This is a genomic window from Nonomuraea glycinis (assembly GCF_014646515.1).
Taxonomy (GTDB): Bacteria; Actinomycetota; Actinomycetes; order Streptosporangiales; family Streptosporangiaceae; genus Nonomuraea; species Nonomuraea glycinis.
This window is the reverse complement of sequence record NZ_BMNK01000010.1, coordinates 253,479-310,928: the sequence shown is the minus strand read 5'-3', so window position 1 is coordinate 310,928 and position 57,450 is coordinate 253,479. Positions and strand designations below refer to the sequence as shown.

Below are 57,450 nucleotides of genomic sequence, written 5' to 3'. Positions count from 1 at the left end.
CCACGTCGCCGGAGCCCGCGGTGAGGTTGAGCGGGCCGGTCAGGGACCTGAGCGTGATGTCGCCCGATCCGGCGTCGGCGTCCACCTGCAGCCCCTTGGGGATCTCGATCTTGTAGTTGACGCTGCAGTTGCCCCAGCTCTGCTCGCAGTCGTACCTGATGAACAGGGTGTCGCCGTCGACCGAGTGCTGGGCGTCGGGCTTGCTCTCACGCCACTGGAGCGTCTCGACCACGCGGATGGCGCTGCCGCCGGTCTCGGTGATCACGGTGTCGCCGGACCCGCTCTTGACGTGGAGCCTGGTCACCTTGTCCGTCACCTCGTAGCTGACGGTGTCCTGGTTGGCCGGGCCGCCGAGGCCCGCGAGGCCGCACCCCGACAGCAGTGCGGCGGAGGCGAGGAGTCCACCCGCGATCGCGATCGTCTTCATGCCTTGAATGATCGCCCGTGTTCGGTCCCGCACACATCGGGGATGCCCCGGAACACCACCCGGGGTAACCCCCGCCTTTGACCCGTGGAACCCCTATGGCGTAGCTTTCCTTCCATAATACAAAACTTGGTTTCCACAGAGTGGAAAAGGAGACCCATGGAGATCACCGGCCCGATGCTCGACCGGTTCGACGAGATCCTGACGCCGCAGGCGCTGGACTTCGTGGCGGCTCTGCAGCGAGAGTTCGGCGCCAGGCGTCTGGAGCTGCTCGACGCCCGCCAGGCGAAGCAGGCGGAGCTGTCGGCGGGCGGCACGCTGGACTTCCTGCCGGAGACCAAGGCGGTCAGGGAGGGCGAGTGGCGGGTCGCGCCGCCGGCTCCCGGCTTGGAGGACCGCCGCGTGGAGATCACCGGCCCGGTGGACCGCAAGATGACCATCAACGCGCTCAACTCCGGCGCCAAGGTGTGGCTGGCCGACTTCGAGGACGCCAACTCCCCCCTGTGGGCCAACTGCGTCAGCGGCCACCTCAACCTGCGGGACGCTCTCGACCGGACGATCGACTTCGAGAGCGGCGGCAAGACCTACGCGCTCAAGCCGGACGCCGAGCTGGCCACGGTCGTGGTCCGGCCGCGCGGCTGGCACCTGGACGAGAAGCACGCCCTGGTCGACGGGCGGCCGGTGGCGGCCTCCCTGTTCGACTTCGCCCTCTACTTCTTCCACTGCGCCCAGCGGCAGCTCGACAAGGGGCGGGGACCTTACTTCTACCTGCCGAAGCTGGAGTCGCACCTGGAGGCGCGGCTGTGGAACGAGGTGTTCGTCCGCGCGCAGGAGCTGCTGGGGATCCCGCAGGGCACGATCAGGGCGACCGTGCTCATCGAGACCTACCCGGCGGCGTTCGAGATGGAGGAGATCCTCTACGAGCTGCGCGACCACTCGGCGGGGCTGAACGCGGGGCGCTGGGACTATCTGTTCAGCGTGATCAAGAAGTTCCGCACCCGGGGCCGCGAGTTCCTGCTGCCGGAGCGCAACGCGGTGACGATGACGGCGCCGTTCATGCGCGCCTACACCGAGCTGCTCGTGCGTACGTGTCACAAGCGCGGCGCGCACGCGATCGGCGGGATGGCGGCGTTCATCCCGTCGCGCCGCGACCCCGAGGTGAACGCGACGGCGCTGGAGAAGGTGCGCGGGGACAAGACGCGCGAGTCCGGTGACGGCTTCGACGGGTCCTGGGTGGCCCACCCCGACCTGGTCCCGGTCTGCCGGGAGGTGTTCGACGGCGTGCTCGGCTCCGCGCCCAACCAGCTCGACCGGCTGCGCGAGGACGTCAGCGTCTCGGCCGACGACCTGCTGTCCGTCTCGGAGACGCCGGGCGACATCACCGAGACCGGGCTGCGCAACAACGTGGACGTGGCGCTGCGCTATCTGGCCGCCTGGATGGGCGGGCTCGGCGCGGTGGCGATCCACAACCTCATGGAGGACGCGGCCACGGCGGAGATCTCCCGGTCGCAGATCTGGCAGTGGATCCACAACGACATCACCCTCGCCGACACCGGCACGCCGGTGACCAAGGAGCTGGTCGAGCGGATCATCGCGGAGGAGCTGGCGAAGATCGCGGCCCAGCCGGGTTACGACGAGGAGCTGTACGGCCAGGCGACGGCGCTGTTCACGGAGGTGGCGCTGGACGACGACTTCGCCGACTTCCTGACGCTTCCCGCCTACGCCCGCATGCCGTAAGTGTCGCCATATATTTACAGATATAGGGCGAGCATGCGGGAGGCGTCATGCTGGACACGCTGATCGAGGCGCTGCGTGGCGTGCTGCCCGTCGAGTGGGTGATCACCGACCCGGTGCGGCTGCGTACCTACGAATGTGACGGACTCACCTACCATCGGGCCACGCCCGGCGTGGTCGTGCTGCCGGAGACGGCGGAGCAGGTCGCGCGGGTGGTCGGGCTCTGCAATGAGTTCGCGGTGCCGTTCGTGGCCCGGGGGTCCGGCACCGGCCTGTCCGGTGGCGCGCTGCCGCGCGAGGACGGCGTGCTGATCGTCACCTCCAGGATGCGCCGCATCCTGGAGGTGGACCTGCCCAACCGCAGGGCGGTGGTGGAGCCGGGCGTCACCAACCTGGCGATCACCGAGGCGGTGCGCGACCAGGGCTACTACTACGCGCCCGACCCCTCCAGCCAGCAGATCTGCTCCATCGGCGGCAACGTGGCGGAGAACTCCGGCGGCGCCCACTGCCTGAAGTACGGCTTCACCGTCAACCACATCGAGGCCTGCGAGATCGTCACCCCCGACGGCGACCTGGTGACGCTCGACCGGATGGACCCCGGCTACGACCTGCTGGGCGCGTTCGTCGGCTCCGAGGGCACGCTGGGCATCGCCACCAAGATCACTGTACGGCTGAGCCGCGCGCCCCAGGCGGTCACCACGGTGCTGGCCGCCTTCGAGAGCATCGAGCAGGGCGGCAAGGCCGTCTCGGCGATCATCGGCGCGGGCATCGTGCCCGCCGCGATCGAGATGATGGACGCCCTGGCCATCGAGGCGGCCGAGGCGGCGGTGGCCTGCGCCTACCCGGCCGGCGCCGGCGCGGTGCTGATCGTGGAGCTGGACGGGCCCGCCGTCGAGGTCGAGCGGCAGTTCGAGCGGCTGCGGGAGATCTGCTCCGACGCGTTCGAGCTGCGGGTGGCGGCGGATCCGGCGGAACGGGCGGCGATCTGGAAGGGCCGCAAGTCGGCGTTCGCCGCCGTCGGGCGGATCAGCCCCGCCTACATCGTGCAGGACGGCGTGGTGCCGCGCACCTCGCTGCCCCGGGTGCTGGCCGAGATCGACCGGCTGTCGGCCGCGTACGACATCAGGGTGGCCAACGTCTTCCACGCCGGTGACGGCAACCTGCACCCCCTGGTGCTGTTCGACGACGCCGAGCCCGGGGCCGGCGAGCGGGCCGAGGCGGTCTCGGGCGCGATCCTGGACCTGTGCATCGAGCACGGCGGCTCGATCACCGGAGAGCACGGGGTGGGTGTGGACAAGGCGAAGTACATGCCGAAGATGTTCTCCGAGGCGGATCTCGACACCATGCAGCTCGTCCGGTGTGCCTTCGACCCCCGGGGCCTGTCCAACCCGGGCAAGGTCTTCCCCACGCCGCGACTCTGCGGCGAGGTGCCGGGCGTGCGCAAGGGCGTGCATCCTCTGGTGGAGTCCGGCCGGGCGGAGCAGTTCTGATGCCGTCGCAGGAGCTGGCCGGGACCGGCGTGACGCTCAGGGACGCCGGCCCCGGCGACGCCGTGTGCGGGGTGACCCCCACGTGGGTGGCCCTGCCGGAGACGACCGGGGAGGTGTCGGCGGTGCTGCGGGCCTGCGCCGAGCACGATCTGGCGGTCGTGCCCACCGGCGGCGGCACCAAGCTGCACTGGGGTCCCGCGCCGGAGCGGTGCGACGTGCTGCTCGACCTGTGCTGCATGAACGAGATCGTCGAGCACGCGGCGGGTGACCTGGTCGTGCGCGCGCAGGCCGGGGTGACGATGGAAGCGCTGTCGGCGGCGCTCGCGGAGCGGGGGCAGGAGCTGGCGCTGGACCCGCCGTTCGCCGAGGGCAGCACGGTCGGCGGCACGCTCGCCGCCGCCGTGGCCGGCCCGCGCGCCTTCCGGTACGGCACCGCCCGCGACCTGCTCATCGGCATCACGGTCGTGCTGCCCGACGGGACGATCGCCAAGTCCGGCGGCAAGGTGGTCAAGAACGTCGCGGGCTACGACCTGGGCAAGCTGTTCACCGGCTCCTTCGGCACGCTCGGGGTGATCGCCGAGGCCACGTTCCGGCTGCATCCGCTGCCCGTGGAGCGCCGCTGGATCGTCGCCGTGGTGGATCCGCCGCGGGTCTCCCCGGCCGAGCCGTGCCAGGCCGGGGAGCTGGCCGCGATGCTGGCCGCCGCGCAGCAGGAGCCCAGCGCCGTGGAGCTCGACTGGCCGCACGGGCAGGGGCCCATCTGGATGACCGTGCTGGTCGAGGGGACCGCCGCGCACGAGCGGGCGCGGGTGCTGCGCGCCCGGATGGGCGGCGTGGTCAAGGACGTCAGGGACGAGCCACCACCGAACTGGGGGCTGATCCTCAACGACGACGTCCTGGCCGAGGTGCGCTTCGAGCCGGCCGAGCTGACCCGGGTGCTGGACGCGGTGCACTACAGCGGGTTCTCGCTGCGCGGCTCCGCCGTGGCGGGCCGGGTCTGGCTGGAGCTGTGGGGCGACCACGGCGCGGACAAGACCATCGACGCGGTGGCCGCGCTGCGCGCCCGGCTGGACGACATCGGCGCCCGCCTGACCGTGCTGGCCACGCCGTACGAAGGCGTGGAACGGTGGGGGGCCGTCGGGTCGCTGCCGCTGATGCGGCGGGTGAAGGAACGGTTCGATCCCGGGCGCAGGATGTCCCCCGGCCGGTTCGTGGGAGGGATCTGACGTGGACCCGGAGCTGATCAACGACTGCGTGCACTGCGGGTTCTGCCTGCCCACGTGCCCGACGTACGTGCTGTGGGGCGAGGAGATGGACTCCCCGCGCGGCCGCATCCACCTGATGGACCAGCACGTCAAGGGCACGCCGGTGACGCCGGAGATGGCGGGCCACTTCGACGCCTGCCTCGGCTGCATGGCGTGCGTGACCGCCTGTCCGTCCGGGGTGCGCTACGACCGGCTGATCGAGCAGACCCGGGCGGTGGTGGAGCGGGAGCACGAACGCGACCCCCGCGAGCGGGCGGTGCGCGGCCTGGTGTTCAGCCTGTTCCCCTACCCGCGCAGGCTGCGGCTGCTGCGGCCGGGGATGCGGCTGGCCGAGCGGCTGGCGCCGTTCCTGGAGCGGGTCCATCCGAGCCTGGGCGCGATGGCCGGGCTGGCGCCGCCGGCGCCACGGCGGCAGCGGATGCCACGGGTGGTGCGGGCCAGGGGCGCGCGCCGGGCCGTGGTCGGCATGCTCACCGGGTGCGTGCAGGGCGAGTTCTTCCCGCAGGTCAACGCGGCCACGGCACGGGTGCTCGCGCTGGAGGGCTGCGACGTGGTGATCCCTCCGGGGCAGGGCTGCTGCGGGGCGCTGAGCGTCCATTCCGGGCGCGCGGACCAGGCCAGGCGGCTGGCCCGCCGCACGGTCAGGACCTTCCGCAGGGCGGGCGTCGACACGGTCGTGGTGAACGCGGCCGGCTGCGGCTCGTCGATGAAGGAGTACGGCGAGCTGCTCGGCGAGGAGCCCGGCTTCCGGGTCCTGGACCTGTCGGAGTTCCTGGCCGAGCTGGGACCGGTGGCCGAGCGGCACCCGCTGCCGCTCACCGTCGCCTACCACGACGCCTGCCACCTGGCCCACGCGCAGGGCGTCCGGGCCCAGCCGCGCGAGCTGCTGCGCGGCATCCCGGGGCTGGAGCTGCGCGAGGTGCCCGACGCGGCGATCTGCTGCGGCTCGGCCGGCACCTACAACATCTTCCAGCCGGAGGCGGCCCGCGAGCTGGGCGACAGGAAGGCCAGGTCGGTCGGCTCGACCGGCGCCGAGCTGCTGGTGTCGGCCAATCCGGGCTGCACGATGCAGATCGTCGCGGCGATGCGGCGCGGCGGCGCCGACATCAGGGTGGCGCACACCGCCGAAGTGCTGGACGCCTCGCTGCGCGGGGTGAGTTTGTGAGCGTGCAGTCGGTCGAGCGGGCGCTCGACGTGCTCGAAGCGCTGGCCGAGCACGGTGGCGAGGCGGGGCTGTCGGAGATCGCTGCCAGGACCGGGCTGCCGTACGGGACGATCCACCGGCTGCTGCGGACCCTGCTGGCGCGCGGCTACGTGCGTCAGGAGTCCGACCGGCGCTACGCGCTGGGCGGCGGCCTGGTACGGCTCGGCGGCGTCGCGGAGAGCATGGTGGCTGTCTGGGCGCAGCCCTACCTGACCCGGATGGTGGAGCTGTCGGGTGAGACGGCGAACATGGCGGTGCTCGAAGGCGACTTCGTCGTCTACGTGGCGCAGGTGCCCTCACCGCGCAGGCTGCGCATGTTCGCCGAGGTCGGCCGGCGGGTGCTGCCGCACAGCACGGCCGTGGGCAAGGTGCTGCTGGCCGGCCGGGCGGCCGGCGAGGCGCTGCCGGTGTTCGAGCGGACCGGGATGCCCCGGCGCACGCCCAACACGATCACCGACGGCCCGGCCATGATGGCCGAGCTGGAGCTCGTGCGGGCCCGCGGTTACGCCATGGACCTGGGCGAGGAGGAGCTCGGCGTGCACTGCATGGCCGTACCTGTCCGGGACGGGGACCGGGTGGTGGCGGCCATGTCGGTGTCCGGCCCGGCCGAGCGGATCGACGCGCTGGATCGCGAGGAACTGGCCGAGAGCATGCGCGGCATCGCGCACGCGTTCGGCGCGGAACTCAGGCCGGTGATCGGCGAAGGCTGAGAAAACGGCGCTCGCCAGCTATGGTGTTGCGCTATGAGCAACAGCTCAGTGCAATCAGTCGACAGGGCCATCGCGATTCTGGAGATCCTCGCCCGGGAGGGCGCGACCCGGGTGACGGATCTGGCCAACGCGCTGGACGTGCACAAGTCCACGGCGTTCCGGCTGCTGACCGCTCTGGAGCAGGGCGGGCTCGTCGAGCAGAGCGGCGACCGGGGGCGCTACCGGCTCGGATTCGGTGTGGTGCGGCTGGCGGGCGCCGCCACGGCCCAGCTCGACCTGGCCAAGGAGAGCAGGCGCGTCTGCCGGCGGCTGGCCGAGCAGGTGGGCGAGACCGTCAACGTCGCGGTGCCCCAGGACGGTTACGCGGTCAACATCAGCCAGGCGCGTGGCCCGTCGGCGATCAGCGGGCACAACTGGGTCGGCCAGCGCACCCCCTCGCACGCCACCTCCAGCGGCAAGGTGCTGCTGGCCCACGACGCGTTGCTGCTGCCCGACGAGCTGGAACGATTCACCCCCATGACGATCACCGACGTCCGGCTGCTGGGGCTGGCGGAGATCAGGCGGCGCGGCTGGGCCTTCACCGTGGAGGAGCTGGAGCTGGGCCTGAACGCGGTGGCCGCGCCCATCATGGGCAGCGACGGCTCGGTGGTGGCGGCGGTCAGCGCCTCCGGCCCCTCCTACCGGCTCACCCCGCAGCGGCTGCCCGAGGTGGGCGAGATCATGGCCCAGGGCGCGCGGGAGATAAGCCAGCGCATCGGCTATTACCGTTGAGGGCATGTGCCGAAGCATCAAGACCCTGCGCCCGCCCTACACCGAAGACGTGACCGAGGACGATGTACGAGCCGCGGCCCTGCAGTATGTCCGGAAGATCTCCGGCTTCCGGGCGCCCGCCGCGCACAACGCCGAGGCGTTCGACCGGGCCGTGGAGACCATCACCAAGGCGTCCGAGGAGTTGCTGGCCGCCTTGCAGGTGCGCGGCGCCCACTGACACCCCCGCTTGCGGCGGATCAGGCGGTTCGGCGGCGCCCCCGTTGCGGGGCGGGCGGTTCGCGGCGCCCGGTTCCGGGTCAGGAGGTCGGGAGCCTGATGGGGCGGTCACCGGAGCAGCCGAGCTTGAGCTCCACGTCCTCACCCTCGCCCGCCTCGAACTCCAACTCGGCCTCACGGCCGGGGCCCGGCTCGACGCCGTCCACGGAGTAGCCCTGGGCGGGGCTCCACGAGCGCAGCGTCACCAGGCCGCCGGAGCAGGAGGCGATCACCGTGCCGCCCGGCGTGCGGATGAGCTCGCCCCCGGGCGGGCCCGGCGTCGCCGTGGCCGTCTGCGGCGGGGTCGGCGTACGGGGCACGGCGGGTGTCCCGGACGGCGAGGCAGCGTGCGTCCGGGTGGCGAGCGCGGCGCGGGCCTCGTCCTGGCTCATCACCTGGCCGGACGTGCCGGTCAGCGCGCCGCTGACCAGGCCGAGCGCCGCCACGGCGGCACCGGTCGCGGCGATCGCGGTGGCCACCCAGGCCACAACGAATCGCTTCATCCCATCACCTCCGCGCCCAAGCCATCATCATTCCGTCACCTCGGTGGCCGCCCAGGACGGAACGGGTCGGTTCACCTCGTCACCTGGGCCAGGACAGGTCGCTTCACCTTGCCACCTTCCCCCACATACGGCTAAGGCCAGGTTAAGGCGACGATAACGAGGCGCAGAGCATGCCCCGGCAAGGTCTACGGTTTGCTCATATGGCTGACATCCTGCTCATCGAGGACGACGTGACGATCCGCACGGCGCTGAGCCGAGGGCTGCGGGAGCTGGGCCACGCCGTGTCCTCCTCCCCCACGGCGCTCGACGGGCTGCGGCTGGCCGTACAGGATCGTCCTGATCTGATCGTGCTCGACCTGGGGCTGCCGGACCTCGACGGCGGCGAGCTGCTGCGGATGCTGCGCGCGGTGAGCAAGGTGCCGGTGATCGTGGCGACCGCCCGCGACGGCGACGCCGAGATGGTGCCGGTGCTGGACGCGGGCGCCGACGACTATGTGGTCAAGCCGTACAGCGCCGCCCAGTTGGACGCGCGGATCAGGGCGGTGCTGCGGCGGGCGGGCGAGAGCGCGCCGGAGCCGCTCCAGGTGGGCGCGCTGCGTGTGGACCCGCGCGCGCGACTGGCCGAGCTCGACGGGATGGAGCTGGAGCTGACGCCGCGCGAGTTCGACGTGCTGCACTATCTCGCCGCCCGCTCGGGCGAGGTCATCACCAAGCGCGAGCTGCTGACCGAGGTGTGGCAGCTCCCGTACGGCGGAGCTGACAAGACCGTGGACGTGCACCTGTCGTGGCTGCGCAGGAAGCTGGGCGAGACCGCCTCGGAGCCCCGCTATCTGCACACCGTCAGGGGCGTCGGGGTGAAGCTGGTCGGGCCCTCGTGAGGCGCTGGCTGGCGCTGCTGGTGGCCGCCACCACCTCGCTCGTGCTGATCGCGCTGCTGGTGCCGATGGCGCTGCTGATCCGCGCCGTGGCGGAGAACGGCGCGATGAACCGCGCCACCACCGCCGCCGAGTCGGTCGCGCTGACGGTCGGCACCGCCGATCTGCCGCTCGCCGTGGAGCGGGTGGCGCGTCCCGTGACGGTGTTCCTGCCTGACGGGCGGACGCTGGGCGTCCCGGCCGCGCGCTCCGAGGCGGTACGGCTGGCCGCGACGGGCCGCAGCGTCACCGCCGAGGTGGGCGACGGCAGGGAGGTGCTGGCCGCCGTGCAGTCGCCGCAGGGCACGGTGGTGATCAGGGTGTTCGTCGGCGAGGACGAGCTGCTGCGCGGCGTGCCCGCGGCCTGGGCGGCGCTGCTGGTGCTCGGGCTGGCGCTGGTGGTGCTCGGCATCGTGCTGGCCGACCGGCTGGCGCTGGCGGTCACCAGGCCGGTCGACGGCCTGGCCCGGGTCTCGCACCGGCTGGCGGGCGGCGATCTGGAGGCGCGCGCCGAGCCCGGCGGGCCGCCGGAGGTGCGCTCGGTGGCGCTGGCGCTCAATCATCTGGCCGGGCGGATCGGCGACCTGCTGGCGGCCGAGCGGGAGTCGGTGGCGGACCTGTCGCACCGCCTCCGTACCCCGTTGACGGGTCTGCGGCTGGACGTCGAGTCCCTGCGCGACCCCGAGGAGGCGGCGCGGGTCGGCGCCCGGGTGGACGCGCTGGAGCGGGCGGTCAGCGCCGTCATCACCGACGCCCGGCAGCGCTCGGCCGAGCGCGGCAGCTGCGACGCGACGGCCGTGGTGGGGGAACGGGTGCGCTTCTGGTCGGTGCTCGCCGACGACCAGGGGCGCGCGGTCACGGTCACCCTGCCGGAGGAGGAGCTGAGCGTCGCGGTCGGCGCCGAGGCGCTCAGCGCCTGCGTGGACGCGCTGCTCGGCAACGTCTTCGCGCACACCGCTGAGGGGGTGTCGTTCTCCGTACGGCTCGCGCCGCATCCCTCGGGGGCCGTGCTGGTGGTCAGCGACAAGGGAGACGGCTTCGACCCCGCCCTGCTGGAGCGGGGGAACAGCGCCGGCGGCTCGACCGGGCTCGGCCTGGACATCGCCCGCCGCACCGCCGAGTCCTCCGGAGGCCACCTGACGGTGTCGTCGTCGGGCGGCGCCATCGTGGAAGTGGTGTTAACTCGGCCTTAGCGCGCGGTTACCGCCGATCGCGGTTTCGTAGGGGCATGCACATCACCACGAAAATCATCGTTGCCAGCGCCGGTGTCATGGCCCTCGTGGCCGGCGGATCCGCTGCCCTCGCCGCCGCCGACCAGCCCGCCCCCAAGGTCGCCCTCGAGCAGGCCGTCCAGATCGCCCAGAAGGAGGTGCCCGGCGCGTGGGTGCGCGAGGTCGGCTTCGACAAGCGCGGCACCCGGCCGGACGTGTGGGAGGTCGAGCTGATCAAGGGCGACATCGAGCACGAGCTGGACATCGACGCCGCCACGGGCAAGCTGCTGAAGAAGGAGAGCGAGCGCGTGGACAGCGACGACGACACGGCGGCCGGACAGAACTCCCAGAGCACCCAGAACTCCGACGACTCGGATGACTCGGACGACTCCCGGGACGACGACTGATCAGCAGGAGGACAGGACGCCCGACATGGCCTCCTTCTCCGCTGAGGTGGCCCACAGGTCGTACTTGACCTTCACGTCGATCTGCCGCGCGATGTACTCACACCTGTAGGCCTTGCGCGGTGGGAGCCAGGTGGCGGCGTCGGAGTCGCTCTTCTGGCCGTTGAGCGGTCCGTCGACGGCCATCAGGTTCAGCGGGTCGTTGGCGAACTCCTTGCGCTTGGTCTTCGTCCACTGCTGGGCGCCTTTCTGCCAGGCGTCCGACAGTGGGATCACGTGGTCGATCTGGACCTTGCTGCTGGTGGTCTGCCCACGCTCGAACTTGATCGTCTTGCCGGTGAAGGGATCGGCGAGGACGCCGGTGAGCACGATGCAGTCCTTCGAGCCGGGCTTGAAGGTCTCGTCGGTGAGGTCCCGTTTGAGGATGTCGTTGCGGGTGTCACAGCCGTTGTGATCCACATCCGCCCAAGCGGGACCGAACTCGTCCCGGTCATAGCCGGTCTTCGGCGCCCGGCCCTTCACCGGGAGGTCGCCGAGCTTCTTGCGCGCCTCCTTGACGTCGGCGGAGGCCGCCTTGCCGGACCCCGCGTCCTGGTCGGGAAGCAGGGTCGCTTCCAGGTCACCACAGCCTGTGAGCACCACCGCTGTGACCAAACCGGCTAAAACTGCACGTACGCGCACGTAAGCTCCCAGACTCGTGATTGCAAAGTCTAGGTATATCAATCTCCGTTCTGTTGACCATTTACCGCCCAAGAGCGTCAAGTAGCCATTTGGCTAGGTAACGGGTGTAAGAGGAGCGGACGTAGATCCGGAACGCGTCGCCGTCGCGCTCCAGGATCACCGGCGTCTTCGCCAGGAGCGTCTGGGCATGACCGGTGAACACCGAGGGGTGCAGGTCGAGGGGACACCCGGTGATCAGCACCTCCAGAGCACCCGGCCCCGCCAACTCCAGCACCGTCCGCTGCCCCGACACCTCCACCCACCCCTCCCGGCTTGCGTCGCCGGTCACCAGCCACCAGTCGGGGCCGAGTCGCAGCCCGGCACCGGGGTCGTCGCCTCGGACCTCCCACATGGGCATCGAGGGCAGCTCGCGGAGCCGTACGGCATCGGAACTCGCCGCCGCGAAGCGAGCGGCGACGTGAGCGGCCGGGCTCTCGGCGCGGCAGACCCCTGGAACGACCCCCGGCACGCCGGCGTCGCCGTCCGGGGAGGCGGGGTCGCCGTCGCGGCGGGTGTTCTCCGGGTCGTAGAAGACCGGGTCGACGACTGTCACGGCGGTGGCGGAGGATCCGGACACGGCGGTGAGCCGGTCGCCCGGGGCGACGTCCCGTGCCAGGGCGAGCCCGAACGTACGGCCCAGTGTGGCGCTGGCGTAGCCGCTGGTCACGTGGCCGAGCATGCGCGTAGCGCCTGGGGAGGGGATGAGCTGGGCACCCTCCATGAGGGGGGCCGTGGGGTCGTCGGGGAGGAGGCCGATCAGGGTCTTGCGGCCGGCGCGGGCGGTGTCGGGGCGGGCGTGTGAGCGCTTGCCGACGTAGTCGGGCTTGCGGTTGGCGACGATCCACGACATGCCGAGGTCCTGCGGGGTGACGGTGCCGTCGGTTTCCTGGCCGACGATGGGGAAGCCCTTCTCGGCGCGCAGCACGTGCATGCTCTCCGTCCCGTACGGCACCGCGCCCAGGGCCAGCACGCTCTCCCAGAGGGACCTGCCGCACGGCCAGGGCACGTTCACCTCGTAGGCCAGCTCACCGGAGAAGCTGATCCGGAACACCCGTCCCGGCACGCCGAGCACCTCGGTCTCCGCGCATCTCATGAAGGCGAGCTCCAGTGCCCCCGGCGCGACGGCGGCGAGTACGGCACGGGCTCGGGGGCCGACGATCGCCACCGTGGCCCAGTGGTCGGTGACGGACGTGAAGTGGACGTCGAGCTCCGGCCATTCGGTCTGCCGCCACTCCTCCAGCCAGTCGAGCACCGCCGCCGCGTTGCCGGTGGTGGTGGTCATGAGGTAGTGGTGCTCGCCGAGCCTGGCGGTGGTGCCGTCGTCGAAGACCATCCCGTCGGCGGTGCACATCAGGCCGTAGCGGCAGGCGCCGACGGCGAGCGTGGAGTACATGTTGGTGTAGATCCGGTCGAGAAAAGCGCCCGCGTCACGACCTTGAATGTCGATCTTCCCCAGGGTGGAGGCGTCCATCGCGGCCACCCCGGTGCGGGCCGCGCGGCACTCCCGGGACACGGCCTCGTCCATCGTCTCGCCGTCCAGCGGGAAGTACCACGGCCGCTTCCACTGGCCGACGTCCTCGAACACCGCCCCCCTGTCGACATGCGCGCCGTGCAGCGCCGTCGTCCTGACCGGGTCGGACAGCTCCCCACGGTCACGGCCCGCCAGCGTGCCGAAGGCCACCGGCAGGTACGGCGGGCGAAATGTGGTCGTACCCGTCTGTCCTGGGGCGGTTCCGAGCAGCTGGGACATCACCCCCGCCATCAGCGCACCCGAGGTCTTGCCCTGGTCGGCGCCGGTGCCGGCGGTGGTGAAGCGCTTGACGTGCTCGACCGAGCGCATCCCGGTGCCCACGGCCCTGGCCAGGTCGGCGACCGTGACATCCCGCTGCAGGTCGACGAACGTCGTGGGGTCCGGCGCGAGTTCACCCCAGTGCACGGCGGGCGGACGCAGAGCGGGCTCATCGCTCGACAGCGCTTGAGGAGCCTCATGCCCCGCCTGGCCGGGTCCGCTGCGGGCTGTGGGGGAAGGCGCGTCGTGCGCTTCGTCGCGGGTCGCGTGATGGGCTGCGTCGCGGGTCGCGTGATGGGCTGCGTCGCGGGTCGCGTGATGGGCAGCGTCGCAGCGGGCGGCGGTGGTGCCTGCTTTATGGCCGTCCTCGATGGCCTCGCGGGTGCCGTACAGGCCTCTGCACGCGCCTGCCGAGCGTTCGGCCTGGGCCGACGGGCCGGGGATGAACGCCTGGAGGGTGTCGTCGAAGACGACCCTGCCCTGGGACTGGCTGAAGAGGTGAACGGCGGGGTTCCAGCCGCCGGCCACCGCGAGCAGGTCGGCCGCCACGTGCCGGTCGCCGATCCGGACGCCGGTGAGCAGGCCCTCGGCGTCGGCGGTGGTGCCGGTGACGGTACGGCCGGACAGGGCTCCGGCCAGGCCCTGGGGGCGCGGGTCGACGATGGCGGCGATCTCCACGCCGGCCGCCTCAAGGTCGCGGGCGGCCTCGTACCCGGAGTCGGCGCAGGCGTAGACGACGGCCCGGCTGCCCGGCCGTACCGCGTACCTGTTGACGTAGGCGCGGGCGGCGGAGGCGAGCATGACGCCGGGACGGTCGTTGCCCGGGAAGGGCAGCGACCGCTCGTGGGCGCCGGTGGCGAGCACGACGCGGCGGGCGCGCAGGTGCCACAGGCGCTCACCCGAGGAGCGGCGCTCGACGGCGACCAGGTAGTTGTGGTCGTAGTAGCCGATCGCGGTGGTCCTGACCAGGACGCGGACCTCCGGGAGCGCGGCCAGGCGGCTCTCGGTCGCGGTGACCCAGTCCAGGGCGGGCGCGCCGTCCAGCAGGACGCGGCTGCTCAGCAGGTCGCCGCCGAGTCTCGGCTGGTCGTCCAGCAGGATCACCCGCCCGCCCGTCTCCCCCGCGGCCAGCGCGGCCGCCAGCCCGGCCGGTCCGCCGCCGACCACCAGCACGTCGCAGTGCAGGTAGCCCTTGTCGGCGCGGCGTTCGTCCACGGCGTCCGGGTCCACCCGGCCCTTGCCGCGCAGGCTCCACGCCTGGAGCCCGGCGCGCAGTTCCACGGTGGTGGCGGCGAGCATCGGATCGGCGTCGACGCGGACCAGCGCGTTCGGCTCCTCGGGCCCGGCGGAGAAGATGCCGCGCGGGCGGCCCAGGTCCACGCTGTGCCCCACCACCCGCACGCCGCCGGCCAGCAGGGCCGAGGCGAGCGTGTCACCCGGATGCCCGTGCAGCGGGCGGCCGTCGAAGTGGAACGGGAGCGTGACCGAGCGGTCGATCAGACCGCCCGAAGGCAGACGGGTCATCGCATCTCCTACAGCGGGGCGGCTTGGGGAGGTCAGGGGGATTGCCGGAATTCGTGGGTGACCGTGTGGCGGTCCACGGTGAACCACGTCCGGCAGCCGTGCACGTGGAACCAGCGCTCCCGGAACCAGCCCTTGGGGTTGTCGCGCAGGAACACGTACGCGGCCCACTCGGTGTCCGTCAGCTCCCCCGGCGTGTCGGGGTAGGCGATGCCGGCCTGTCCGCCGTACCGGAACTCGATCTCGTCGCGCGGGCCGCAGTGCGGGCAGTCGATGAGCAGCATCAGTGCGCCACCGCCGCCGCGCCGTGCTCGTCGATGAGCGCCCCCGTGGTGAACCTGTCCAGGGCGAACGGTTCCGCGAGGGGATGCGGCTCGCCGTGCGCGATCGTGTGGGCGTACACCCAGCCCGCGCCCGGCGTGGCCTTGAACCCGCCGGTGCCCCAGCCCGCGTTGACGTACAGGCCGTCCACCGGGGTCGTGCCGATGATCGGCGAGGCGTCGGGGGACACGTCCACGATGCCCGCCCAGGTGCGCAGCACCCGTACCCGGCTGAACAGCGGGAACAGCTCCAGCGCCGCCGCCATCTGCGCCTCGATGACGTGGAAGGCGCCGCGCTGGCCGTAGGAGTTGTAGGAGTCGATGCCCGCGCCCATCACCAGCTCCCCCTTGTGCGCCTGGCTGACGTAGACGTGCACGGCGTTCGACATGACCACGCAGTCGAGCACCGGCTCCAGCAGCTCCGACACCAGCGCCTGCAGCGGGTGTGACTGCAGCGGCAGCCGGATCCCGGCCTGGTCGGCCAGCACGGAGGTGTGCCCGGCGGAGGCGAGCGCGACCTTGCCCGCCGCGATCCTGCCGCGCGAGGTCTCCACGGCCAGCACCCGGCCGCCGCTGATCTCGAAGCCGGTCACCTCGCAACCCTGGATCAGGTCGATGCCGTAGGCGTCGGCCTTGCGGGCCAGCGCCCAGGCCACGTGGTCGTGCTTGGCGATGCCGCCGCGCCGCTGCAGGGTGGCGCCCATGACCGGGTAGCGGGCTCGCTCGGAGACGTTGATGATCGGGCAGAACTTCTTGACCTCGTCGGGGTCGAGCCATTCGGCGTCGACGCCGCTCCGCCGGTTGGCGTTGACCCGTCGCCTGGCCTCGCGCACGTCGGCGAGGCTGTGCGCGAGGTTGAGCACGCCGCGCTGGCTGAACTGCAGGTCGTAGTCGAGCTCCTCGCTGAGCCCCTCCCACAGTTTCAGCGAGTGCTCGTAGATCGCGGCGCTCTCGTCCCACAGGTAGTTGGAGCGGATGACGGTGGTGTTGCGGGCCATGTTCCCGCCGGCCAGCCAGCCTTTCTCCAGGACGGCCACGTTGGTGATGCCGTGGTTGCGCGCCAGGTAGTAGGCGGTGGCCAGGCCGTGCCCGCCGGCGCCGACGATGACCACGTCGTAGGCGGGCTTGGGGTCGGGGTTGCGCCAGAGGAAGTCGGGGTGGGTCACCGGCGGATCTTCTCCATCTGGGGGTCGTACAGCGGCTCGGCGGCGACCTCGGCGGGAACCCGCCGCCCGAAATAGGAAATATCCAGCTGTGTCCCGGGGGTGGCCAGGTCGATCGGCAGCCAGGCGTACGCGATGGGACGCCGGATGGTGTGCCCGTAGGCGGCGCTGGTGACGTAGCCGACGGTGCGGCCCTGGTGCCGTACCGGCTCCTTGCCCATGACCACCTCGGCGCTGAGCAGCGGCGTCAGCTTGCGGGTGACGTCCGCCGACAGGGCGTCGCGGCCGACGAAGTCCTTGTCCTTCCTGACCGCGAAGCCCAGCCCGGCCTCGTACGGGTTGTGCTCGGGCGTCATGTCGACGCCCCAGAGCCGATATCCCTTCTCCACCCGGAGGCTGGTGAACGCGGCCCGGCCGCCCGCGATCGGCAGCCCGGTCCCCCAGAGCGTGTCCCACAGCTTCAGGCCCAGGTCGGCGGTGGTGTAGAGCTCCCAGCCCAGCTCACCGACGTACGAGACACGCATCGCCGTCACCGGCACCTGGCCGATATATCCGCTCTTACAGGTGAAGTAGGGGAAGCCTTCGTGCGACAGGTCCAGGTCGGTCAGCGGCTGGACCAGCTCCCTGGCCCGCGGCCCCCACACGCCCACGCAGCAGGTGCCCGGCGTGATGTCGCGCACGTAGACGCCGCCCGGCGCGTGCCGGGTGATCCAGTCGAGGTCCAGGTTGCCGTTGGCGCCGATCTGGAACCGGTCCTCCGCCAGCCGCGCCACCGTGAGGTCCGACCGGATGCCGCCCTTGGCGTCGAGCAGCAGCGAGTAGGTGACCGAGCCGGGCTTCTTGTCCACGTTGTTGGTGGTCAGCCGCTGCAGGAACGCCGCCGCCCGCGCCCCGCCGACCTCGATCCGCTTGAGCGGGGTCATGTCGTAGAGCGCCACGCTCTCCCGGGTGGCGTACGACTCCGCGGCGGCGATCGGCGACCAGTAGCGGGCGGCCCACTCCTGACGCCGGGCCGTGCCCAGCATCGGCTCGGACTCCTCGCCGTGCTCCCGTACGAGATCCTCCAGCAGCGGCGCGTTCGCCTCGAACCAGTGCGGCCGCTCCCACCCGGAAGCCTCCAGGAAGTGACCGCCCAGCTCCAGCTGGCGCACGTAGAAGGGGCTGGTACGCATCGGCCGCGGCGACTCCATCGGCTGCAGCGGATGGATGACGTCGTAGACCTCGACGAAGTTCTGCTTGCCGCGCTCGGTGACGAAGGCGGGGGCGAGCTGGACCGGCTCGAACCGGTTGAGCTCGCACTCGTGCAGGTCGACGCCGCTGTGCCCGTCGACCAGCAGCTCGGCCACCGCCTTGGCGACGCCGGCCGAGTGGGTGACCCAGACCGCCTCGGCCACCCAGAACCCGTCGAGCTCCGGCGCCTCCCCGATCAGCGGGAACCCGTCGGAGGTGAAGGAGAAGATCCCGTTGATGCCGTCCTCGTACCTGGACGTCCGCAGCGCGGGCAGCAGCTCGCCGGCGTCCCACCAGGCAGGGTCGAAGTCCTCCTCGGTGAACTTCTGCACCGACGGCATCGTGGTGCCCTTGGGGCCGATCTCGTGCTGGGCGACCGGCATCGGCCGGTGCGCGTAGGAGCCCACGCCGACGCGGTCGCCGTGGTGGCGGAAGTAGAGGTCGCGGTCCTGGTGGCGCAGGATGGGGCCACTTCCCGGCCCGGACCGTGTCACGGCCAGCGGCCCTGACTTGGCGTACTGGTGGGCCAGTGGCTGCAGCGGGACGGTCAGCCCCGCCATCGCGCCGATCGCCGGTCCCCAGAATCCGGCGGCGCACACGACCACGTCCGCCTCGATGACGCGGTGGCCGGCGGCGGTCTCCACGGCCACGCCGGTGACCCTGCCGCCCTTGTGCAGGACGTCCACCACCGTGTGCCCGGCCAGGAACCTGGCGCCCCGCTCGCCGGCCCGCCCGGCCTGCTTCTCGCAGCAGCTCACGGCCGCCGCGAGCCCGTCGGTGGGCACGTGGAACCCGCCGAGCACCTGGCTTCGGTCGAGCAGCGGCCACAGCTCGGCGCACCGCGCGGCGTCCACCAGCTCGCCCTCGACGCCCCAGGACTCGGCCCAGCCGTGCTTGCGGTGCAGGTCCTGCCAGCGCTCCTCGGTGGTGGCGACCTCCAGGCCGCCCACCTGCTCGAAGCAGCCGAGCTCGGTGTACTTGCGCGCGGTGTAGGAGGCGAACTCGGTCATGGTCTTCGACGGGTTCGTCTGGAACACCAGGCCGGGGGCGTGCGAGCTAGATCCGCCGGTCGCGAAGAGCGGCCCTCGGTCGACGACGGTGACGTCCGTCCATCCCCGGACGGTGAGCTCGTCCGCCAGGGCACAGCCGACGATGCCGGCTCCGATGATCACTAAACGAGGCCGGCTTGTCATGGGGCCCTCCGGTTGTTCCTTATTACGCAACACGCACCGGACTACGCAACGAACATAAGGCTCCGCGAACCTCCGAACAAGGTCTGTCTTTCACCGGCTCCCGGGAGCCGCGACGGCGTGCTCCAGGCAACCGGATGGACATGCACCGGCGATCAGTTATGTTTCCCGCCCGCCGCACGTGGGGGGCATGAGCGTCAGATGCCGCATGGCGTAGGAGCGCCAGGGACGCCATCGGTCCGGATGGGCCGCCAACCGGTGCACGGCACGGCGCACCGGCAGACCGGGCATGAGGACGTCGGGGTCGCCGAGGACCCTCATCCGAATGCAGGAGATCGCCCACCGGCTCATCCCCGGGATGGCGAGCAGCTGTTCGCGCACGCGGTAAGGATCGCATCCGGCGTCCAGCCTGAGCGTCTCCCCGGCCAGCGCGCGGGCCAGCTCCCGCTGGACACGGCCGGCGGACGCGACCTCCGCCAGGACCGACATGTCAGGAAACAGGTGCGTGATCTCGCCGAACGGGGTGGCGAGCGGCCTGCCATACGTTCTGACCAGGTCGGCGAGGCGACCGCGCGCCGTCGCGGCTCGCGTCCGGCGGCTGAGCACGGCCCGGATCGCCAGCTCGCCGGGGTCGGCGCAGCCCGGCAGCCGCAGCCCGGGGCGGGCCGCGACCACCGGCCCCAGCCCCGGATCCGCGCCGAGGAAGGCGTCGATGGCTTGCTGATCCGCGTCCAGGTCGAGCAGCCGCCTGCAGCGCTGCACCGCGGCGGCGAGGTCCCTGAGATCCTCCAGCCGCATCTCGCAGACCAGGTGACCGGCCCCGGGCCGCAACGTGACCACCCCCGCACCGTGCGGCAGCGACAACGACCTGCTGTAGACGCCATCGTCATGGTGCTCGATGCCCGGGACGGCCCGCGCGCCCAGGTAGGCCAGCATCGCGGGAACGTCCATGGGCGGCCGGTAGGCGAGCCGCACCGTGGTGACCCCCGGCAGGTGGGTGCCCTTGCCGGCGCCGCGCAACCCGCTCGGCGTCGTCGCGTACACCTGCCTGATGGTGTCGTTGAACTGCCTGATGCTGGCGAACCCGGCGGCGAAGGCCACCTCGCTGACCGGCAGCGGGCCGGCCTCCAGCAGCATCCGGGCGGTCTGCGCCCGCTGCGTCCTGGCCAGGGCCTGCGGTCCGGCGCCGACCTCGGCGACGAGCCGGCGATGCACCTGGCGCTGGCTGTAGCCGAGCCGGGCGGCCAGTCCGGCCACTCCTTCACGGTCGACGACTCCGTCGGCGATCAGCCGCATGGCCCGGCCGATCAGATCCGTGCGCGTGTTCCACTCCGGCGACCCGGGAGCCGCGTCGGGACGGCACCTCCTGCACGCCCGGAAGCCGTTGACCTGCGCCGCCGCCGCCGTCGGGAACAACCGGACGTTCTGCGGCTTCGGCATGACGGCCGGGCAGCTGGGGCGGCAGTAGATGCCGGTCGTGGTGACGGCGACGTAGAACCACCCGTCGAAACGCGGGTCCCGGCTCTCCATGGCCGCGAACGCGACCTCGTCCTCGATCACCCCATAGAGCGTGCCATGGAGCCACGAACAGGACCGGCGGGGATCGGACGCCGACGGTCGACGGCCGATGCCCGCCAGCGCCGGGCCCCGGGTCGCCACCAGGCTGTCCCGCATGATGGTGAACGATGTCGCCGGTGGCCGCCTGGCCATCTACCGGCGGGCGCTGTCGCGGCGTGACTTCCGCGTACTCTGGCTGGGCTCGTCTCTCTCGCTCGTCGGCGACGGGATGACGTTCGTCGCCCTGACGTGGCTGGTGTTGTCCCAGCCGGGCGGTGTCCGGCAACTCGGGCTGCTGACCGTCTGCTACACCCTGCCCGTGTTCGTGGGAGGACTGCTGACCGGTCCCGTCCTGGACCGGTTCGACAAGCGGCATGTGCTGGCCGTCGACAGCGTGGTCCGGGGCGCCGCGATGGCGTCTATCCCGATCGTGTCGCTGCTGGGCGAAGTGCCGACGGCGTTGCCGTTCATCGTCGCCGCGGTGTACGGGTTGTTCAAGATGGTGCCGCTGGCCGGGTTTCCCGCGGCGATTCCCGATCTCGTCCCCGAGGAGGACCGGGACGCCGCGAACGCGCTGGAAAGCCTGAGCTTCAGCCTCTCCGGAATGATCGGTCCCGCGCTCGGCGGGCTGCTGATCGCAGGCTTCGGCAGCGAGGCCGTGCTGGCCTTCGACGCGGTCTCCTATGCGTTGTTCGCCGTCGCCGCCCTCGCCATCCGCCGCCCCCTCACGCCGCAAGCACCTCGGACACCTCAGGCGCCGCAGGCACCTCAGACGCAGACACCTCAGACACCTCAGGGGCCTCAAGCGCCTCAGAAGCCGGGATCGCCGCCGGACGTCGCAGGACCGCGCGGCACCGTCCTGGGGTTGCTGCGCGACCGGGTCCTGGTCGCGACCACGCTCGCGTTCATGGCTTTCAACATCGCCATGGGCATGCTGCTCGTCACCGCGCCCTGGCTGGCCAAGACCCAGCTCCAGGGCGGCCCGCAGGCCCTGGGCCTCCTGCTCGCCGCCCTGTCGGCGGGCGAACTCGCCGGCGCGGCGGTCGCCGGCACCCGGGCTCCCCGGGCCCGCCCGATCAGGGCCATCGCCCTGGTCCAGCTCATCGCCGCGGCCGGCTTCCTGGCGCTGCTGACCGCCCCGCTCACGATCACCGTCACCGCGGGCTTCCTCGTCATCGGGATGTTCAGCGCGCCCATGACCATCTGGGCGCAATCGCTGCGGATGGCACGCATCCCGGCGCCGCTGCGCGGCAGGGGCTTCGCCATCCTCAGGACGCTCATGCAGGCGACGCCCCCGATCGGCGCCGCCCTCGTCACACCACTCCTGGCCGGCGGCCTGCTCGCCCCAGCCGCCCTGCTCATGACCATCGTCGCGGCCGTACCCGCCGCAGCCCTACTGACCACGACAAACCAAGGGTCTGTACGCAGGCGCGCCACACAGACGCTCACCCATGACGAACCGACGGCTTGTACGCGGGCACGCGTCACACGGACGCGTTCGCCCGGCACCGATCGGCGGCGGCTCGGTCAGGAACGCCCGTAGGAGTCTTCGAGGCGCTCGATGTCATCCTCGTCGAAGTGGCCGAAGGCGACCTCGAGGATGCGGGTGGCGGGGCCGGAGGAGCTGAGGCGGTGGGTCTGGCCGGCGCGGATCAGCACCCGGTCACCCACGGCCGGCTCCAGGCGCTCACCGTTGACCTCGAAGACGCAACCGGGGTCGAGGGCCACCCAGAGCTCGTCACGGTGCTCGTGACGCTGCAGGCTGAGCGTCTGCCCTGCCGCCACGCTGATGATCTTGACCGTGGACACCTCGTTGAGGGTGTAGCGCTCGAAGGCGCCCCACGGGCGCTCGTCACGGATCACGGCGGCCAACTTGTCGATGTCCTGCACTCTGCCTCCAAGTCCCGAAATATCGCGCCAAAAGGTATCAGGCGGCGTGGCCGCCGCCCACCGGGAGTGCCGTGCCCGGCGTCGAAGGCCAGGCACGGCGGGAGGCTTCTAGAGCCCGTACTCCTTCACGATCCGCTCGTGCCGCTCGACCTCCACGTCGACCTCGCGCGCCAGGTCGAGCCAGGCCAGCGGGTGCGACCAGCGCTCGGTGGCGTCGTCGAGCAGCGCGTCGACCTCGACGGCGGAGACGTCGGGCGGCACCGCGACCCAGCCGAACACACCGGAGATCTGCTCGCCGCTCGTCGGGTGGGTCACCTGGTAGTCGTCATCGCTGTAGACCCACATCGGCCAGCCCCGCTCGGCCATGACCTCGGTGAACTCGGTCCAGTCCGCATCGCTCGGCGCGGCGCCGTCGAAGAAGTAGCTGGTGTAGCCGCCGGGCCGCAGGATGCTCACCGCGGCGAAGGGCGGCACGAAGTTCTGCTGCTCTTCGGGCTCCTCGGGCAGCGGCTCCAGCAGCTGCGGGTCGAACACGACCAGGTCGCCCGCGTTGTAGTCCATGCCGCGCGGCTGCGGCAGCGCCAGCCTGGCGGTGGCCGGGCCGGTGCGGATGGACAGCACCTGCCGTTGACCGCCGTCGGGCGCGGGGAGGATGAGCCTGATGAGCCCCATCTCCTCCTCGATCGGCCCTTCGGTGGACTTGATCGGCATGCCGAGCTTGGCGGCGCCCTTGCGGACGGTCACCCAGTCCTCGGCGGCGGTGGCCATGACGATCATGCGCCAGACGTCTTCGTCGGTGAGCTCGTCGAGCACCTCCAGCAGCGCCGCGGCGCCTCTGGCGTTCTCGTCGACCTGCTGGGCGGCGCCCGCGACGAGGCGGCGGGCTTCCACCCCGGCTCCGGCGGCCACCGCGTGCTGGGCCTCGTCGAGCGCCTCCGGCCAGCGCTCGCGGGCGCTGTGCAGGCGGGCCAGCGCCAGGTGCTTGGCGGCGTGCGGCAGCGTCGCGGCCATCTGCTCCAGCCGCTCGTCCTGACGCGCCTCGATGAGCAGCGTGGTGAGGTAGGCGATGTCGTCGGCGTCGGCGCCGGCGATGTCGCCGGTGTCGACGAGCATCTTCCAGTAGATGTCCGCGCCGGTCGACGGGTAGCCGAGGAAGCCGATCGTGGTGGTGTGGCGGCGGGTGGCCTCGATGTCCTTGCCCGACAGCGGGGCCAGCCAGCCGACCCAGCGCTCGGGGTCGGCGTTGTAGCCGTCGGCGGCGTCGAAGTAGGCGACCCGCTCGGCGACGGGGCCGGGCGCCGGGGGCTCGGTGGCCGCGTCGGCGGCGGCGCGCAGCTCGGCGATCCGCTCCGCGACGCCCGTGGCGTCCCGCAGCTCACCGGCGGCGGACTCGGCCAGATCGGCCAGCAGCCTGGCCTGCCACACGCCCTGCCGGGCGATGGCCAGCTCGCCCGCGATCAGCGAGAGCTCGACACGGGAGCGGTAGCCGCCCATCATGCCGAAGTAGTCGACCCACTGGCGCAGCACGCGGCCGAGCTGCCAGGTGTTGGTGATCTGCGAGGAGTCGGCGAGCTTGTTGACGGCGTGCGCCCACTCGACGAACACCCTCGGGTGCTCGCCGACCACGTCGAGGTCGGGCAGCGCGTCGACGGCCTCGGCGACGCGGCCGAGCGTGGCCAGGATGAGCGCGCGGCGGACGCCGTCGCGGTGCTCCTTGGCCACCGGGTCGTCGGCCTGGAAGCCGCCGGCGGCCTGCAGCGCGGTCAGCGCGTCCTCGGCGCGACCGGCGGCGAGCAGCGCGCGGGCGCTCTCGGCACCCAGCTCCCAGCTGGCCTCGCGGCCGACGGCGCGCAGGCGCTCGACGGCGGTCTCGGCGTAGGTGACGGCCTCGCCCGCGCGGCCGGCGTCGACCAGGGCCGCGACATACTGCGTCGCCAGCCCGGTGTAGGCGGGGTCGGTCGGCTCCAGCCCTTCGATGGCGGCGCCGACGGTCTCCAGCCGCTCCCCGGCGTAACCGGGGCCGTCGGTGTTGGCCCAGACGAGCGCGAGCGCCTCCACCGCGGCCGGCGCGGCCGGGCAGGAGCGCACCTCTTCGCGCTGAGCGAACGCGAGCAGCTGCTCGGCGTCCCCGACGGCGACCGCGCCCTGCGCGCGGTCGCCGATGCGGCCGAGCAGGTGCCAGTAGCGAGCGTAGAACTCCAGCCACGGCTGCTCCAGGGCGTCCGCCTGCTGCGAGATGGCCGGAGCCATCACGTCGAGCTGCGGGAAACGCCCTTCGTAGGCCTGTGCGGGGAGGTCTCCCAGCGCCATGGCGAGGCCAACGTTGCCCGCTTCAGAAAGCTGCTGCTGGGTTTCGCCGACCCAGGCCCAGATGTCCACGTCCATGGAACGTCAGTCTGCCAGGTCAATGAGCGTGCCCAAAACGCAGAAGCTCGATGAGCTCGTCCGATTCGTCATTGTTGAGGGGAGAAAATACCGATGCCATCAGATCATCGGTGACCTCCTCGGCCGCCGCCCGGCGTGCGATCACGTCAGGGTCCGGCTTCGCATAGGGCTCCGGCCACTCGAAGAACCTGGCGGCGATCTCGCCTGACGCCGCCTTGATCGGCGTAGCGTCATGGTCGGCCGCGAGCGTCGCCTGAAGGGGGTGCAGGCCGGCGGCGATCACCGCGTTGGCGTGCAGGCCGCCGCGCAGCTCGCGGACGACGTGCATGAGCTGCGTGGCACGCGCGGGCGGGTCGTCGGGCAGGGGTACGGCCCGCCACCCGGCGAACAGCGGAGCGCCGGCCGGCGACGCCTGCCGTACGACCGGTTCGAGCAGTTCAGCGATCCTGGCGGAGCCGGCGTAGTCGCCGAGCCTGCGCCGTCCCCACGCCGCGCAGGCCCCGGCGTAGAGCTCGACCGCCCGCTCGACGGGCATCTTGCGACCGCCGTTCCAGTTCTTCTCGACGTGCTCGTGCGGGAAGAAGACCGCCACCGAGGTGACGACGTCGGCCCCGCACTCGCCGAGCACGCCGCAGCGGCCGCGGAAGTAGAGCTCGCGCGGGCCGAGGCCATGCTCCTCGCAGAGCGCCTTGGCCTCGCGGGAGATCATGAAACCGCCGCCGTACTGCCCTATCGGGGTCTTGACCCGGACGGCCGTGGTCCGTGGGTCCGCCATGTCCACCTCTCTCGGTTCAGGAAGCGGACCCAGCATCCCCTAGGAGAACATCATTCTGCAAGCATCAGATCGCCGGCCGCGATGATGACCGCGGGGCCGCGCAGATAGCTGGTGTCGTGGTCGAGGATCACGGTGAGCGAGCCGCCGGGCACCTCCACCGTCCAGGTGCCCGTGGTGTCGCCCGACAGTGCCGCCGCGGCGACGGCCGTGGCGACCGCGCCGGTGCCGCAGGAGCGGGTCTCGCCCGAGCCCCGCTCGAAGACGCGCATCACCGCCCGGCTGGTGCCGACCGCGTTGAACAGCTCGATGTTGACGCCCGAGGGGAAGACGCCCGGGTCGAAGCTCGGCTGGTGGGCGAGGTCGAGTTGGGTGACCGGGTCGCCGATCGCGCAGGCCAGGTGCGGGTTGCCGACGTCGATGTGCAGGCCCTGGTATTCCTGGCCGCCGACGCTCGTGACACTCTCGCCCCGCACCACCGCGGGGCCCATGTCGACGGTGATCTCGCCGGTGTCCTCGATCTTCACCTTCCTGGTGCCGCCCCGGGTGGCCACGGCGAACTCGCCGGAGGCCACCAGGCCCGCCTCGACCAGATAGCGGGCGAAGACCCGCGAGCCGTTGCCGCACATCTCGGCCATGCCGCCGTCGGAGTTGCGGTAGTCCATGAACCACTCGGCGTCGCCCGCCTGGTCCGCCACCTCCGGCACCTGCTTGGTGCGCACCACGCGGAGCAGCCCGTCCGCGCCGAGCCCGGCTCTCCTGTCGCAGATCTTCGCGATCAGCGACGTCGGCAGGTCCAGCTCGCCGTCGGGATCAGGAAGGATGACGAAGTCGTTCTCGGTGCCGTGCCCCTTGAGAAAGCGCATGTCACGATTTTATGCCGACCCACCCCCCGCTATCCGCGCCAGGGACCGCTCAAGCAGATCCGGGGCGTCGTACGGGAGCCAGCACACGCGCGGGTCGCGCCGGAACCACGACTCCTGGCGCCGGGCGAACCGCCTGGTCAGCCTGACCGTCTCGGCGAAAGCCCGCTCCTCGGTCCACTCCCCGTTCAGAAAACGAATCACCTGGGCGTAACCCAGCGCGCGGCTCGCGGTGCGGCCCTCCGCCAGGCCCTGCCCGAGCAGGGCGCGCACCTCCGCCACCAGCCCGGCCGCCCACATGCGCTCGACCCTGACCTCGATCCGCCGGTCGAGCTCGGGCCTCGGCACCTCCAGCCCGATCTGCACGCTCGGGTAGAGCGCCTCATAGGACGGCATCGTCGCCGAGAACGGCCGGCCGGAGTGCTCGATGACCTCCAGCGCCCGCACGATGCGACGCCCGTTGCTCGGCAGAATGGCCGCCGCCGCCGGCGGGTCCAGCTCGCGCAGCCTCGCGTACAGGGGCGCGGCCCCGCGCTCGTCGAGCTCCTTCTCCAGCCTGGCCCTGATCTCCGGGTCGGTGCCGGGAAACTCCAGGTCGTCGATCGCCGCCCGTACGTAGAGTCCGCTGCCGCCGACCAGCACCGGCACGTCGACGGCGTCGATGACGGACCTGGCCAGCCGTTGGTACTCCGCCACGCTGGCCGTCACCGTCATGTCCCAGACGTCCAGCAGGTGGTGCGGGACGCCGCGCCGCTCGGCGGGCGTGAGCTTGGCGGTGCCGATGTCCATGCCGCGGTAGAGCTGCATGGAGTCGGCGTTGACGCATTCGCCCCCCAACCGGAGGGCGATGTCCACGGCGAGGTCCGACTTCCCTGCCGCGGTGGGTCCTACGACGGCGATCACTGACTGGCGCACATGGACCAGTGTGTCAACGGTCCGCGTGTGCCCGAGCCGGTCAGAGATCGAGCAGCGTCGGCTGCAGGTAACCCTCGTGGGTCAGCAGCCAGCGCTTGGTCTCCACGCCCACCCCGCCGCTGAACCCGCCGAGCCCGTTGCCCGCCACCACCCGATGGCAGGGCACCACGATGGGCAGCGGGTTGCCGCCCATGATCGAGCCGATGCCCCGCGCCGGCACGCCGGTGCCGCTGCGGGCCGCCAGCTCCCCGTAGGTGACGACCTTGCCGTACGGAATCTCGTACAGGGCCTGCAGGACCTTGCGGCGCGAGCCGGCGGTGAGCCGCCAGTCGATCGGCGTCGCGAAACTCCGGGACTCACCCGCGAAATAGGCGTTCAGCTGCGCGACCACGGACGCCGTCCGGCCCGGATCGGCGGCCTCGGGGAAGCCGAGGCGCTCGCGCAGGGTCGCCGGGGAGCCCCAGCCGGAGGCGACCAGGCCGTCCTCGGTGACGGCCAGCACGAACGGGCCGACCGGGGTCGGCACCTCGGCGAACGCGACCGTGGTCATCAGATCCTCACCTGGTTTTTCGTGGAAAATCCCATCGTACGGCGCAGCCCGACCGCCCCGGCGTGCATCCGTGTCAGGAAACGGCGGTATCCGTCCCGAACGTCTAGCATCTGGCTCGTGTCCCGTGAACTCGTCGTGCTCGGCACCGCCAGCGCCGTGCCCACCCGGCACCGCAACCACAACGGCTACCTTCTCCGCTGGGACGGCCAGGGCTACCTGTTCGACCCCGGCGAAGGCACCCAGCGGCAGATGCTGCACGCCGGAGTGAGCGCCAACGACGTGCACTGGATCTGCGTGACCCACTTCCACGGCGACCACTGCCTCGGCGTCCCCGGCCTGGTCCAGCGCATCGCCCGCGACCGGGTCCGACACCCGGTCCGAGCCGTCTACCCCGCCTCAGGCGAGACCTACTGGCGCAGGCTCCGGCACGCCGCCCCCTTCGCCGACACCGACGTCATCGAGGAACACCCCGTCACCGGCCCCCTCGCCGCCGTCGACTCGCTCACCGCCCGCCGCCTGTCCCACCCCGTCGAGTCGTACGGCTACCGCATCCAGGAGCCCGCCGGCACCCGCATGCTCCCCGAGAGGCTCACGGCCCACGGCATCCGCGGCCCCGAGGTCGGCGAGCTCCAGCGCACCGGCTCCGTACGCGGCGTCACTCTCGCCCAGTGCAGCGTCCCCCGGCCCGGCCAGTCCGCCGCCTTCATCATGGACACCCGCCTGTGCGACACCGCCTTCGAGCTCGCCTCCGGCGTCGACCTGCTGATCATCGAGGCCACGTTCCTGTCCTCGGAGGGCCCGCTGGCCAAGGAGTACGGCCACCTGACGGCGTTCGAGGCGGGCCTCGTCGCCGCCGACGCCGGTGCCCGCCACCTCGTCCTGACCCACTTCTCCGAAAGGTACGGCTTCGCCCACGAACCGGCCTTCCTGGAAGAGGTCCGGCGCACCTACGACGGCGACGTCACCCTGGCCAGGGACCTCATGACCGTGCCCGTCCCCCGCCGCCGCTGACCACGAGATAGAGCAGGGCGGCCATGCTGGTGCCGCAGACGAGGTCGCGCCGGTCGATGAGCCGGTGGAGGTCCGCGAGCGGCACCCACTCGACCCGTTCGGCCTCCCAGGTGTCGGCAGGCGGGCCGAGGTGGGTGGCGCGGTCGGCGTGGAAGATGTGGTGCGCCGAGTCCGACAGGCCGTTGGTCGGCTGGGTGTACAGCAGCGGACGCAACGGCCCCGGCCGCCAGCCGGTCTCCTCCTCGGTCTCCCGAGCCGCGGCGGCCACCGGCTCCTCCCCCTCTTCGATCTTGCCAATGGGGATCTCCCAGCCCCACGAGTCGGTGATGAAGCGGTGCCGCCAGAGCAGCAGCACCCGGCCGCGGTCATCGGTGACCACCGCCCCGGCTCCCGGCGCGGTCCGGATCAGGCGATGGTCCAGCCGCGTACCGTCGGGCAACTCCACATCGGCCACCCGGACATCCAGCCAGCGGTCGGTATAGAGGGCTTGCTCAGAGTGGACCTGCCAGCGCATACGACGTGCTCCCAGCGTGGACACCTGCTCTCCGCCCCCACGCTACAACGGCCGCCGCTCCCAGGTTGGACGCCTGAAAGCTTCGGCCGCACGCTACAACGGCCGCCGCTCCCAGAGGCCGGCGAAGTAGCCCACCCCGTAGGGTGCCGCCTCGGCGAGCACGCGGCCGGTGAACCGTGTGCCGCTCGCCGCGCCCGCCAGCACCTGGAGCGCCGCCCGCCCGCCGACCCAGAGCCGGTCGGCCACCGCCGGGTCGAGGTCCGCGAGCGCCTCGCCGTCCGCGCCGGCGAGCGCGCGCACGAGCAGATCGTGGTACGGCTGAGCCGCCGGGTCGTGGTGTCCCGGGGCGCGCGGGGTCAGGCAGGCCGACCCGTCGGCCATCACCAGCAGTGCCACCCTGCCGTCACCGGCCAGCTTCGCGCCGAGCGCCAGGCAGTCCTCGGGGCCGGCGGCCGAGTCCACCGCCTGGAAGGCCACCGGGTCGGTGTCGTACGAGCCGCTCTCCAGCAGCCAGCGCCCGACCGTCAGCGACAGGGGCAGCACCGGCTCGCCCCGGCCGACCCTGACGTCCACGCCCCACGGGTGCAGCGAGCCCGCCGCCTGAGCGCCGTACCCTCGGGTGCGGTCCGCGCCGCCCACGACGACCAGCAGGTCGGGGCGGGTGTCGCGGAGCGCGGCGACCGCGGCGTGACAGGCGGAGCGAAGCTCGTACAGCTCGCCCTGGGCGGCGCCGGCCAGTGCGGGGACGAGCAACGGGGTGTGCGGGCAGACGGCCGCGGCGACAAGCACAGCCGACAGCGTAGTGGCGCCCCTTCCAGCAGCGACCGTCCCGTCACCGGCTGATCTAACACCGCTGAGATCGGTCAGCGGATCTGGTAGGGGTCGCGTCCCTCGGCGACGGCCTGGATCATCCTGACCGCGTACGCGTGCGCCGCCTCGTGCAGGCCGTGTCCGTAGCTCACTCGGGCGACCCCGAGCTCGGCCAGGCGTTCCAGGGTCGGCGCGCCGGGGCGGAAGAGGATGTTGACCGGTCCTCCCACCTCGGCGACCAGGGCCTCGATGCCCGCCTCGGCCGCGAGCCCGATCGGGTACACGCAGTCGGCTCCGGCCTCCAGGTAGCGCCGCGCCCGGTGTACGGCCTCGCCGGGCTCGCCTCTGATGTAGGCGTCGACCCTGGCGTTGATCACCAGCGCCTGCCCGGCCGCGGCCCGTACCTCGGCCAGGAAGTCGGCCTGACGCCCGGCCTCGATGAGCTCGCCCGAGCGGGGGTCGGAGTCCTCCAGGTTGCATCCCACCACTCCCGTGGCGAGCAGCCGCTCGACCAGCTCGGCGGGTTCGAGGCCGTAGCCGCGTTCCATGTCGGCGGTCACCGGCACGTCGACGACCCTGACGACGCGCGCGACGGCGGCCAGCATCTCGGCCGCCGGGGTGGCCTCGTGGTCCTCGTAGCCGAGCACCTGCGCGACGGCCGCGCTCCCGGTGGCGACCGCCGGAAACCCCGCCTCCTGTACGGCCACCGCAGAGGCGGCGTCCCAGGCGTTGGGCAGGATCAAGGGCTTGCCGGGCACGTGCAGCGCACGCAGCACGGCGGCTGGGTCAGTCGTCATACCGCTGATTTTAGGAACAGGGTGGCCTGACACCACAGGTCCAGTAGCGGCGAATAACACCAGACCACTTCAGGTCACGCGGTCCGCGGAGCCGGAGAGCGACGGTCGCGTTGATCACGCGGTACCGGGTGCCGGAGGGTGGCGGACCCGGTGGATCGCGCGGCCTGAGGGGACTTGCCGGCCGCTGTGAGTCACCGTGGCTTGAGGGTGCCTGAAGCGTGACTCACACGGCCTGAGGGTGGCGCGGCCCGCGGCCCGGAGGGACCACGTTGCGCCTGAGGGTGCGCGGCTCACGGGCCAGAGGGCTCGCGTTCCGCCTGCGGGTGGCGCGGCCCGGAGGGACCGCGTTCCGTGCTGCCGGGGGGTGGGTCAGCAGCCGCTCTTGGCGCACTGGCCGGTGACGGAGCCGGCCGGACCGTCCGCCGGGGTGTCGGCGGTGTCCTCCGGTGCCGGCTTCGACGGCTTCGTCGTGGGCTTCTTGGCCGGCTTTTCGGCGGAGTCCGCCTCGTTCTTGTCACGCGCGCCGGTGCCGGCCGGGCCCGTGCCGGTCGACGCCCTGTCGCCGGTGTCGGCTGTGTCAGCGGTGCCGGTATCGGCCGTGTCAGCGGTGCCGGTGTCGGCCGTGTCGCCGGTGTTGCCGGTGGTGTCGCCGACCCCGTCGTCGGCGAGGTCCTCGGACGGCGTGTCGTCGTCCTTCGGGGCCTTCTCGTCCGGGGCCTGCTCCTCGGCGGGAGGCGCCTGGTCGCCGGGAGGCGCTTGCTGGCTCATCTGGACGGGGGTGTCGCCGCCGCTGGTCATCACGTAACCGACGCCCCCCACGGCCAGCAGGGCCACGAGGACGGACGCCGCGATGGCGATGATCTTTTTCTGGCTTCTGCCGGACCTTTGATGGTCGCCCGGTCCGTCGAGGATGTCCTGACGATCCGGCTCGGTCGGATCTTGCATGGCCTTCAGCTCCTGCGGTCGTATCGGGAAAGCTCTCCGGCTTCCGCGGGCGATGGACCACACTAGCCGCAACAGCGTATTGCTTGCGCACCAATCACGAAGGAATCACGACTTGTCCCCCCTTCGAGCTATTCGCCCAGGTAGCCGCAACCGGCTCGCACCTGCGGCGGGCGTCGCGACGGTGCTCGCCATCGCGGGTCTCGGAATTCTCCTGGCGTTCACCGGCCCTCGAAACCCGCTACGGAAAAGCGCTCCCGAATTCGATCAGGAAAACGCGCTTTTCGATGGATCAAGAACGCCGTCGCATTCTCCTTGGCCAGCGCCGGTTTCGAGCCCATCCCCCACGCCCACGCCAACGAGCCCCGCCGACGGCTTCCTTGACCTGATCACCCCGAGCACTCCCGGCCCGAACGTCCCGAGCACTCCCGACCCGAACGTCCCGAAGGCCCCTGAAAGCACACCCGCCCTGAGCAGACCTGCCCCCAGCAGGACCACCACCCCCGGCTGGGTCCGCGTACTCCCGGCCCCCACCCGTAAGGCCGCCTCCCCGCGGCCCAGCAGGTCTCCAACGGCGCGGGCGGCCACTCCGGCCGCGCGAACCTCCCCGGCGGTCACCCCGGCCCCCGAACCCCCCGCCCCTGAGAACCGCGCCACCGAACCCCGCGCCACCGAGCCCCGCGCCCCAGAACCCCGCGCCACCGTCCGGGTAGGGCCGAACCCGTGCGCCACGTTCCAGGACCTGCGGCAGGACTACTGCTACCGGCTCCTCGAGGGGCTCAGCCGATAGCCGTACACGATCCGTACGAGATGCGCGGTCAGTGTGCCGAGCAGCCGTCCACGGCCGGTAGCGGCGCGGGGCGGCCGATGGTGGGCATGCCCAGCAGGACGCCGGGCGCCGCGGCGGGCGCGCCCTGCCGGGACTCCCACGCGTCCCCGGCCCGGGTGCGGCGCACCCGCACCGGCCCGTCCGCCACCAGGTGGTGCGGGGCCGCGTACGTCACCGCGACCGTCACCATGTCGCCGGGCCGCGGGATCTCGTCGCCCACGGCGAAGTGCACCAGCCGGTTGTCGGCGGCGCGGCCCGACAGACGGCGGGTGGCGTCGTCCTTGCGACCCTCACCCTCCGCGACCAGCACCTCCAGGGTCCGGCCGACCTGCTTCTTGTTCTCCTCCCAGGAGATCTCCTCCTGGAGGGCGACCAGGCGCTCGTAACGCTCCTGGACGACCTTCTTGGGCACCTGGTCCGCCATGGTCGCGGCCGGGGTGCCCTGGCGGATGGAGTATTGGAAGGTGAAGGCGTTGGCGAAGCGGCTGCGCCGTACGACCTCCAGGGTCTCCTGGAAGTCCTCCTCGGTCTCGCCGGGGAAGCCGACGATGATGTCGGTGGAGATGGCCGCGTCGGGCATCGCCGCGCGGACGCGCTCGATGATGCCGAGGTAGCGCTCGGCGCGGTAGGAGCGCCGCATCGCCTTGAGCACCCGGTCCGAGCCCGACTGCAGCGGCATGTGCAACTGGTGCATGACGTTGGGCGTCTCGGCCATGGCGGCGATGACGTCGTCGGTGAAGGCGGCGGGGTGCGGGGAGGTGAAGCGGACCCGCTCCAGGCCCTCGACCGAGCCGCAGGCGCGCAGCAGCTTGCCGAACGCCAGCCGGTCGCCGAACTCGACGCCGTAGGTGTTGACGTTCTGGCCGAGCAGGGTGACTTCGAGGACGCCCTGGCCGACGAGGGTCTCGACCTCGGCCAGGACCTCGCCGGGACGCCGGTCCTTCTCCTTGCCGCGCAGCGACGGCACGATGCAGAAGGTGCAGGTGTTGTTGCAGCCGACGGAGATCGCCACCCAGGCGGCGTAGGCCGACTCGCGCTTGGTGGGCAGCGTCGAGGGGAAGACCTCGAGCGACTCCTTCAGCTCGACCTGCGCCTCGCCCTCGATGCGGGCGCGCTCCAGCAGCACGGGCAGCGAGCCGATGTTGTGGGTGCCGAAGACCACGTCCACCCACGGCGCCTTGCGGACGATCTCGCCCTGGTCCTTCTGGGCCAGGCAGCCGCCCACGGCGATCTGCATGCGCGGATTGCTCATCTTGGCGGGCCGCAGGTGGCCGAGGTTGCCGTAGAGGCGGTTGTCTGCGTTCTCCCGGACGGCGCAGGTGTTGAACACGACCACGTCGGCGTCCGCGCCGTCGGCCGCGGGCAGGTAACCGGCGTCCTCCAGCAGGCCCGACAGCCGCTCGGAGTCGTGGACGTTCATCTGGCACCCGTATGTGCGCACTTCGTATGTGCGGGCGCTCTCCTGGGTCAAAGTCATGGCACGTTCAAGGGTAGTCGGTTTACGGCTCGTGGCTGCCGTGGGACGCTAAAAGTCCAGCTTGACGGCACGATGTGATCGGATCGGTACCACTCAGTTAGTGACCAGCGTCCTTCCTACCTCTACCGTTTGGGTCCATGACGGAGAACGGTGACGTAACTCCACTCGTGCAGATGGAGAACGTCAACAAGCACTTCGGGGCATTGCACGTCCTGAAGGACATCAACTTGACCGTCTCACGTGGCGAGGTCCTGGTCGTCATCGGTCCTTCCGGCGGCGGAAAGTCCACGCTCTGCCGGACGATCAACCGGCTGGAGACGATCGACGGCGGAAAAATCGTCTTCGACGGGCAGGTGCTGCCCGAGGAGGGCAAGGGGCTGGCCAGGCTTCGGTCCGAGGTCGGCATGGTGTTCCAGTCGTTCAACCTGTTCGCGCACAAGACGATCCGGGAGAACGTCACGCTCGGTCCCACCAAGGTGCGACGTCAGGCCAGGGCCGCGGCGGACACTCGGGCGATGGAGTTGCTCGAGCGGGTCGGCATCGCGGCGCAGGCGGACAAGTATCCCGCCCAGCTCTCCGGCGGTCAGCAGCAGCGGGTGGCGATCGCCCGGGCGCTGGCCATGGACCCGAAGATGATCCTTTTCGACGAGCCGACCTCGGCACTGGACCCTGAGATGGTGCAGGAGGTGCTCGATGTCATGATCGGGCTGGCTCGTGATGGGATGACCATGATGGTCGTCACGCATGAGATGGGCTTCGCCCGTAGAGCCGCCAACCGGGTGGTGTTCATGGCCGACGGGCAGATCGTCGAAGAGAACACGCCCGACGAGTTCTTCACCAACGCGCAGACCGAGCGGGCGCGTGACTTCCTTTCGAAGATTCTCACGCACTGACATAAAGAGGCAGGTATACATGCACATGCGTCGAGTGGGAGCGGTGTTCTCCGTGGCGGCCCTCGCCGCCGGGTTGAGCGCCTGTGGTGGCGGCGGCGAGACCTACGCCACCGTCGCTGACAAGATCACTGGTGGCGGCACCGTCGTCGTCGGCACCAAGTGGGACCAGCCGAGTTTGGGCCTCAAGAAGGGCGCGAACCCGGAGGGCTTCGACGTCGACGTGGCCACGGCCGTGCTGAAGGAGATCAACGGCGGCAAGGACGTGCCGGTGGAGTGGAAGGAGTCGGCCTCGTCCAACCGTGAGCCGTTCCTGGAGAACGGCACGGTGGACATCGTCTTCGCCACCTACTCCATCACCGAGGAGCGCAAGCAGAAGGTCACCTTCGGCGGCCCTTACGTGATCGCGCACCAGGACGTGATGGTCCGCAAGGACGACACCTCGATCGCCGCCCCGAAGGACCTCACGGGCAAGAAGATCTGCAAGGCCTCCGGCTCCAACTCCTACAAGCGGATCACCGACCCGCCCCCGGACGGCGAGCTCGACCTCGACGCCACCACCGTCGACGCCGCCAACTACTCCGAGTGCATCCAGAAGCTGGGCGGCAGCAACCTCGACGCGGTCACCACCGACGACCTGATCCTGGCGGGCTTCGCCAAGCAGGCCGGCGGCAACTTCAAGGTGCTGGGCCAGGGCTTCACGGACGAGAAGTACGGCATCGGCCTGAAGAAGGGCGACACCAAGACGTGTGAGGCCGTCAACACCGCGGTGAAGAAGCTGTGGGACAACGGCACCATGAAGACCCTGCTGGACAAGTGGTTCGGCGGCATCGAAGGACTGAAGGTGTCCGAGGCAGCGCCGCCCGCGGAGGGCTGCAGCTAGTCAACATCAGAGGCGGCGGCCGGGATCCGGCCGCCGCCGTCCTATGCGGTGGAGCACGATGGACGAACTGATCAAGTACGCGCCCGACCTCGCGGAAGGCTTTCTGGAGAACGTCAAACTCTCCCTCGTGGCCGCGGTCGCCTCCCTCATTCTCGGCACCATCCTGGTCGCGATGAGGGTCTCCCCCACTCCGGTGCTGCGTGCGGCGGGCACCTTCTACGTCAACGTGGTGCGCAACACCCCACTGACGCTGGTGCTGGCCTTCTCCGCACTCGGCCTCAGTGACCAGCTCGGCCTGGTCTTCTCCGAGACGCCCAGGACCAACTCCTTCTGGATCGTCGCGATGGGCCTGTCGCTCTACACGGCGTCCTTCGTGTGCGAGGGGTTGCGCTCGGGCATCAACACCGTTCCCCTCGGGCAGGCGGAGGCGGCCAGGGCCATCGGGCTGACGTTCATCCAGTCCCTGACCCTGATCATCCTGCCGCAGGCGTTCCGAGCCGTCATCGCGCCGCTCGGCAGCGTGATGATCGCCATGATCAAGAACACCACGGTGGCGACCGCCGGCGGGTACCTCGCCGACGCCGCGGCCGTCATGAAGATCACCTTCGACACCACCGGCGCGTCGATCCCGATCTTCATCGGGCTCATCCTGGCCTTCATGGCCCTGACCATGCCCATCGGCTACTTCACCGGCTGGTTGGCCCGACGCCTGGCGGTGGCCCGATGACCTCCGTTCTGTTCGACACACCCGGACCGCGCGGGCGGGTGCGCAACCACCTGCTCACGCTGATCAGTGCGGTGGCGGTGGCGGCCGCCCTGTTCTGGGTCTACCGCGGCTTCGACGCCAAGGGGCAGTGGGAAGGCAAGATCTGGCAGCCGTTCCTGGAGGCTGACACCTGGGAGTTCTACATCATCCCGGGCCTGATCGGCACACTGCAGGCCGCCGCGCTGGCCGCGGTGCTCGCGGTGGCGTTTGGCGCGATCTTCGGCCTGGCCCGGCTGTCCGACCACGCCTGGATCCGCGTTCCGGCGGGCCTGGTGGTGGAGGTCTTCAGGGCCATCCCGCTGCTGCTGCTGATCTTCTTCATCTTCTACCTGGCGCCGAACATGTTCGGCGGCGGCGACTACGCCTTCATCGCCGTGGTGCTCGGCCTGACCCTCTACAACGGCTCGGTGCTGGCTGAGGTCGTCAGGGCGGGCGTGCAGGCGGTGCCGAGGGGGCAGTCCGAAGCGGCCTACGCCATCGGTATGCGCAAGGGCCAGGTGATGCGCATGGTGCTGTTGCCGCAGGCCATCACCGTGATGATGCCGGCGATCGTCAGCCAGCTCGTGGTGCTGCTGAAGGACACCGCGCTCGGCTACATCATCGCCTACGTGGACCTGCTCAACACCGGCTTCAAGATCCTGCCGGCGGTCCACTTCGGCTCGCTGATCCCGGCGGCGATCGTCATCGGCATCATCTACGTGGCGCTGAACATGGCGCTGAGCTACGTGGCCAACCTGCTCGAACGGCGCAGTAGGCGCAGCCGCAAGACCTCGGCCAAGCCGGTCGCGCCTCCCGGCGCGGAGGCCATCGGCCTGCGGGCCGGCGGCGGGCTGGACAACACCGACTAAAAGCGGTGTGGATCAACCGGCACACGAGCGGCGGGGATTTCCGGCAGGATTCGGTTATGCCCGCCGCTTCGTGGCTCTCGCCCATCTCAACGACCCAGGTCGCCCGCGCGGGAGTGCGCGCGGGCTGGCCCAGCGCGCTCGACGGGCAGGCGTGGTGGACGGAGGACCGTCCCGAGGAGGGCGGCCGCACCACCATCGTCCATCGCGCCGCCGACGGCACCCGCCGCGAGCTGCTGCCCGCCCCCTGGTGCGCCCGCACCCGCGTGCACGAGTACGGCGGCCGCCCCTACACCGTGACCGCTGACGGCCAGGTCATCTTCGCCAACCTCGCCGACCAGCGCCTCTACCTGCTCGACGGCACCATCACTCCGCTCACCCCCGAGGGCGAGAACGCCCGCTACGCCGACCTCCTCGTCCACGACGGGCACGTCTGGTGCGTACGCGAGCGGCACACCGGCGACGGCAAGATCTCGCGGGCCATCGTCTCCATCCCGCTGAGCGGCGGCCCCGCCCGCGAACACGTCACCGGCCACGACTTCTACGCCTTCCCCACCATCTCCCCCGACGGCCGGCATCTCGCCTACATCTGCTGGGACCACCCGCGCATGCCGTGGAACGGCACCGAGCTCCGCCTCACCCGCCTGTCCGACGGCCTGTCCTGGCCGATCCAGGGCGGCCCGTCGGAGTCGGTCCTGGCACCCCGGTGGAAGGACCACGAGACCCTCTACCTGATCTCCGACCTGTCCGGCTGGTGGAACCTCTACGAGCTCGGCCTCCAGGGCGGCCCGCCGGAGCCGTTGTGCCCGATGGAGGAGGAGTTCGCCTGGCCGCTGTGGTATCTCGGCGGGCTGCCGTACACGATCCTCGGCGACGGCCGGCTCGCGGTCCTGCACGGGCGCGGCGACCTGCGGCTGGGCCTGCTGGACCCGCGCACGCGGGTCCTCACCGACCTCGACACCGGCTACGACGGCTGGGAGCCGGCGCTGGCCGCCGACGGCACCTCCCTGCTCGGCGTGGCGTACGGCGCCGCCACCGACAGGTCCGTCGTCCGGCTCGACACGGGGACCGGGCGGGCCGCGGCGCTCGGCGGCGGCGCGACGCCACCCGACCCCGCCTACCTCCCGTCGCCCCGGGCGGTCGAGCTGCCCGGCGAGGACGGCCCCGTGCACGCCTTCCTCTACCCGCCGACGAACCCGGCCGAGGTCGTCGAAGGACCGGCCCCCTACGTGGTCTTCGTGCACGGTGGTCCGACCGGGCAGGCCGGCACCGCACTCGACCTGGAGAAGGCGTTCCTCACCTCGCGCGGCATCGGCGTGCTCGACGTCAACTACGGCGGCTCCACCGGCTACGGCCGGGCCTACCGGGAGCGGCTGAAAGGGCAGTGGGGACTGGTCGACGTCGCCGACACCGTCGCGGCCGCCCGCTGGCTCGCCGCCGAAGGGCTGGCCGACCCGGACCGCATCGCCATCCGCGGCGGCAGCGCCGGCGGCTGGACCGTGATGGCCGCCTGCTGCCGGTCCGACGTGTTCGCCGGCGGCGTCTCCTACTACGGCGTCAGCGCCCTGGCCCCGCTGAACGCCCATACGCACGACTTCGAATCCCGCTACGCGGAGTGGCTCGTCGGCCCGGACGACCCGCACCTCTACGCGCAGCGGGAGCCGCTCGCCCTGGTCGGCGGCGTGTCCTGCCCGATGCTGCTCCTGCAGGGGCTCGACGACCCCGTCGTGCCGCCCGAGCAGTCGGCCGCCTTCGCCGACGCCCTGTCCGAGCGCGGCATCCCCTGCACCTACCTCGCCTTCGAGGGCGAGTCACACGGCTTTCGCCGCGCCGAGACCCGCTCCGCCGCGCTCGCCGCCGAATACGCCTTCTACCAGCAGCTCTTCATCTGAGGCGGCAGCGGGTGCATGCGTTCGACCGCGAGCCGGTATGGACCCGTCTGAGGCGTCAGCGGGCGAACTCCGTCGCCCGTGACTCCCGCACCACCGTGATCCGGATCTGCCCCGGATAGGTGAGCTCCTCCTCCACCTGCTTGGCCACGTCACGGGCGATCACCTGGGCCTGGATGTCGTCGATCGCGTCCGGCTTGACCATCACCCGGATCTCGCGCCCGGCCTGCATCGCGAAGACCTTCTCCACCCCGTCGTAGGACTGCGCGATCTCCTCCAGCCGCTCCAGCCGCTTGACGTACGCCTCCAGCGACTCGCGCCGGGCGCCGGGGCGGCTGCCGCTGATGGCGTCGGCCGCCTGCGTCAGCACCGCCTCGACCGTGCGTACCTCCACCTCGTTGTGGTGCGCCTCGATGGCGTGCACCACGTCCTCCTGCTCGCCGTAGCGGCGCGCGATCTCCGCCCCGATCAGCGCGTGACTTCCCTCGACCTCGTGCGTGAGCGCCTTGCCGATGTCGTGCAGGAGGGCGCAGCGCTTCATCAGCGGCTGGTCCAGCTTGAGCTCCGCGGCCATGATCCCGGCGATGTGCGCGGACTCGATGAGGTGCTTGAGGACGTTCTGCCCGTAGCTGGTGCGGTATCTGAGCTGGCCGAGCAGCAGCGTCAGCTCCGGATGCATGTCGGTGATGCCCAGCTCGACCAGGGCGTCCTCACCGGCGCGGGCGCACAGGTCCTGCACCTCAGCGCGGCTGCGCTCGTGCGCCTCCTCGATCCGCTGCGGATGAATGCGCCCGTCGAGCACGAGCTTCTCCAAGGTGAGCCGGGCGGTCTCCCTGCGCACCGGGTCGAAGCAGGACAGCAGCACCGCCTCGGGCGTGTCGTCAATGATCAGGTTGACGCCCGTCGTGGACTCGAACGCCCGGATGTTGCGCCCCTCGCGGCCGATGATCCGGCCCTTCATCTCGTCACCCGGCAGATGCAGGACGCTGACCACCGACTCCGCCGTCTGCTCCGCCGCCACTCGCTGCACCGCCAGCGTCACGATCTTGGTGGCGCGCTTCTCGCCCTCCTTGCGGGCGTCCCCCTCGATCTCCCGGATGAGCAGCGCGGCCTCACGCTTGGCCTGGTTCTCGATCTCCTTGACCAGCTCGGCCTTGGCCTGCTCCGAGGTGAACCCGGAGACCCGCTCCAGGATGACCCGCCGGTCATCCTCGACCCGCATCAGCTCAGCGCGCCGATCGGCCAGCTCCACCTCGGTCTCGGCCAGCTTCCGGTCCCGCTCGGTCTGCCGCCTGGCCTCCTCGTCCAGCCGCTGCTCCCGCTCGGCCAGCCGGCCCTCCCTGCGCTCCAGGTCGGCACGCAGCTCCTTGAGCTCGGACTTGAGCAGCCGGCTCTCTTCCTCGACCTCGCTGCGCATCCGCGCCGCCGACTCCGCCGCCGACTCCGACCGGCGCAGCATCTCCTCCGCGTCGGACTCGGCCTTGTCGCGGATCTTCCCAGCCTCCTCGCGGGCCTGCTCAAGCTCCTCGTGAACGGCCTCGACCTGCTCCGCGGTGGGCTTGGCGGCCTTGGGGACACTGCCCGAGGTGCGCCGGACGACGATGTAGAGAGCCGCCATCATTCCGCAGGTCAGGACGAGCACCGCCACCGACAGCACTACGACAAGCGGCCCCATGTACGCCCCGCCCTCCTCGCGTCGTCAACACCCACAAACGCGGCCCTCGCCATGGAGGGTCACGGGCGCGGCGCGGAAAGCCCGATCGGCGTCAGTCCTCGGACCGATATCAAGCCAGGACTGACCGGGCGCCGACTGTCACAGCCGACACCTCGCCCGTCTCTCGCTCGTCCGTCGTTCACCGGTATGGCAATCCGCACTGCGCGGAGTAACTCCTCACTGCCGTCGAGGTTATGCGTCGAACAGGTCACGAGCAAGCAAACGCGTCATCAAGCGTGTCATACGAGTGATCGCGCCTGCCCATCTACTGGATCTTCGTAAGATCGATGATCACATACTCCCCAGTCAGCCCATACGCCACCAGTCGCCCATCCTCGACATCCAACTCAATCGACGCACTCTGCCCCTCGGCATTCGGGCACAGGCCCAGATCCGCCGCCGCCCACCACAGCAGCCCAAACAGCCGCAAGAAACGCGGACACCCCTGGACACGACGCATCCCCGGAGAGCCGCGCCACGCACGCCACTCGACGCCCTCAGGCCCACGTGCGGGTGCAGGTCACTCGACGGCCTCGTGCTGGCATGCGGGTGTAGGTCACTCGACGCCCTCAGGCGACGTGCAGATGCAGGTCACTCGACGCCCTCAGGCGACGTGCGGGTGCAGGTCACTCGACGGCCTCGTGCTGGCGTGCGGGTGTAGGGCACCGGGGGGCGGGGGTTGTGGAGGTCAGGGATAGTCCTCCTCGACCTCGATGCCCTCCTGCTCCAGAGCCTCCCGGACCACGCGGAACGCCAGGCCGGGGGCGTACCCCTTTCTGGCGAGCATGCCCGCCAGGCGACGGGTGCGGGCCTTGGAGTCCAGGGACCGGGTGGAGCGGAGTTTGCGCTCTACGAGCCGCCGGGCCGTTTCGAGCTCCTGGTCAGGGTCGAGGCGCTCGACGGCTTCGTTGACCGTCTCGGAGTCGACGCCCCGGTGGCGGAGCTCGGCGGCGAGGGCACGCTTGGCCAGCCCACGCCCGTGATGCCGGGAGTCGACCCAGGCTTCGGCGAACGCCTCATCGTTGATGAGCCCCAGCTCGGAGAACCGATCGAGCACCTTCTCCGCCGCCTCGTCCGGCACGTCCCGCTTGCGTAGGGCTTCGGACAGCTGGGCACGGGTTTTGGGCGCCATCGTAAGCAGGCGGAGAACGATGCCACGCGCGACCGACTCAGGATTTGCCGGTGGCGCGGCCCTCGCAGGCGTGTCAGCGTCAGGCCCATCAGGCAGCCACCCACTTCCCGCCCCACCCGCAGACCGCCTCCCTTTACCGCCTCTGCCCCCACTCTGACGACCGCGCCCCTTACTACCGGCTGACCGACGCCCTTTACCGGTCTCCCGGTCCTTCGGCCACCCGCCATCGAATGAGCCGTCACCACCCCCGACCTCACCATCGCGCCGGCCACCCGCCGCGACACCACCCTCGCTGGCCGGTGGCTTACTGGCTGGTGAGCCCGTCTCGGGGTCGATCGACCGGGGAGACGACTCGGTGTCGGACGGTGTATCGGACGGCGGGGAGCCGTCCGATGACGCGCGGCGGAGGGCGCGCAGTTCGCTGAGTGAGGGCCAGCCGTTGCCGCCCGTGGGTTGCGATGCGTCAGATGATCGAGAGGAAGGACCTCTTGACTGCGTCCCAAAGGCACCCGTCCCAAAGGCACCCGTCCCAACGGCGCCCGTCCCAACGGCGCCCGCCCCCGGAAAAACCCCCGGCTCTGGCCCGGGGACGCCTGGCCCGGGGACGCCTGGCCACGGGGTGCCTGCCCCGGCTGCCTCGCCTGGCCCCGAGCCTGGGTCAGGGGTGTCCCTTCCTTCCGCCTTAGCCGGGCGTTGTCCCTTACGGCGAGGGCGGCGGGGGGAAGGGGGGACGTCTGGCCAGGCGCCCCAGTCTCGGGAGTGGGGCGCCTGGTCCGGGTCCGTGTCACTCATGTGGCGACCGCTCAGACGTCACCGGGCTTCGGGGTGGACTTCGCGCCTCGGCCGGAAGGGGCCGGGGCGGCGGGAGCGGCGGCGGCCGGGGCCTCGGCCGGGACGTCGAGGCGGGGGCCGACGCCCAGCTTGTCCTTGATCTTCTTTTCGATCTCGTTGGCCATGTCGGGGTGGCTCTTCAGGAAGTTACGGGCGTTTTCCTTGCCCTGGCCGAGCTGGTCGCCCTCGTAGGTGTACCAAGCTCCGGACTTGCGGACGAAGCCGTGCTCGACGCCCATGTCGATGAGGCCGCCCTCGCGGGAGATGCCGACGCCGTAGAGGATGTCGAAGTCCGCGACGCGGAAGGGCGGGGCCATCTTGTTCTTGACGACCTTGACCCTGGTGCGGTTGCCGACCGCCTCGGTGCCGTCCTTGAGGGTCTCGATGCGGCGGATGTCCAGGCGGACCGAGGCGTAGAACTTGAGCGCCTTGCCACCCGTCGTGGTCTCGGGAGACCCGAACATGACGCCGATCTTCTCGCGGAGCTGGTTGATGAAGATGGCGGTGGTGCCGGTGTTGCTGAGGGCGCCGGCGACCTTGCGCAGGGCCTGGGACATCAGGCGGGCCTGGAGGCCGACGTGGCTGTCGCCCATCTCGCCCTCGATCTCGGCCTTGGGCACCAGCGCGGCCACCGAGTCGATGACGATGATGTCGACGGCGCCGGACCTGATCAGCATGTCGGCGATCTCCAGCGCCTGCTCACCCGTGTCGGGCTGGGAGACGAGCAGCGCGTCGGTGTCGACGCCGAGCTTCTTCGCGTATTCGGGGTCGAGGGCGTGCTCTGCGTCGATGAAGGCCGCGATGCCGCCCGCGCGCTGGGCATTGGCCACCGCGTGCAGGGCGACCGTGGTCTTACCCGAGGACTCGGGGCCGTAGACCTCCACGATCCTGCCGCGCGGCAGGCCGCCGATGCCGAGCGCCACGTCCAGCGAGATCGAGCCGGTCGGGATCACCTCGATGGGGGCTCGGGCGTCATCGCCCAGGCGCATCACAGACCCCTTGCCGAACTGCCGCTCGATTTGAGCTAGAGCCGTTTCGAGGGCCTTCTCGCGGTCGTTGATTGCCATGGGAAACTCCCCCTGGAGAGTCGTGGTCCGAACAGTCGAGTGAAAGCTACGGCCTGCCACCGACATTTTCTGGCGAAGCCACGGGCCCATCTTAGCCGAACGACTGTTCGAGCACATCCTGAACACGCGTACCACGGTCGGCCGAGACCCGTACATTCATCCCTGTTGTGCCGTTTGTGTTGTCATGCGCCGTGAGCTGGGGAGACTCACAGGAAAGGCGGGAGGTGGCGACGTGACGAGCGCGTACATCGGGGAACGGCGCGGCCATCTGCAGGCGCTCGCCGAGCTGCTGCCCGCCTACGGGCTGGTGAGCCGCATGGTCGGTGACGACCACGCGGTGCTGTGGGTGTGGCAGCCGCAGAGCGGCCGGCAGACGCTCGTCTTCGCGACCCCCGCGCATCGCGGCTGGTTGTTCCTGTGGTCGCCCGGCGGTCAGTGCCGCGCCGACGACCCGGACCGGGCGGCCCAGGCGCTGCAGGCGGTGCTGGAGTCAGCGGAGCCGGGGTGAGACCTCCTCCACCTGGCAGACCGCGCGCCAGACGGACTTGGCGCTCTCGCCGTCGGCGAGCGCTTGGGTGACGGTGCGGCCGCCGAGCGGGGCGAGCACGTAGTCGCGCGCCCAGGACTCGGCGTACGGGTCACCGAAGTGCTCGCGCATACGTCTCCAGAATTCGGTCAGGCGCATGCCACAAGTATGGAAGGTGTCAGAGGATGGGTAGGACCACCCCATGGCAAAGACCCCCAAGTCTTCCAAGTCCTCACCCCCCAGATCGACCCTGGCCAAGACGAACAAGGCCCGCCGCCGCCGGCTGCGATTAGCGCGGCGAACGGCGATCCAGCAGGAGAAGGCCGAGCGTTCCGAGAGGCGCGCTGGTGTCGGTCAGGAACCACGCGCCGGTACGCCGCGCAAGCGCAAGGCGTCGTGGCGGTAGATCACAGCACGCGAGCGCCGTACATCTCCCCGAGATGGTCGGCGAGCAGCTCCAGCCGGGCGCCGTCGGGGTCCTTGAAGTAGATGGAGGCGCCGCTCTCGACCTGGTGCGGCACGCCGGCCATCTCCAGCTTGCCGCGCAGCCGCTCCCACGTGGCGGGGTCGACGGAGATCGCGATGTGGTGCAGCCCGCCGAGCACTTCCTGGTAAGGACCGAGGTCGAGGCCGGGGAAGTCAAAGAAGGCCAGCAGGTTGCCGTTGCCGACGTCGAAGAAGAAGTGGCTGGAGCCCTTGTAGTCGCGGTTTTCGAAGATCTCCGTCAGCGGGAACTCCAGCAGCTCCTGGTAGAACTTGACGGTACGCTCCACGTCGGACGAGACAAGGGCCATGTGGTGCAGGCCGCGCGCGCTGCTCGGCGGACGGTGCGCTAACACGTACCTGTCTCTGATCTCCTCGCGGCGAGCCTCGATGGCTGCGTGGTCGGTGGTCACGGTCGGTCTATGTCCGCCATGCCGCCGCTCAATCTCCCGGGCTCGTGCCAATGCGTTTTCTGTCGGTGCGGCGAGGCAGTATGTGCGGGTGAGCTCGCTCGACCACTTCAGCCAGGTGACCAGGCAATGGTTCGCCGGAGCCTTCGCCGCGCCGACCGCCGCGCAGGAGGGCGCGTGGGAGTCCATCGCGCGCGGTGACAGCACCCTGGTGGTGGCTCCGACGGGTTCGGGCAAGACGTTGGCGGCGTTCCTGTGGTCGCTGGACAGGCTGGCCGCCGAGCCCGCCGAGGAGCCGGGCACCAAGGTGGTCTACGTCTCGCCGCTGAAGGCGCTGGCCGTGGACGTGGAGCGCAACCTGCGCGCGCCGCTGGCCGGGCTCAAGCAGACGGCGCGGCGGCTGGGACTGCCCGTGCCGGAGATCTCGGTGGCGATCCGGTCCGGTGACACGCCCGCCCAGGATCGCCGGCGGTTCGCCGCCCGGCCCGCCGACATCCTCATCACGACCCCGGAGTCGCTGTTCCTGCTGCTCACCAGCAAGGCGCGGGACGCGCTGCGCGGGGTGCGGACGGTGATCGTGGACGAGGTGCACGCGGTGGCGGCGACCAAGCGCGGCGCCCATCTGGCTCTCACCCTGGAGCGGCTGGACGCCCTGCTGGAGCGGCCCGCGCAGCGCATCGGGCTGTCGGCGACCGTGCGGCCGGTCAGCGAGGTGGCCACCTTCCTCGGCGGCGCCCGCCCAGCGGCGGTGGTGCAGCCGCCGTCGGACAAACGCATCGAGGTCGAGGTGGTCGTCCCGGTCGAGGACATGACCGAGATGGAGGCCAGGCCGAGGGAGGCAGGCGCCGACGACTTCGCGCCCGAGCCGACCAGCCGGTCGATCTGGCCGCATGTGGAGGAGCGGCTGTTCGACCTGATCGAGGCGCACAGCTCGACGATCGTGTTCGCCAATTCGCGACGGCTGGCCGAGCGGCTCTGCACGAGACTCAACGAGCTGGCCTACGACCGCCGGCAGGGCACCGAGGCGGTGGACCTGTCGCTCTGGGAGACGCCGGGCGACGGCGCGTCCGGCATGCCCGCGCAGGTGATGGCGCAGGCGGGGGCGAGCAAGGGCGTGCTGACGGAGATCGTGCGCGCCCATCACGGCTCGGTGTCCAAGCAGGAGCGGGCGCAGATCGAGGAGGCGCTCAAGTCGGGCCGGCTGCCGGCCGTGGTCGCCACGTCCAGCTTGGAGCTGGGCATCGACATGGGCGCGGTGGATCTGGTCGCCTGTGTGGAGGCGCCGCCGAGCGTGGCGAGCGGGCTGCAGCGCATCGGCCGGGCGGGCCACCAGGTGGGCGCGGTGTCCAAGGGCGTGATCTTTCCTAAATACCGGGGCGACCTGGTGCAGACGGCCGTGGTGGCCGAGCGGATGAAGAGCGGCCTGATCGAGGAGCTGCGCTATCCGCGTAACCCGCTCGACGTGCTGGCCCAGCAGATCGTGGCGATGACCGCGCTGGAGGAGTGGACGGTCGACGAGCTGGAGGCCGTGGTCAAGCGCGCCGCCCCCTACGCCACGCTGCCCAGGAGCGCGCTGGAGGCGACGCTCGACATGCTGGCCGGCCGCTATCCGAGCGAGGAGTTCGCCGAGCTGCGGCCGCGCGTGGTGTGGGACCGGGTGACGGGCACCCTGCAGGGGCGGCCGGGCGCCCAGCGGCTGGCGGTGACCAACGGTGGCACGATCCCCGACCGCGGGCTGTTCGGGGTGTTCCTGGTCGGTGAGAAGGCCTCCCGGGTCGGCGAGCTCGACGAGGAGATGGTGTACGAGTCCCGCGTCGGCGACGTGTTCGTGCTGGGCGCGACGTCGTGGCGGATCGAGGACATCACGGCCGACCGGGTGCTGGTCTCCCCCGCGCCGGGTCAGCCGGGCAAACTGCCGTTCTGGCACGGTGACACGGCCGGTCGGCCCGCCGAGCTGGGCGCGGCCATCGGCGCCTTCCTGCGCGAGCAGGCCAAGCAGGAGTCCACCGAGCGGCTGCGCGAGGCCGGGCTGGACACCTACGCCGCCGACAACCTGGTGTCCTACCTGCGCGAGCAGCGCGAGGCGACCGGCTACGTGCCGGACGACCGGACCCTGCTGGTGGAGCGTTTCCATGACGAACTGGGCGACTGGCGGGTCGTCATTCACTCCCCCTACGGCGCGCGGGTGCACGCGCCCTGGGCACTGGCGATCAACCGGCGGCTGCGCGAGCGCTACGGCCTGGACGTGCAGGCCGTCCACTCCGACGACGGCATCGTGCTGCGCATCCCGGACACGCTGGCCGAGCCGCCCACCGATGTGGCGGCATTCGACGCCGACGAGATCGAGGCGATCGTCACCGAGGAGCTGGGCGGTTCCGCGCTGTTCGCCTCCCGGTTCAGGGAGTGCGCGGGGCGGGCGCTGCTGCTGCCGCGCCGCACGCCGGGCCGGCGGAGCCCGCTGTGGCAGCAGCGTCAGCGGGCGGCGCACCTGCTCGGGGTGGCCTCCCAGTACGGGTCGTTCCCGATCGTGCTGGAGACGATGCGGGAGTGCTTGCAGGACGTCTTCGACGTGCCGGGACTGGTGCGACTGATGCGCGACCTGGCCGCGCGGCGGGTGCGGCTGGTGGAGGTGGAGACCTCGCAGGCGTCGCCGTTCGCGGCGTCCCTGCTGTTCCACTACGTCGGCGCGTTCATGTACGAAGGCGACGCGCCGCTGGCCGAGCGGCGGGCGCAGGCGCTCGCCCTGGACACGACGCTGCTCGCCGAGCTGCTGGGCCAGGCCGATCTGCGCGAACTGCTCGACCCCGACGTGATCGCCGACACCGAGCGCGAGCTGGCCAGGCTCGACCGGCCGCTGCGGGATCTGGAGGACCTGTCCGACCTGCTGCGCTCGCACGGGCCGCTGCTGGCGCCCGACGTGAGCGTGCGAGGCGGGGATCCGGCCTGGCTCGAGGAGTTGGAGCGGGCGCGCCGGGTGATCAGGGTACGGCTCGCGGGCGAGACGCAGTGGGCCGCGATCGAGGACTCGGCCCGGATGCGGGACGCGCTGGGGGTGCCGCTGCCGGTCGGGATCCCGCATGTCTTCCTTGAGCCGGTCGCCGACCCGCTGGCGGACCTGGTGGCACGGCATGCCCGGACACGGGGGCCGTTCCAGGCGAGCACGGCGGCGGCCAGGTTCGGTCTGGGCGTGGCGGTGGTCGGTGACACGCTGCGCAGGCTGGCGGCCACGGGGCGGGTGGTCAACGGCGAGTTCCGGCCTGGGGCGCGGGGCGAGGAGTGGTGCGACGCGGGCGTGCTGCGGATGCTGCGCCGCAGGTCGCTGGCCAGGCTGCGCAAGGAAGTCGAGCCTGTGGCGGCGGAGACGCTGGCGCTGTTCCTGCCCGCCTGGCATGGCATCACCGGGTCCGCCGTAGGCCCGGGAGGCGGAGGCATGGCGAGCGGAGGCATGGCGAGTGGAGGTCCGGGGAGCGGGGGCCCGGGGGGCGGGAGCCTGGCGAGCGGAGGTCCGGGGGGCGGGAGCCTGGGGGGCGGGGGCGCGCGAGGGGCGGCTGTCGGTGGGGGTGCGTACGCCGCGCGGGCGATGGACGGGCTGGTGCGGGCCGTCGAGCTGCTCCAGGGGGCGGCGGTGCCCGCCTCCGCGTTGGAGACGCTGGTGCTGCCGTCGCGAGTGCCCGGCTACCATCCGGCCCTGCTCGATGAGCTGACCTCCTCCGGTGAGGTGATGTGGGCGGGGCAGGGGTCGTTGCCCGGCAGCGACGGGTGGGTGTCGCTCTACTTCGCCGACACCGCGCCCCTGCTGCTCGCGGAGCCGGCCGAGATCACCATGACGCCGGTGCACGACCAGGTGCTGGAGGCGCTCGGCGGCGGTGGGGCGCTGTTCTTCCGCGGGTTGTCCGACAGGCTCGGCCTGCTGGACGACCAGGCGCTGGCCACCGCGCTGTGGGATCTTGTGTGGGCCGGGAGGGTGTCCGGCGACACGCTGGCGCCGCTGCGCGCCACCCTCGGCTCCGGGCGGCCGGCGCACCGGCCGGCGACGAAGCGGCGGCGGGCGGTGCTGCCGAGCAGGAGCGGGCCACCGACGGTGGGCGGACGATGGTGGCTGCTGCCCGAGCCCGCTGGGGACGTCACCCAGCGCGCCAACGCTCAGGCCGAGGTGCTGCTGGAGCGGCACGGGGTGGTGACGCGGGGGGCGGTGACGGCCGAGCGGCTGCCGGGCGGGTTCACGCCTGTCTACCAGGTGCTGCGGGCCTACGAGGAGAGTGGGCGATGCCGCCGCGGCTACTTCGTCGAGGGTCTCGGCGGGGCCCAGTTCGCCCTGCCCGGGGCGGTCGACCGGATGCGCGCGATGGCCCCCAGCGTCGCACCGACGGGAGGAATGCGCCTGGAGAGCACCCCCTTCGGGGCACCGCCCTCCGCTACAGCCCCGTTCAGTCCGACACCTTCCGACACAGACCCATCCGACCCAGCACCCTCCGACACAGACTCATTCGGTACGACACCTTCCTTCGGCTCGGGCGCCTTCGCAGGGACGCCCACGGATGCGGCGTTCGCGCCGGCCGGTCGGCGGGACACCGTGCTCAGGGCGGTGGTGCTGGCCGCCGCCGACCCCGCCAACCCGTACGGGGCCGCGCTGCCGTGGCCGCAGCACCCGGGCGAGGTCGGGCACAAGCCCGGCCGGAAGGCGGGGTCGCTGGTCGTGCTGGTCGACGGCTACCTGGTGCTCTATGTGGAGCGCGGTGGCAAGACGCTGCTGTCGTTCGCCGACGGCGACCGGTTGCAGCCCGCCGTGGACGCGCTGGCGCTGGCGGTTCGCGATGGGGCCCTGGGCAAGCTGACGGTCGAGCGGGCCGACGGGGGCTCGATCGTGGACTCGCCGCTGGCGGCGGCGCTGGAGGCGGCCGGCTTCCATCCGACACCCCGCGGCCTGCGACTGCGCGCCTGACGACCGCCAAGCCTCTTGAACGTGCCGGGGCTAGCGAGGCCCGGCGCAAGCCTCTCGAATGCGCCGGAGCGAGCAAAGCCCAGCACGATCACCTCGAACATGCTGGAGCTGGCAAAACCCGGCGCAAGCCCCTCGAACGTGCCGGAGCGAGCAAAGCCCAGCACGATCACCTCGAACATGCTGGAGCTGGCAAAGCCCGGCGCGAGCCCCTCGAACGTACCGGAGCTGACAAGGCCTGGCGCATACCCCTCACAGGTGCCGGGCCGAAGGAAGCCCGGTGCGAGTTTCTTGGTTGGGAGCTGCCGTTAGGGGGCTGCCGTGAGGGGGCTGCCGCACCTGTGTTCTCGCAAGGTATAGGAAGGTTGCATGACTTCCCCCCGGAATGTGTTCACGACCAGGCCCGAGCTGTCGGGCGACTTCGGCATGGTGGCCAGCACGCATTGGCTGGCCTCGGCCACCGGCATGAGCGTGCTGGAGCGTGGCGGCAACGCCTTCGACGCGGCGGTGGCCGCCGGATTCGTGTTGCAGGTGGCCGAGCCGCATCTGAACGGCCCCGCCGGCGAGGTGCCGATCCTGCTGTGGAGCGAGGCCGACCAGCGGGTGTCGACCGTGTGCGGGCAGGGCGTCGCCCCGGCCGCCGCGACCATCGAGCGCTTCGCCGAGCTCGGGCTGGACATGGTGCCCGGCACCGGGCCGCTCGCGGCGACCGTGCCCGGCGCGTTCGGCGGCTGGATGCTCATGCTGGAGCGGTGGGGCACCTGGTCGCTCGCCGACGTGCTGGCGCCGGCCATCCATTACGCCGAGCACGGCGTGCCGGTCCTGGAGCGGATCGCGGCCACGATCGAGTCGGTCGAGCGGCTCTTCACCGACGAGTGGACCACGTCCGCGGCCATCTGGCTGCCGGACGGCAAGGTGCCGGCGCCGGGCGCCAAGCTGGCCAACCCGGCGCTGGCCGCCACCTACCGGCGGGTGATCGCCGAGGCGGAGGCCGCGTCGAGCACCCGTACGGGACAGCTGGAAGCCGCCCGCCGCGCCTGGTACGAAGGCTTCGTGGCCGAGGCCGTGGCCGATTTCTGCGCCGGCACCGCCTGGCTGGACAGCTCGGGCCGCAAGCACGGGGGGCTGCTCACCGGTGACGACCTGGCGCGCTGGTCGGCGACGGTGGAGGAGCCGGCCACCTTCGACTATCACGGGTACACGGTGTGCAAGACGGGTCCGTGGGGCCAGGGGCCGGTCTTCCTGCAGCAGCTCGCGCTGCTGTCCGGGTTCGACCTGGACGGCATGGGCTGGCTCGGCGCCGATTACGTGCATACGGTGACCGAGGCCGCCAAGCTGGCCTTCGCCGACCGCGAGGCCTGGTACGGCGACGCGGACGTACCGATGGACGACCTGCTGAGCGAGCCCTACAACGCCGCCCGGCGGGCGCTCATCACGGACGCCGCGAGCTTGGAGCTGCGGCCGGGCGCCCCGGGCGGGCGCTCGCCTCGCCTGCCGGTGTTCCCCGAGGGCGCGGCGACCAGTGTCTCCGGCGTCGGCGAGCCCACGGTGAGCAGGCCGGTGCCCGGCGAGCAGGTGGTGTCCGCGGACGGCGGCGTGCGCGGCGACACCTGTCATCTGGACGTGGTCGACCGGCACGGCAACATGGTCTCCGCCACGCCCAGCGGCGGCTGGTTGCAGAGCTCCCCCGTCATCGCCGAGCTGGGCTTCTGCCTGGGCACCAGGGCGCAGATGTTCTGGCTGCAGGAGGGGCTGCCCGCCTCGCTGCGGCCGGGCACGCGCCCGCGCACCACGCTGTCGCCCTCGTTCGCGCTGCGTGACGGCCGGCCGTGGCTGGCGTTCGGCACGCCGGGCGGCGACCAGCAGGATCAGTGGAGCCTGAACTTCTTCCTGGCGCTGGTGCACGGCGGGGTGAACCTTCAGGAGGCCATCGACGCGCCGATGTTCCACTCCGAGCACTTCCCCAGCTCGTTCTTCCCGCGCGGCTCCCTGCCGGGCGTCGTGCAGGTGGAGGACCGGCTGGACCCGGCCGTACCGGCCGAGTTGCGGCGGCGGGGGCACGAGGTGGAGTCGCAGGGGTCGTGGACGCTCGGCAGGCTCAGCGCGGTCGCCCGGGACGGCGACTTCCTGAAGGCCGCCGCCAATCCGCGCGGCGCGCAGGGCTACGCGGCGGGCCGCTGACCCCCCGTCAGGCCACTGACGGCCGACATACCCGGCTGTACGTCCACGCCAGACGACGGCCGACACACCCGGCTGTACGTCCACGCCAGGCGACGGCTGACACAGCTGGCTGGACGTCCACCTCACGGGTCAGGCGACGGTGGCCTCGATGAGGTCGTCGACCACCGCCGCCAGGTGGCCCGAGCCGGCCAGGACCCGGCGCTGCCGGGCGGCGCCCGACCCCTGCCGGAGCAGCCGGTCCAGCCCTTCCTCGACGAACGTCAGGTCACCGGACTGCTCCAGGGCCGGCCGTACATGCGCCAGCAGGCGGTGGGCCAGCACGGGGGCGGGGACCAGCGCGCCGTGCCGTACGTCCAGGCTGTCGCCCGTCAGCCCGTCGCGGGCGGCGCGCCAGTAGGCTGCGCGCAGCACCTCCGACGGGAAGGGCAGCCCCCGGTCGCCGCGCGCCACGTCGGCCAGAGCCGTGACGATCAGGCCGCGGACCAGCCCGACGATGGTGAGGCTGTCGTTCACGTCGAGCGGCACGTCGGCCACCCGCACCTCGACGGTGGGCAGCTTGGGCGACGGGCGGGTGTCCCAGAAGACCGTTTTGGGGTCCATCAGCGCGCCGGACTCCGCCAGGGCGCGCAGCGCCAGCTCGTAGTCGGCGAAGGTCGGGAAGTACGGCGGCGCGCCGGAGACGGGCCAGCGGCCCCAGCTGATCACCCGCCAGGAGGCGTAGCCGGTGTCGCGGCCGACGAAGAACGGCGAGTTCGCGGCCAGCGCGATCAGCGTGGGCAGCCACGGGCGCAGGTGGTTGCCCACGTAGACGGCGGCCTCCTCGTCGGGCACGTCCACGTGCACGTGCAGGGCGCAGATGCTGATCTCGTCCTGCAGCGCCCGGTAGAGCACGCGGCCCTGCTCGTAGCGGATGTCGTCGCTGAGCGGCGGCGGGATGACGTTGCCGAGCACGGGGATGCCGCTGGCGACGACGGCGAGCCCGCACGAGCGGGCCGCGGCCGCCACCTCCTTGCGCGCGGCGCGTAACTGGGTCCCGAGCTCGGCGAGGTCAGCGGACGGCGCTGTCCTGGCCTCCACCTGGAAACGGGTGATCTCGTGCGCCACGTCCAGCACGTCCGTCGCGGCGGCCAGCACCTCGGCGGCCCGGGGGGCGACGTGGCGGGTGCGTGGATCGACGATGAGGTACTCCTCTTCGACCCCGATCAACGGAACCATGCCCACACCTCGCGAGTGAGTCCAGGAGCCTCCGTACCTTTTGTGCCCCTTGGCCGCCCTCGGGAACCGCTAGATCGGTACTGGTCCGTAACAGGCGGCGGGCTCGCCCGAGACGAGGGCCCAATAGCGGTCGCCGTAGGACCAGTGCCACCACTCGGTGGGGTAGTTGACCAGGCCGGCCGGCTCCAGGGCGGCGGCGAGGATCTTGCGGTGCGCGCGGGCGTCGGCGGAGATGTGCGGGGCGGCGGTGTAGCAGGCGCCGTCGCTGTCCTCCGGGTTGTCGTTGACCTGGGTGCCCATGTCGTACTCGGTGCCGTCGGGGGCGCACAGGGTCAGGTCGACGGCCGCGCCCGCGGTGTGCGGAGCCACCTCCACAGGGGACACATACCGACTTGCCGCGACATGTGCCTCGTCGGGAGACATTTCCGGGAAGGTGGCCTGGAGCTGGTCCCTGTACTCCTCGAAGTAGCGGCGCTGCGTGCCGATCGGCCGATAGCCCTCGACGATCAGCAGCTCGTAGCCGTCGGGCAGCAGCCGCGCGGCCCGCTCCAGCCGCGCCAGCAGGCCCGACCGCAGATGCGCGTACGCCCCCGCCGGGTCGGCCAGCCGCTCGTCCACCCGCAGCCGCCCGCGCACGTCGGCCAGCGGGTCGTGGTTCTCCCGCACCGGGATCGCCGCCACCCGGGGGTCGGAGATGAGCACGATGTCGCTCGGAGGCTGCCACATGAGCGTAAATTCTCACACAGTGTCGGAGAAGACCTGTTCCCGGGCCTGCTCCAGAGCCGCCACCAGGGCGCCTCTCAGCACCGGGTTGCCCGCCACCCCGCTGGTGAGCACGGCGGGCCGGGTGGGGCACACGCGCGCCACGGCGTCCTGCACCTTGGCAGCCAGCCGCGCGCCGCCCGCCCGGCCGATGTCACCGCTGAGCACGATCAGCCCCGGGTCGAGCACGACGGCCACCGCCGCCACGCCCACCGCCAGCCTGGCGGCCACCGCGTCCAGGTATTCCTCGTGGCCGTTGCGGATCAGATCGGGCACGGTGGCACCGGTCACGCCGTACCGGACGGCCAGGCCGCTGAGCGCGTCGTGGTTGACCAGCCGCTGGAAGGAGCCGGAGTTGGGGTGGTTGACGTCGTCGGGCAGCGGCTCGCCCGGCACCGGCAGCCAGCCGATCTCGCCGGCGCCGCCGGTGATGCCGCGGTAGAGCCTGCCGCCGAGCATCACGCCGAGCCCCTGGCCGACACCGGCCCACATGATCACGAAGTCGTCGATGCCGGCCGCCGCGCCGTAGCGGTGCTCGGCGAGGGCCACCAGGTTGACGTCGTTCTCGATGGTGACCGAGGCGCCGAGCGTCTGGCGGAGGCTGGCCAGCACGCCGACGTGCCAGGAGGGCAGGTCGAGGGAGAAGCGCACGTCGCCGGTACGCGGGTCGACCACGCCCCTGGTGCCGATCACGAACGCGCGCAGCTGCGACAGGCTCACCCGGGCCGAGTCGCACGCCCGCCGGACCGCGTCCTGCACGGTCTTGACCGGGTCGCGGGCGTCGGCCGGGTTCACGGTGACCTCGACCACCGTCTTGCCTGTGATGTCGGCCACACCTACGGTGAGGCTGTCGGGCAGCACCTCGAGCCCGGCGACGTACGCGCTGGAGGGGACCACACCGTAGAGAGCGGCGTGCGGCCCCCTGCCCCCCGCGCGCTCCCCCGCGACCTCGACCAGCCCCCGGTCCTCAAGCCTGGACAGCAGCTGACCTGCCGTGACCTTGGAAAGCCCGGTACGCTCACCCAACTCCGCTCGCGTGAGCGGGCCGTCGGCGAGCAGGAGCTCCAGTGCGGCGCGGTCGTTCAGTCGCCGCAGCAGTCGCGGGGTTCCCGGGCTCCGGCTCATCGGCGCGTCCCTCTCGTCACGATCAGCTAACGGACGTTTCTTTTAAGAAAGTTTCTTGTTAGTTTAACACCACTCGTAAGGCATTGAACGATCAGCCTGGTGCGGACCCTAGGCCGGCACCCGGGAAGGGAGAACCCTGTGAGGATCGCCAAGATCACAGCCACTACGGTCACCACGGCCGCCCTGGCCCTGGGCCTGGCCGCCTGTGGCGGCGCCGAGGCACCCGCTGAGCCCAGCGCGGCCGCCAGCGCCTCGGCGAGCGGCCCCAAGTACTCCGGTAAGGAGCTCACCTTCTGGCGGCTCGGCGACAGCAACCCCGCCGCCCAGAAGTACACCGACGAACTGGTGGCCGCCTTCGAGCAGCAGACCGGCGCCAAGGTGAAGGTCGAGTGGATCCCGTGGCCGCAGGTGAACGACAAGTTCACCGCCGCCGCCGCGGGTGGCACCGGCCCTGACGTGACCGAGATCGGCAACGACCAGGTCCCGCTCTGGCAGAGCCAGGAGGCCCTGGCGCCGATCAGCGACATCGTGGCCGCCGGCGACCAGGCCCAGATTCCCAAGAACCTGCTGGGCCTGGAGACGATCGACGGCGAGACGTACGCCGTGCCGTGGGGTGGCGGCAGCCGCGCCGTCCTCTACCGGGCGGACTGGTTCAAGGACCTCAAGATCGAGATCCCGAAGACCTGGGACGAGCTCGTCGCCGCGGCCAAAAAGATCCAGGAGAAGAAGGGCAAGGACGTCGACGGGTTCGCCTTCAACGGCGGCTCCGACGCCAACCACCTGCTGGGCTCCCTGGCCTGGACCGCCGGCGGCGAGTACGCCGTCAAGGAAGGCGACAAGTGGGTCGGCAAGCTGACCGACCCGGCCTTCAAGACCGGCTTCGAGCAGTACACCGCGCTGGTCACCGACGGCCTGTCCAGCAAGTCCCGGCTCGGCCAGAACACCACGGAGATCCGCACCCGCTTCGCCAACAACAAGGTGGGCATGTACCTCACCGCCTCCTGGGACCTGCCGGGGATCGACGAGGACAGCAAGGGCAAGCTCAAGGGTGACAAGCTCGCCTTCTTCCCGCTCCCGGCCAAGGACGGCGGCGAGGCCCAGTCCTTCCTCGGCGGCAACGACATCGCCGTGTGGGGCACCGCCAAGGAGATGGACGCGGCCAAGGACTTCGTGAAGCTGGCCTCCGGCAAGGAGTGGGGCGTCAAGTACGCCACCGACGGCGGCCTGCTCCCGGTCTACCCGGAGGCGCTGGCCAAGCTGGCCGAGGACCCGGCGCAGGCGCCGTTCGCCGCCGCCTTCGCCAAGGCCAAGGCCTTCCCCGCCGACCCGAACTGGACCGAGGCCAACGAGACCAAGGCCGTGCTGCAGAACGCGGCACGCCAGGTCATCGAGGGCAAGGCCACGGCCGACGAGGCACTCGGCAAGGCCAACACCGAGCTCGAGAACATCCTCAACCAGTCCTGACGACTCATGACCGACACGTCAACGCGCACCCGGGGCGGAGGCAACCCCTCCCCCTCGGGGCGGCGCCGCCCCGGGCGCCCGGCCAAGGCCAGCGGCCTGCCGGTCTGGTCCATCCCGTACCTGCTGCTGATCCCCGGTCTGCTCGTCATCGGGGCGTTGCTGCTCTACCCGATGGTCCAGGTCGCGATCATGGCCTTC

The 57,450-nt window shown here is 71.4% G+C and carries 49 protein-coding genes (2 of these 49 running past the window's edge); 22 read left to right on the top strand and 27 right to left on the bottom strand.

What is annotated here, in order from left to right; translation table 11 throughout:
* On the bottom strand, window positions 1–427 hold the 5' portion of the coding sequence (locus tag IEY87_RS27655) for a DUF4097 family beta strand repeat-containing protein (RefSeq protein ID WP_189141698.1). It extends 263 nt beyond the left edge of the window; the window shows 427 of its 690 coding nt (coding positions 1–427); it begins with the start codon at window positions 425–427; the stop codon falls past the left edge of the window.
* A gap of 156 nt (window positions 428–583) precedes the next feature.
* Here IEY87_RS27655 and aceB point away from each other — a divergent pair, with 156 nt between their 5' ends.
* Genes aceB through IEY87_RS27620 form a run of 7 tightly spaced genes read left to right on the top strand, consistent with a single transcriptional unit; the run spans window position 584 to window position 7,815 of the window.
* Complete coding sequence (gene aceB, locus IEY87_RS27650; RefSeq protein ID WP_189141697.1) at window positions 584–2,161, top strand: malate synthase A; 1,578 nt, start codon at window positions 584–586, stop codon at window positions 2,159–2,161.
* A gap of 47 nt (window positions 2,162–2,208) precedes the next feature.
* Window positions 2,209–3,648 (top strand): FAD-linked oxidase C-terminal domain-containing protein, encoded by a 1,440-nt coding sequence (locus IEY87_RS27645; protein WP_189141696.1) that lies wholly within the window; start codon window positions 2,209–2,211, stop codon window positions 3,646–3,648.
* The gene (locus IEY87_RS27640; protein ID WP_189141695.1) at window positions 3,648–4,874 is read left to right on the top strand and encodes an FAD-binding oxidoreductase; all 1,227 of its coding nucleotides are present in this window, start codon (window positions 3,648–3,650) and stop codon (window positions 4,872–4,874) included. Before IEY87_RS27645 ends, IEY87_RS27640 begins: the two co-directional genes overlap by 1 nt.
* Window position 4,875: 1 nt before the next feature.
* Entirely contained in the window at window positions 4,876–6,078 is a 1,203-nt protein-coding gene (locus tag IEY87_RS27635; RefSeq protein ID WP_189141694.1) for a (Fe-S)-binding protein, read from the top strand.
* A complete protein-coding gene (locus tag IEY87_RS27630) occupies window positions 6,075–6,827 on the top strand; it encodes an IclR family transcriptional regulator (protein WP_189141693.1) in 753 nt (250 codons plus the stop codon). Before IEY87_RS27635 ends, IEY87_RS27630 begins: the two co-directional genes overlap by 4 nt.
* A 33-nt stretch (window positions 6,828–6,860) precedes the next feature.
* Complete coding sequence (locus tag IEY87_RS27625; RefSeq protein WP_225278201.1) at window positions 6,861–7,598, top strand: IclR family transcriptional regulator; 738 nt, start codon at window positions 6,861–6,863, stop codon at window positions 7,596–7,598.
* Between the two features lie 4 nt (window positions 7,599–7,602).
* Window positions 7,603–7,815, top strand: a complete 213-nt coding sequence (locus tag IEY87_RS27620; RefSeq protein WP_189141692.1) for a DUF2277 domain-containing protein — start codon at window positions 7,603–7,605, stop codon at window positions 7,813–7,815.
* Between the two features lie 79 nt (window positions 7,816–7,894).
* On the opposite strand, the gene IEY87_RS27615 is transcribed toward IEY87_RS27620, so the two are convergent.
* Window positions 7,895–8,356: a septum formation initiator gene (locus IEY87_RS27615; RefSeq protein WP_189141691.1), complete on the bottom strand. Its 462-nt coding sequence runs from the start codon at window positions 8,354–8,356 to the stop codon at window positions 7,895–7,897.
* 200 nt (window positions 8,357–8,556) lie between these two features.
* Here IEY87_RS27615 and IEY87_RS27610 point away from each other — a divergent pair, with 200 nt between their 5' ends.
* From IEY87_RS27610 to IEY87_RS27600, 3 genes are read left to right on the top strand one after another with little or no spacing between them, the layout of a single operon-like run.
* Entirely contained in the window at window positions 8,557–9,234 is a 678-nt protein-coding gene (locus tag IEY87_RS27610) for a response regulator transcription factor (protein ID WP_189141690.1), read from the top strand.
* On the top strand, window positions 9,231–10,463 hold the full coding sequence (locus IEY87_RS27605; protein WP_189141689.1) for a sensor histidine kinase: 1,233 nt from the start codon (window positions 9,231–9,233) through the stop codon (window positions 10,461–10,463). The genes IEY87_RS27610 and IEY87_RS27605 overlap by 4 nt, the downstream gene beginning before the upstream one ends.
* Before the next feature lie 35 nt (window positions 10,464–10,498).
* Complete coding sequence (locus IEY87_RS27600; RefSeq protein ID WP_189141688.1) at window positions 10,499–10,888, top strand: PepSY domain-containing protein; 390 nt, start codon at window positions 10,499–10,501, stop codon at window positions 10,886–10,888.
* On the opposite strand, the gene IEY87_RS27595 is transcribed toward IEY87_RS27600, so the two are convergent.
* The 6 genes from IEY87_RS27595 to IEY87_RS27570 form a co-directional block, all read right to left on the bottom strand.
* Entirely contained in the window at window positions 10,889–11,527 is a 639-nt protein-coding gene (locus tag IEY87_RS27595; RefSeq protein ID WP_225278202.1) for an HNH endonuclease family protein, read from the bottom strand.
* Between the two features lie 100 nt (window positions 11,528–11,627).
* Window positions 11,628–14,918 carry a 2Fe-2S iron-sulfur cluster-binding protein gene (locus tag IEY87_RS27590; protein ID WP_189141686.1) on the bottom strand — a complete coding sequence of 1,097 codons (3,291 nt, stop codon included), beginning with the start codon at window positions 14,916–14,918 and terminating at the stop codon, window positions 11,628–11,630.
* 32 nt (window positions 14,919–14,950) lie between these two features.
* Window positions 14,951–15,199 carry a sarcosine oxidase subunit delta gene (locus IEY87_RS27585; protein WP_189141685.1) on the bottom strand — a complete coding sequence of 83 codons (249 nt, stop codon included), beginning with the start codon at window positions 15,197–15,199 and terminating at the stop codon, window positions 14,951–14,953.
* On the bottom strand, window positions 15,199–16,401 hold the full coding sequence (locus IEY87_RS27580; protein WP_189141684.1) for a sarcosine oxidase subunit beta family protein: 1,203 nt from the start codon (window positions 16,399–16,401) through the stop codon (window positions 15,199–15,201). Before IEY87_RS27580 ends, IEY87_RS27585 begins: the two co-directional genes overlap by 1 nt.
* The gene (locus IEY87_RS27575; RefSeq protein ID WP_189141683.1) at window positions 16,398–18,821 is read right to left on the bottom strand and encodes a GcvT family protein; all 2,424 of its coding nucleotides are present in this window, start codon (window positions 18,819–18,821) and stop codon (window positions 16,398–16,400) included. Before IEY87_RS27575 ends, IEY87_RS27580 begins: the two co-directional genes overlap by 4 nt.
* Window positions 18,822–18,977: 156 nt before the next feature.
* The gene (locus IEY87_RS27570) at window positions 18,978–20,492 is read right to left on the bottom strand and encodes an AlkA N-terminal domain-containing protein (protein ID WP_225278203.1); all 1,515 of its coding nucleotides are present in this window, start codon (window positions 20,490–20,492) and stop codon (window positions 18,978–18,980) included.
* Between IEY87_RS27570 and IEY87_RS27565 the strand changes: the two genes are divergently transcribed.
* A complete protein-coding gene (locus tag IEY87_RS27565) occupies window positions 20,491–21,918 on the top strand; it encodes an MFS transporter (protein ID WP_189141682.1) in 1,428 nt (475 codons plus the stop codon). The genes IEY87_RS27570 and IEY87_RS27565 overlap by 2 nt on opposite strands.
* On the opposite strand, the gene IEY87_RS27560 is transcribed toward IEY87_RS27565, so the two are convergent.
* From IEY87_RS27560 to IEY87_RS27535, 6 genes are all read right to left on the bottom strand, one after another.
* Window positions 21,903–22,265 carry a phosphomannose isomerase type II C-terminal cupin domain gene (locus IEY87_RS27560; RefSeq protein ID WP_225278204.1) on the bottom strand — a complete coding sequence of 121 codons (363 nt, stop codon included), beginning with the start codon at window positions 22,263–22,265 and terminating at the stop codon, window positions 21,903–21,905. The genes IEY87_RS27565 and IEY87_RS27560 overlap by 16 nt on opposite strands.
* Before the next feature lie 108 nt (window positions 22,266–22,373).
* The gene (locus IEY87_RS27555; RefSeq protein WP_189141681.1) at window positions 22,374–24,650 is read right to left on the bottom strand and encodes a tetratricopeptide repeat protein; all 2,277 of its coding nucleotides are present in this window, start codon (window positions 24,648–24,650) and stop codon (window positions 22,374–22,376) included.
* 19 nt (window positions 24,651–24,669) lie between these two features.
* Window positions 24,670–25,425, bottom strand: coding sequence for an SCO6745 family protein (locus IEY87_RS27550; RefSeq protein ID WP_225278205.1), 756 nt, complete (start codon window positions 25,423–25,425; stop codon window positions 24,670–24,672).
* Between the two features lie 50 nt (window positions 25,426–25,475).
* Window positions 25,476–26,288 (bottom strand): diaminopimelate epimerase, encoded by an 813-nt coding sequence (dapF, locus tag IEY87_RS27545; protein WP_189141680.1) that lies wholly within the window; start codon window positions 26,286–26,288, stop codon window positions 25,476–25,478.
* 9 nt (window positions 26,289–26,297) lie between these two features.
* On the bottom strand, window positions 26,298–27,200 hold the full coding sequence (gene miaA / locus IEY87_RS27540) for a tRNA (adenosine(37)-N6)-dimethylallyltransferase MiaA (RefSeq protein ID WP_225278206.1): 903 nt from the start codon (window positions 27,198–27,200) through the stop codon (window positions 26,298–26,300).
* A 40-nt stretch (window positions 27,201–27,240) separates the two neighbouring features.
* A complete protein-coding gene (locus IEY87_RS27535; RefSeq protein ID WP_189141679.1) occupies window positions 27,241–27,750 on the bottom strand; it encodes a methylated-DNA--[protein]-cysteine S-methyltransferase in 510 nt (169 codons plus the stop codon).
* 108 nt (window positions 27,751–27,858) lie between these two features.
* On the opposite strand from IEY87_RS27535, the gene IEY87_RS27530 reads away from it, so the two are divergent.
* Window positions 27,859–28,761: a ribonuclease Z gene (locus tag IEY87_RS27530; protein ID WP_189141742.1), complete on the top strand. Its 903-nt coding sequence runs from the start codon at window positions 27,859–27,861 to the stop codon at window positions 28,759–28,761.
* Here IEY87_RS27530 and IEY87_RS27525 read toward each other — a convergent pair.
* From IEY87_RS27525 to miaB, 5 genes are all read right to left on the bottom strand, one after another.
* Window positions 28,730–29,275 (bottom strand): NUDIX domain-containing protein, encoded by a 546-nt coding sequence (locus IEY87_RS27525; RefSeq protein WP_189141678.1) that lies wholly within the window; start codon window positions 29,273–29,275, stop codon window positions 28,730–28,732. The genes IEY87_RS27530 and IEY87_RS27525 overlap by 32 nt on opposite strands.
* Before the next feature lie 93 nt (window positions 29,276–29,368).
* Window positions 29,369–30,064: a class III extradiol ring-cleavage dioxygenase family protein gene (locus tag IEY87_RS27520; protein WP_189141677.1), complete on the bottom strand. Its 696-nt coding sequence runs from the start codon at window positions 30,062–30,064 to the stop codon at window positions 29,369–29,371.
* A 74-nt stretch (window positions 30,065–30,138) separates the two neighbouring features.
* Window positions 30,139–30,882, bottom strand: coding sequence for an isocitrate lyase/PEP mutase family protein (locus IEY87_RS27515; protein WP_189141676.1), 744 nt, complete (start codon window positions 30,880–30,882; stop codon window positions 30,139–30,141).
* A 369-nt stretch (window positions 30,883–31,251) separates the two neighbouring features.
* The gene (locus IEY87_RS27510) at window positions 31,252–31,827 is read right to left on the bottom strand and encodes a flagellar basal body-associated FliL family protein (protein WP_189141675.1); all 576 of its coding nucleotides are present in this window, start codon (window positions 31,825–31,827) and stop codon (window positions 31,252–31,254) included.
* 815 nt (window positions 31,828–32,642) lie between these two features.
* A complete protein-coding gene (gene miaB / locus IEY87_RS27505) occupies window positions 32,643–34,130 on the bottom strand; it encodes a tRNA (N6-isopentenyl adenosine(37)-C2)-methylthiotransferase MiaB (RefSeq protein ID WP_189141674.1) in 1,488 nt (495 codons plus the stop codon).
* 173 nt (window positions 34,131–34,303) lie between these two features.
* Here miaB and IEY87_RS27500 point away from each other — a divergent pair, with 173 nt between their 5' ends.
* From IEY87_RS27500 to IEY87_RS27480, 5 genes are read left to right on the top strand one after another with little or no spacing between them, the layout of a single operon-like run.
* The gene (locus IEY87_RS27500) at window positions 34,304–35,023 is read left to right on the top strand and encodes an amino acid ABC transporter ATP-binding protein (RefSeq protein ID WP_372462295.1); all 720 of its coding nucleotides are present in this window, start codon (window positions 34,304–34,306) and stop codon (window positions 35,021–35,023) included.
* A gap of 19 nt (window positions 35,024–35,042) precedes the next feature.
* A complete protein-coding gene (locus tag IEY87_RS27495) occupies window positions 35,043–35,903 on the top strand; it encodes a glutamate ABC transporter substrate-binding protein (protein ID WP_189141672.1) in 861 nt (286 codons plus the stop codon).
* A gap of 58 nt (window positions 35,904–35,961) precedes the next feature.
* Window positions 35,962–36,630, top strand: coding sequence for an amino acid ABC transporter permease (locus tag IEY87_RS27490; protein ID WP_189141671.1), 669 nt, complete (start codon window positions 35,962–35,964; stop codon window positions 36,628–36,630).
* The gene (locus tag IEY87_RS27485; RefSeq protein WP_189141670.1) at window positions 36,627–37,517 is read left to right on the top strand and encodes an amino acid ABC transporter permease; all 891 of its coding nucleotides are present in this window, start codon (window positions 36,627–36,629) and stop codon (window positions 37,515–37,517) included. The genes IEY87_RS27490 and IEY87_RS27485 overlap by 4 nt, the downstream gene beginning before the upstream one ends.
* Window positions 37,518–37,573: 56 nt before the next feature.
* The gene (locus tag IEY87_RS27480) at window positions 37,574–39,406 is read left to right on the top strand and encodes a S9 family peptidase (RefSeq protein ID WP_189141669.1); all 1,833 of its coding nucleotides are present in this window, start codon (window positions 37,574–37,576) and stop codon (window positions 39,404–39,406) included.
* A gap of 55 nt (window positions 39,407–39,461) precedes the next feature.
* Here the strand turns inward: IEY87_RS27480 and rny are convergent, their stop codons facing one another.
* The 3 genes from rny to recA form a co-directional block, all read right to left on the bottom strand.
* Entirely contained in the window at window positions 39,462–41,078 is a 1,617-nt protein-coding gene (gene rny, locus IEY87_RS27475; RefSeq protein WP_189141668.1) for a ribonuclease Y, read from the bottom strand.
* Window positions 41,079–41,805: 727 nt separating this feature from the next.
* Complete coding sequence (locus IEY87_RS27470) at window positions 41,806–42,270, bottom strand: regulatory protein RecX (RefSeq protein ID WP_373294381.1); 465 nt, start codon at window positions 42,268–42,270, stop codon at window positions 41,806–41,808.
* A 782-nt stretch (window positions 42,271–43,052) separates the two neighbouring features.
* Entirely contained in the window at window positions 43,053–44,147 is a 1,095-nt protein-coding gene (gene recA, locus IEY87_RS27465; protein WP_189141666.1) for a recombinase RecA, read from the bottom strand.
* A 232-nt stretch (window positions 44,148–44,379) separates the two neighbouring features.
* Between recA and IEY87_RS27460 the strand changes: the two genes are divergently transcribed.
* Window positions 44,380–44,655 carry a hypothetical protein gene (locus IEY87_RS27460; RefSeq protein WP_189141665.1) on the top strand — a complete coding sequence of 92 codons (276 nt, stop codon included), beginning with the start codon at window positions 44,380–44,382 and terminating at the stop codon, window positions 44,653–44,655.
* On the opposite strand, the gene IEY87_RS27455 is transcribed toward IEY87_RS27460, so the two are convergent.
* Window positions 44,638–44,832, bottom strand: coding sequence for a DUF3046 domain-containing protein (locus IEY87_RS27455; RefSeq protein WP_189141664.1), 195 nt, complete (start codon window positions 44,830–44,832; stop codon window positions 44,638–44,640). The two genes, IEY87_RS27460 and IEY87_RS27455, sit on opposite strands and share 18 nt — an antisense overlap.
* Before the next feature lie 248 nt (window positions 44,833–45,080).
* A complete protein-coding gene (locus tag IEY87_RS27450; protein ID WP_189141663.1) occupies window positions 45,081–45,569 on the bottom strand; it encodes a VOC family protein in 489 nt (162 codons plus the stop codon).
* A gap of 88 nt (window positions 45,570–45,657) precedes the next feature.
* Between IEY87_RS27450 and IEY87_RS27445 the strand changes: the two genes are divergently transcribed.
* Window positions 45,658–50,508, top strand: coding sequence for an Lhr family helicase (locus tag IEY87_RS27445; protein WP_225278207.1), 4,851 nt, complete (start codon window positions 45,658–45,660; stop codon window positions 50,506–50,508).
* Between the two features lie 366 nt (window positions 50,509–50,874).
* Window positions 50,875–52,686 carry a gamma-glutamyltransferase family protein gene (locus tag IEY87_RS27440; protein WP_225278208.1) on the top strand — a complete coding sequence of 604 codons (1,812 nt, stop codon included), beginning with the start codon at window positions 50,875–50,877 and terminating at the stop codon, window positions 52,684–52,686.
* Window positions 52,687–52,815: 129 nt separating this feature from the next.
* Here the strand turns inward: IEY87_RS27440 and IEY87_RS27435 are convergent, their stop codons facing one another.
* From IEY87_RS27435 to IEY87_RS27425, 3 genes are all read right to left on the bottom strand, one after another.
* On the bottom strand, window positions 52,816–53,901 hold the full coding sequence (locus tag IEY87_RS27435; protein ID WP_189141661.1) for a carboxylate-amine ligase: 1,086 nt from the start codon (window positions 53,899–53,901) through the stop codon (window positions 52,816–52,818).
* A 69-nt stretch (window positions 53,902–53,970) separates the two neighbouring features.
* Window positions 53,971–54,627 carry a M15 family metallopeptidase gene (locus IEY87_RS27430; RefSeq protein WP_189141660.1) on the bottom strand — a complete coding sequence of 219 codons (657 nt, stop codon included), beginning with the start codon at window positions 54,625–54,627 and terminating at the stop codon, window positions 53,971–53,973.
* 12 nt (window positions 54,628–54,639) lie between these two features.
* The gene (locus IEY87_RS27425) at window positions 54,640–55,788 is read right to left on the bottom strand and encodes an ROK family transcriptional regulator (RefSeq protein ID WP_189141659.1); all 1,149 of its coding nucleotides are present in this window, start codon (window positions 55,786–55,788) and stop codon (window positions 54,640–54,642) included.
* Between the two features lie 138 nt (window positions 55,789–55,926).
* Between IEY87_RS27425 and IEY87_RS27420 the strand changes: the two genes are divergently transcribed.
* Together IEY87_RS27420 and IEY87_RS27415 are read left to right on the top strand one after the other, a co-directional pair.
* Entirely contained in the window at window positions 55,927–57,252 is a 1,326-nt protein-coding gene (locus tag IEY87_RS27420) for an extracellular solute-binding protein (RefSeq protein ID WP_189141658.1), read from the top strand.
* A gap of 6 nt (window positions 57,253–57,258) precedes the next feature.
* On the top strand, window positions 57,259–57,450 hold the 5' portion of the coding sequence (locus IEY87_RS27415; protein WP_189141657.1) for a carbohydrate ABC transporter permease. Its footprint extends 825 nt past the window's final position; 192 of the gene's 1,017 nt are visible here — the first part of the coding sequence; the start codon lies at window positions 57,259–57,261; its stop codon lies off the right edge, out of view.

Coding starts and splice junctions, on each gene's coding strand:
- IEY87_RS27440 (WP_225278208.1), top strand. CDS start 50,875: ATGACTTCCCCCCGGAATGTGTTCACGACCAGGCCCGAGCTGTCGGGC.
- IEY87_RS27425 (WP_189141659.1), bottom strand. CDS start 55,788: ATGAGCCGGAGCCCGGGAACCCCGCGACTGCTGCGGCGACTGAACGAC.
- IEY87_RS27525 (WP_189141678.1), bottom strand. CDS start 29,275: ATGCGCTGGCAGGTCCACTCTGAGCAAGCCCTCTATACCGACCGCTGG.
- IEY87_RS27575 (WP_189141683.1), bottom strand. CDS start 18,821: ATGACAAGCCGGCCTCGTTTAGTGATCATCGGAGCCGGCATCGTCGGC.
- IEY87_RS27585 (WP_189141685.1), bottom strand. CDS start 15,199: ATGCTGCTCATCGACTGCCCGCACTGCGGCCCGCGCGACGAGATCGAG.
- rny (WP_189141668.1), bottom strand. CDS start 41,078: ATGGGGCCGCTTGTCGTAGTGCTGTCGGTGGCGGTGCTCGTCCTGACC.
- aceB (WP_189141697.1), top strand. CDS start 584: ATGGAGATCACCGGCCCGATGCTCGACCGGTTCGACGAGATCCTGACG.
- IEY87_RS27485 (WP_189141670.1), top strand. CDS start 36,627: ATGACCTCCGTTCTGTTCGACACACCCGGACCGCGCGGGCGGGTGCGC.
- IEY87_RS27435 (WP_189141661.1), bottom strand. CDS start 53,901: ATGGTTCCGTTGATCGGGGTCGAAGAGGAGTACCTCATCGTCGATCCA.
- IEY87_RS27625 (WP_225278201.1), top strand. CDS start 6,861: ATGAGCAACAGCTCAGTGCAATCAGTCGACAGGGCCATCGCGATTCTG.
- IEY87_RS27535 (WP_189141679.1), bottom strand. CDS start 27,750: ATGACCACGGTCGCGTTCGCCGAGGTGCCGACCCCGGTCGGCCCGTTC.
- IEY87_RS27600 (WP_189141688.1), top strand. CDS start 10,499: ATGCACATCACCACGAAAATCATCGTTGCCAGCGCCGGTGTCATGGCC.
- IEY87_RS27610 (WP_189141690.1), top strand. CDS start 8,557: ATGGCTGACATCCTGCTCATCGAGGACGACGTGACGATCCGCACGGCG.
- IEY87_RS27570 (WP_225278203.1), bottom strand. CDS start 20,492: ATGCGGGACAGCCTGGTGGCGACCCGGGGCCCGGCGCTGGCGGGCATC.
- IEY87_RS27555 (WP_189141681.1), bottom strand. CDS start 24,650: ATGGACGTGGACATCTGGGCCTGGGTCGGCGAAACCCAGCAGCAGCTT.
- IEY87_RS27495 (WP_189141672.1), top strand. CDS start 35,043: ATGCACATGCGTCGAGTGGGAGCGGTGTTCTCCGTGGCGGCCCTCGCC.
- IEY87_RS27645 (WP_189141696.1), top strand. CDS start 2,209: ATGCTGGACACGCTGATCGAGGCGCTGCGTGGCGTGCTGCCCGTCGAG.
- IEY87_RS27620 (WP_189141692.1), top strand. CDS start 7,603: ATGTGCCGAAGCATCAAGACCCTGCGCCCGCCCTACACCGAAGACGTG.
- IEY87_RS27430 (WP_189141660.1), bottom strand. CDS start 54,627: ATGTGGCAGCCTCCGAGCGACATCGTGCTCATCTCCGACCCCCGGGTG.
- IEY87_RS27515 (WP_189141676.1), bottom strand. CDS start 30,882: ATGACGACTGACCCAGCCGCCGTGCTGCGTGCGCTGCACGTGCCCGGC.
- IEY87_RS27565 (WP_189141682.1), top strand. CDS start 20,491: ATGATGGTGAACGATGTCGCCGGTGGCCGCCTGGCCATCTACCGGCGG.
- IEY87_RS27500 (WP_372462295.1), top strand. CDS start 34,304: ATGGAGAACGTCAACAAGCACTTCGGGGCATTGCACGTCCTGAAGGAC.
- miaB (WP_189141674.1), bottom strand. CDS start 34,130: ATGACTTTGACCCAGGAGAGCGCCCGCACATACGAAGTGCGCACATAC.
- IEY87_RS27550 (WP_225278205.1), bottom strand. CDS start 25,425: ATGGCGGACCCACGGACCACGGCCGTCCGGGTCAAGACCCCGATAGGG.
- IEY87_RS27490 (WP_189141671.1), top strand. CDS start 35,962: ATGGACGAACTGATCAAGTACGCGCCCGACCTCGCGGAAGGCTTTCTG.
- recA (WP_189141666.1), bottom strand. CDS start 44,147: ATGGCAATCAACGACCGCGAGAAGGCCCTCGAAACGGCTCTAGCTCAA.
- dapF (WP_189141680.1), bottom strand. CDS start 26,288: ATGCGCTTTCTCAAGGGGCACGGCACCGAGAACGACTTCGTCATCCTT.
- IEY87_RS27480 (WP_189141669.1), top strand. CDS start 37,574: ATGCCCGCCGCTTCGTGGCTCTCGCCCATCTCAACGACCCAGGTCGCC.
- IEY87_RS27590 (WP_189141686.1), bottom strand. CDS start 14,918: ATGACCCGTCTGCCTTCGGGCGGTCTGATCGACCGCTCGGTCACGCTC.
- IEY87_RS27455 (WP_189141664.1), bottom strand. CDS start 44,832: ATGCGCCTGACCGAATTCTGGAGACGTATGCGCGAGCACTTCGGTGAC.
- IEY87_RS27615 (WP_189141691.1), bottom strand. CDS start 8,356: ATGAAGCGATTCGTTGTGGCCTGGGTGGCCACCGCGATCGCCGCGACC.
- IEY87_RS27640 (WP_189141695.1), top strand. CDS start 3,648: ATGCCGTCGCAGGAGCTGGCCGGGACCGGCGTGACGCTCAGGGACGCC.
- IEY87_RS27510 (WP_189141675.1), bottom strand. CDS start 31,827: ATGCAAGATCCGACCGAGCCGGATCGTCAGGACATCCTCGACGGACCG.